This is a genomic window from Brevibacterium litoralis, from assembly GCF_040212315.1.
GTDB classification, from domain to species: domain Bacteria; phylum Actinomycetota; class Actinomycetes; order Actinomycetales; family Brevibacteriaceae; genus Brevibacterium; species Brevibacterium litoralis.
Genome location: NZ_JBDIUY010000043.1, coordinates 1 through 44,147 on the forward strand (window position 1 = coordinate 1; position 44,147 = coordinate 44,147).

Annotated in this window: 37 protein-coding genes and 2 tRNA genes; 18 read left to right on the plus strand and 21 right to left on the minus strand. The window is 71.8% G+C overall.

Going from position 1 to position 44,147, the window contains the following annotated elements; translation table 11 throughout:
* The 3 genes from AAD496_RS14125 to AAD496_RS14135 form a co-directional block, all read right to left on the minus strand.
* Positions 1 to 1,078, minus strand: a 1,078-nt coding sequence (locus AAD496_RS14125) for an Mrp/NBP35 family ATP-binding protein (RefSeq protein ID WP_349829489.1), incomplete at its 3' end; no start/stop codon positions are given.
* A gap of 88 nt (positions 1,079 to 1,166) precedes the next feature.
* Positions 1,167 to 1,829 (minus strand): DUF1003 domain-containing protein, encoded by a 663-nt coding sequence (locus tag AAD496_RS14130; protein ID WP_349829490.1) that lies wholly within the window; start codon positions 1,827 to 1,829, stop codon positions 1,167 to 1,169.
* The gene (locus AAD496_RS14135) at positions 1,819 to 3,108 is read right to left on the minus strand and encodes a magnesium transporter MgtE N-terminal domain-containing protein (protein ID WP_349829491.1); all 1,290 of its coding nucleotides are present in this window, start codon (positions 3,106 to 3,108) and stop codon (positions 1,819 to 1,821) included. The genes AAD496_RS14130 and AAD496_RS14135 overlap by 11 nt, the downstream gene beginning before the upstream one ends.
* A 67-nt stretch (positions 3,109 to 3,175) precedes the next feature.
* On the opposite strand from AAD496_RS14135, the gene AAD496_RS14140 reads away from it, so the two are divergent.
* Complete coding sequence (locus tag AAD496_RS14140) at positions 3,176 to 3,640, plus strand: YflT domain-containing protein (RefSeq protein ID WP_349829493.1); 465 nt, start codon at positions 3,176 to 3,178, stop codon at positions 3,638 to 3,640.
* 46 nt (positions 3,641 to 3,686) lie between these two features.
* On the opposite strand, the gene AAD496_RS14145 is transcribed toward AAD496_RS14140, so the two are convergent.
* Both AAD496_RS14145 and AAD496_RS14150 read right to left on the minus strand, forming a co-directional pair.
* Positions 3,687 to 4,853 carry a P1 family peptidase gene (locus tag AAD496_RS14145; protein WP_349829494.1) on the minus strand — a complete coding sequence of 389 codons (1,167 nt, stop codon included), beginning with the start codon at positions 4,851 to 4,853 and terminating at the stop codon, positions 3,687 to 3,689.
* 53 nt (positions 4,854 to 4,906) lie between these two features.
* On the minus strand, positions 4,907 to 6,442 hold the full coding sequence (locus AAD496_RS14150; protein WP_349829495.1) for an aminopeptidase P family protein: 1,536 nt from the start codon (positions 6,440 to 6,442) through the stop codon (positions 4,907 to 4,909).
* 43 nt (positions 6,443 to 6,485) lie between these two features.
* Here AAD496_RS14150 and AAD496_RS14155 point away from each other — a divergent pair, with 43 nt between their 5' ends.
* Positions 6,486 to 7,331 (plus strand): PHP domain-containing protein, encoded by an 846-nt coding sequence (locus AAD496_RS14155; protein WP_349829497.1) that lies wholly within the window; start codon positions 6,486 to 6,488, stop codon positions 7,329 to 7,331.
* Positions 7,332 to 7,533: 202 nt separating this feature from the next.
* Here AAD496_RS14155 and AAD496_RS14160 read toward each other — a convergent pair whose 3' ends face one another.
* Positions 7,534 to 9,066 (minus strand): DEAD/DEAH box helicase, encoded by a 1,533-nt coding sequence (locus AAD496_RS14160; RefSeq protein WP_349829498.1) that lies wholly within the window; start codon positions 9,064 to 9,066, stop codon positions 7,534 to 7,536.
* Positions 9,067 to 9,179: 113 nt separating this feature from the next.
* On the opposite strand from AAD496_RS14160, the gene AAD496_RS14165 reads away from it, so the two are divergent.
* Positions 9,180 to 9,797, plus strand: a complete 618-nt coding sequence (locus tag AAD496_RS14165) for a ferritin-like fold-containing protein (protein ID WP_349829499.1) — start codon at positions 9,180 to 9,182, stop codon at positions 9,795 to 9,797.
* Positions 9,798 to 9,913: 116 nt separating this feature from the next.
* Here the strand turns inward: AAD496_RS14165 and AAD496_RS14170 are convergent, their stop codons facing one another.
* On the minus strand, positions 9,914 to 10,138 hold the full coding sequence (locus tag AAD496_RS14170; RefSeq protein ID WP_349829500.1) for a DUF3107 domain-containing protein: 225 nt from the start codon (positions 10,136 to 10,138) through the stop codon (positions 9,914 to 9,916).
* A gap of 71 nt (positions 10,139 to 10,209) precedes the next feature.
* Positions 10,210 to 10,914, minus strand: coding sequence for a TetR/AcrR family transcriptional regulator (locus AAD496_RS14175; protein WP_349829501.1), 705 nt, complete (start codon positions 10,912 to 10,914; stop codon positions 10,210 to 10,212).
* Between the two features lie 297 nt (positions 10,915 to 11,211).
* On the opposite strand from AAD496_RS14175, the gene AAD496_RS14180 reads away from it, so the two are divergent.
* Complete coding sequence (locus AAD496_RS14180; RefSeq protein ID WP_349829502.1) at positions 11,212 to 14,679, plus strand: PD-(D/E)XK nuclease family protein; 3,468 nt, start codon at positions 11,212 to 11,214, stop codon at positions 14,677 to 14,679.
* Positions 14,676 to 18,221 carry an ATP-dependent helicase gene (locus AAD496_RS14185; protein ID WP_349829503.1) on the plus strand — a complete coding sequence of 1,182 codons (3,546 nt, stop codon included), beginning with the start codon at positions 14,676 to 14,678 and terminating at the stop codon, positions 18,219 to 18,221. The genes AAD496_RS14180 and AAD496_RS14185 overlap by 4 nt, the downstream gene beginning before the upstream one ends.
* A gap of 60 nt (positions 18,222 to 18,281) precedes the next feature.
* Here the strand turns inward: AAD496_RS14185 and AAD496_RS14190 are convergent, their stop codons facing one another.
* Positions 18,282 to 19,445, minus strand: a complete 1,164-nt coding sequence (locus AAD496_RS14190; protein ID WP_349829504.1) for a protein kinase family protein — start codon at positions 19,443 to 19,445, stop codon at positions 18,282 to 18,284.
* A gap of 118 nt (positions 19,446 to 19,563) precedes the next feature.
* Here AAD496_RS14190 and nudC point away from each other — a divergent pair, with 118 nt between their 5' ends.
* Together nudC and AAD496_RS14200 are read left to right on the plus strand one after the other, a co-directional pair.
* On the plus strand, positions 19,564 to 20,577 hold the full coding sequence (gene nudC / locus AAD496_RS14195; protein ID WP_349829506.1) for an NAD(+) diphosphatase: 1,014 nt from the start codon (positions 19,564 to 19,566) through the stop codon (positions 20,575 to 20,577).
* Positions 20,574 to 22,769: an ATP-dependent DNA helicase UvrD2 gene (locus AAD496_RS14200; protein ID WP_349829507.1), complete on the plus strand. Its 2,196-nt coding sequence runs from the start codon at positions 20,574 to 20,576 to the stop codon at positions 22,767 to 22,769. The genes nudC and AAD496_RS14200 overlap by 4 nt, the downstream gene beginning before the upstream one ends.
* 100 nt (positions 22,770 to 22,869) lie before the next feature.
* On the opposite strand, the gene AAD496_RS14205 is transcribed toward AAD496_RS14200, so the two are convergent.
* Complete coding sequence (locus AAD496_RS14205; protein ID WP_349829508.1) at positions 22,870 to 23,781, minus strand: hypothetical protein; 912 nt, start codon at positions 23,779 to 23,781, stop codon at positions 22,870 to 22,872.
* A gap of 517 nt (positions 23,782 to 24,298) precedes the next feature.
* Between AAD496_RS14205 and AAD496_RS14210 the strand changes: the two genes are divergently transcribed.
* On the plus strand, positions 24,299 to 24,835 hold the full coding sequence (locus AAD496_RS14210) for a M48 metallopeptidase family protein (RefSeq protein WP_349829509.1): 537 nt from the start codon (positions 24,299 to 24,301) through the stop codon (positions 24,833 to 24,835).
* Between the two features lie 50 nt (positions 24,836 to 24,885).
* Here AAD496_RS14210 and AAD496_RS14215 read toward each other — a convergent pair whose 3' ends face one another.
* Positions 24,886 to 25,389 carry an NUDIX domain-containing protein gene (locus AAD496_RS14215; RefSeq protein WP_349829510.1) on the minus strand — a complete coding sequence of 168 codons (504 nt, stop codon included), beginning with the start codon at positions 25,387 to 25,389 and terminating at the stop codon, positions 24,886 to 24,888.
* A complete protein-coding gene (locus AAD496_RS14220; RefSeq protein ID WP_349829511.1) occupies positions 25,382 to 26,815 on the minus strand; it encodes a zinc-dependent metalloprotease in 1,434 nt (477 codons plus the stop codon). The genes AAD496_RS14215 and AAD496_RS14220 overlap by 8 nt, the downstream gene beginning before the upstream one ends.
* Before the next feature lie 195 nt (positions 26,816 to 27,010).
* Between AAD496_RS14220 and AAD496_RS14225 the strand changes: the two genes are divergently transcribed.
* The 8 genes from AAD496_RS14225 (at position 27,011) to AAD496_RS14260 (ending at position 36,319) form a co-directional block, all read left to right on the plus strand.
* The gene (locus AAD496_RS14225; protein ID WP_349829512.1) at positions 27,011 to 28,108 is read left to right on the plus strand and encodes a YlbL family protein; all 1,098 of its coding nucleotides are present in this window, start codon (positions 27,011 to 27,013) and stop codon (positions 28,106 to 28,108) included.
* 33 nt (positions 28,109 to 28,141) lie between these two features.
* On the plus strand, positions 28,142 to 31,180 hold the full coding sequence (locus AAD496_RS14230; RefSeq protein WP_349829513.1) for a UPF0182 family membrane protein: 3,039 nt from the start codon (positions 28,142 to 28,144) through the stop codon (positions 31,178 to 31,180).
* A 121-nt stretch (positions 31,181 to 31,301) separates the two neighbouring features.
* Positions 31,302 to 31,378: transfer RNA gene (locus AAD496_RS14235), tRNA-Met, on the plus strand.
* A 235-nt stretch (positions 31,379 to 31,613) separates the two neighbouring features.
* On the plus strand, positions 31,614 to 32,165 hold the full coding sequence (locus AAD496_RS14240; RefSeq protein WP_349829514.1) for a YceI family protein: 552 nt from the start codon (positions 31,614 to 31,616) through the stop codon (positions 32,163 to 32,165).
* Positions 32,166 to 32,347: 182 nt separating this feature from the next.
* Positions 32,348 to 33,217 (plus strand): tryptophan 2,3-dioxygenase, encoded by an 870-nt coding sequence (locus AAD496_RS14245; RefSeq protein WP_349829516.1) that lies wholly within the window; start codon positions 32,348 to 32,350, stop codon positions 33,215 to 33,217.
* On the plus strand, positions 33,214 to 34,233 hold the full coding sequence (locus AAD496_RS14250) for a hypothetical protein (protein ID WP_349829517.1): 1,020 nt from the start codon (positions 33,214 to 33,216) through the stop codon (positions 34,231 to 34,233). The genes AAD496_RS14245 and AAD496_RS14250 overlap by 4 nt, the downstream gene beginning before the upstream one ends.
* Entirely contained in the window at positions 34,230 to 35,456 is a 1,227-nt protein-coding gene (locus AAD496_RS14255; protein WP_349829518.1) for a kynureninase, read from the plus strand. Before AAD496_RS14250 ends, AAD496_RS14255 begins: the two co-directional genes overlap by 4 nt.
* Positions 35,453 to 36,319, plus strand: coding sequence for a PaaX family transcriptional regulator (locus AAD496_RS14260; protein WP_349829520.1), 867 nt, complete (start codon positions 35,453 to 35,455; stop codon positions 36,317 to 36,319). Before AAD496_RS14255 ends, AAD496_RS14260 begins: the two co-directional genes overlap by 4 nt.
* 70 nt (positions 36,320 to 36,389) lie before the next feature.
* Here AAD496_RS14260 and AAD496_RS14265 read toward each other — a convergent pair.
* The 6 genes from AAD496_RS14265 to AAD496_RS14290 form a co-directional block, all read right to left on the minus strand.
* Positions 36,390 to 36,466, minus strand: a tRNA-Met gene (locus tag AAD496_RS14265).
* Between the two features lie 125 nt (positions 36,467 to 36,591).
* Complete coding sequence (locus AAD496_RS14270) at positions 36,592 to 37,857, minus strand: aminotransferase class I/II-fold pyridoxal phosphate-dependent enzyme (RefSeq protein WP_349829522.1); 1,266 nt, start codon at positions 37,855 to 37,857, stop codon at positions 36,592 to 36,594.
* Entirely contained in the window at positions 37,854 to 38,669 is an 816-nt protein-coding gene (gene hisN, locus AAD496_RS14275; RefSeq protein ID WP_349829523.1) for a histidinol-phosphatase, read from the minus strand. Before hisN ends, AAD496_RS14270 begins: the two co-directional genes overlap by 4 nt.
* Before the next feature lie 109 nt (positions 38,670 to 38,778).
* Positions 38,779 to 39,828, minus strand: a complete 1,050-nt coding sequence (rsgA, locus tag AAD496_RS14280) for a ribosome small subunit-dependent GTPase A (protein WP_349829524.1) — start codon at positions 39,826 to 39,828, stop codon at positions 38,779 to 38,781.
* On the minus strand, positions 39,825 to 41,201 hold the full coding sequence (aroA, locus tag AAD496_RS14285) for a 3-phosphoshikimate 1-carboxyvinyltransferase (protein ID WP_349829525.1): 1,377 nt from the start codon (positions 41,199 to 41,201) through the stop codon (positions 39,825 to 39,827). The genes rsgA and aroA overlap by 4 nt, the downstream gene beginning before the upstream one ends.
* 2 nt (positions 41,202 to 41,203) lie before the next feature.
* Entirely contained in the window at positions 41,204 to 41,713 is a 510-nt protein-coding gene (locus AAD496_RS14290; RefSeq protein ID WP_349829526.1) for a DoxX family protein, read from the minus strand.
* Positions 41,714 to 41,928: 215 nt separating this feature from the next.
* Between AAD496_RS14290 and AAD496_RS14295 the strand changes: the two genes are divergently transcribed.
* Positions 41,929 to 42,612 carry a sigma-70 family RNA polymerase sigma factor gene (locus tag AAD496_RS14295; protein ID WP_349829527.1) on the plus strand — a complete coding sequence of 228 codons (684 nt, stop codon included), beginning with the start codon at positions 41,929 to 41,931 and terminating at the stop codon, positions 42,610 to 42,612.
* 20 nt (positions 42,613 to 42,632) lie between these two features.
* Positions 42,633 to 42,914, plus strand: a complete 282-nt coding sequence (locus AAD496_RS14300; RefSeq protein WP_349829528.1) for a zf-HC2 domain-containing protein — start codon at positions 42,633 to 42,635, stop codon at positions 42,912 to 42,914.
* 71 nt (positions 42,915 to 42,985) lie between these two features.
* Here AAD496_RS14300 and AAD496_RS14900 read toward each other — a convergent pair whose 3' ends face one another.
* The 3 genes from AAD496_RS14900 to AAD496_RS14310 form a co-directional block, all read right to left on the minus strand.
* The gene (locus AAD496_RS14900; protein WP_433913775.1) at positions 42,986 to 43,063 is read right to left on the minus strand and encodes a 50S ribosomal protein bL37; all 78 of its coding nucleotides are present in this window, start codon (positions 43,061 to 43,063) and stop codon (positions 42,986 to 42,988) included.
* 186 nt (positions 43,064 to 43,249) lie between these two features.
* The gene (locus AAD496_RS14305; RefSeq protein ID WP_349829529.1) at positions 43,250 to 43,858 is read right to left on the minus strand and encodes a GDSL-type esterase/lipase family protein; all 609 of its coding nucleotides are present in this window, start codon (positions 43,856 to 43,858) and stop codon (positions 43,250 to 43,252) included.
* On the minus strand, positions 43,855 to 44,147 hold a 293-nt coding region (locus AAD496_RS14310), incomplete at its 5' end, for a hypothetical protein (protein WP_349829530.1). The genes AAD496_RS14310 and AAD496_RS14305, both read right to left, overlap by 4 nt.

Below are 44,147 nucleotides of genomic sequence, written 5' to 3' on the forward strand. Positions count from 1 at the left end.
GGCCGAGGTCGCGGGCGACCGTGGCCATGGCCTTCGAGGCCGGCGAGTCCGGGTTGGCGAGCACGGCGGGGGTGCCGGAGTCGCCGCCGGTGCGGACCTCGGGGTCGAGGGGGACCGAACCGAACAACGGCACCTTGGTACCGAGCGTGCGCTCGAGGTTGGCGGAGACCTTCGCGCCGCCGCCGGTCCCGAACACGTCCATGCGGGTGCCGTCCGGCAGTTCCAGCCACGACATGTTCTCGACGACGCCGGCCACCCGCTGACGGGTCTGCACGGCGATCGCACCGGCCCGCTCGGCGACCTGGGCGGCGGCCTGCTGCGGGGTCGTGACGACGACCAGCTCGGAGGTGGGCAGCAACTGGGCGACGGAGATCGCGATGTCGCCGGTGCCGGGCGGCAGGTCGAGCAGGAGGACGTCGAGGTCGCCCCAGAAGACGTCGGTGAGGAACTGCTGGAGTGCCCGGTGGAGCATGGGTCCACGCCACACGACCGGCTGGTTGGCCGGCACGAACATGCCGATGCTCATGACCTTCACGTCGTGGGCGACCTGCGGGATGATCATGTCGTCCACGCGGGTCGGGTTGCCGGTCACCCCGAGCATGCCGGGGATCGAGAAGCCGTAGATGTCGGCGTCGATGACACCGACCCGCAGACCTTCCTGGGCCATGGCGACGGCCATGTTCGCGGTGACGGAGGACTTGCCCACGCCGCCCTTGCCGGAGGCGATCGCGTAGATGCGGGTGAGGGAGCCCGGCTGGTTGAAGGGGATCTCCCGGGAGGAGCCGGCGCCCTGGAGCTTCTCACGCATGGCCTGGCGCTGCTCGGGCGTCATGGTGCCGAGCTTCACGGTCACCCCGGTGACACCCTCGACCGACTCGACGGCCTTCGTGGTGTCGGTCGTGATGGTGTCCTTGAGCGGGCAGCCTGCGACCGTGAGGAGGACGGTGACCGTGACGTGACCGGACGCGCCCACCTCGATGGAGTCGACCATGTCGAGCTCGACGATGCTCCGTTTGATCTCCGGGTCCATGACGCCTTCCAGCGCCTGGTGGATCTTCTCCTCGGTGGGCAGTGTCATCGGATCGTCCTCGTCCTCTCCGTCGGGTCTGCACCCCGGCGGGCGGATCGGCGTCGAAGCGCTCGGTCGCACTCTCCGCGAAGGGGAGTCAGGACCGGTCCGGGGTATCCGTCCCATTGTCGTCGATCGACCCCGCGGAACCCAATCCGGAGTCCGGTGCCGCACCCGGTCCTGATTCAGGTCCCGATCCGGAGGCCCCGCCCTCCCAGGTCTCGCGAAGACGGCGGAGTTCCTCGGCCTCGCGGGCCTCCCGGGCCTCCTGCTCGGCCCGGTCCTTCTCCCGCTGCTCCTCCATCTCCTCGAACAGATCGCGCAGTTCCGAGCGGATGAAGTCACGCGTCGCGATGTCGCGCATGGCGATGCGCAGGCTCGCGACCTCCCGGGTGAGGTATTCGGTGTCGGCGAGGTTGCGCTCGGCCCGCTTGCGGTCGGTCTCGAACTCGACCCGGTCGCGGTCGGCGCTGCGGTTCTCGGCCAACAGCAGCAGGGGCGCGGCGTAGGAGGCCTGGAGGGACAGGATGAGCGTGAGCAGTGTGAAGTTCAGGGCCTTGGGGTCGAACTGTGCGGCCTCCGGGGCCAGGGAGTTCCACGCCAACCACACGCCACAGAAGATCGTCATCCCGACCAGGAACCCGGGAGTACCCATGAACCGGGCGAATGCCTCCGCCCCGGCTCCGAACGCCTCGGGGGAGAACAGGCGGATCTTGCGGCGGTGGGCCGCCCGGGGGGTGTCGAGCTCGTCAGCGGCCACGGGGCACCTCCGTCCGGATGTCGTCCTCGCCCAGACGCCAGTCGTCGGGCAGCAGTTCGTCGAGCACGTCGTCGACGGTGACGACACCGACCAGGTGGTCGTTCTCGTCGGTGACCGGCACCGACACGAGGTTGTAGGCGGCCAGCAGCTTCGTCACCTCGCTCACCGGGGCGGTCGGCGGGAGCGCCTCGACCTCGTCGTCGAGGATCGCCCCGACGGCCTCCGCGGGCGGTTCGCGCAGCAGCGCCTGGATGTGGACGAGCCCCAGGTACTTGCCCGTCGGGGGTTCGAGCGGCTGGCGGCAGACGAACACCGCGGCGGCGAGCGCCGGGGCGAGCTCCTGGCGCCGGACGTGGGCGAGCGCCTCGGCGACGGTCGTCTCGGGGGAGAGGATCACCGGTTCGGTCGTCATGAGACCACCGGCGGTGTCGTCCTCGTAGGACAGGAGGGTGCGGACGTCCTTCGCCTCGTCCGGCTCCATGGCCGCGAGCAGGCGTTCGGCCTCCTCGTCGCTGAGGTCGCCGAGGAGGTCGGCGGCGTCGTCGGGTTCCATCGCCTCGATGACGTCTGCGGCGCGCTCGGTGTCGAGCGCGCCGACGATCTCGATCGAGGTGGTCTCCGGCAGCTCCTGGAGGACGTCCGCCAGACGTTCGGTGTCGAGTTCGCGGGCGACCTCGAACCGGCGCTTGGCCGGCAGGTCGCGCAGGGCGTCGGCGAGGTCGGCGGCCTTCGTGTCCTGGTAGGCCGCGATGAGCTGGGTGGCCTCCTGGTGGTCGCTGCCGGTCGTCGGGTGGTCGACCTCGGACCATTCGACCTGGAGCGTCTCGCCACGCCGGCGGAAAGGGTCGAGCGCGTGCTTGCGGGCGGCGGGCCGACGCACGTAGAGGCGCACGACCTCCCACTCCTTGTTCCGCTGCGGTTCGATCGCCACGTCCTCGATGCGCACCTGCGCACCCTCGCCGCGCAGCACGATCTCCTGTCCGAGCATCTGCCCGAGCACGAGGGTCTCCGTCGAGCGCTGTTCGAACCGCCGCATGTTCACCAGACCGGTCGTGATGACGGCCCCGGCGTCGATGCTCATCACGCGTGTCATCGGCACGAACACGCGCCGCCTGCCGGGCACCTCGACGACGAGTCCGACAACCTTGGGCTGCCTGCGCATGGTGGCCCGGTACACGACGACGGCGTCGCGCACCTTGCCCACCTGGTCACCCAGGGGGTCGAAGACGGCGACTCCGGCCAGTCGGGCCACGAACACGCGATCGGAAGTACCTGCCACGGCCCACACCCTAGTACGGGGGGCCGCGCAGGTGACGGACCCGCGGCCCGCACGCGATACTTGGGTCATGGTCGCCAAGCCCCTCACCCAGCTGCCCCACGGCGAGATCCTCGCCTCCTACCCCGACCACGAGGCGGCCAAGGACGCCGTGCGGCACCTCTCCCGGGCCGGGTTCCCCGTGACGGAACTGTCGATCGTCGGGTCGAACGTCTACCTCGTCGAAGCGGTCGCCGGCGCCCGGTCCTGGGGCGCGGCCGCCTGGCGCGGCGCGGTGAGCGGGGCATGGATCGGCATGCTTCTGGGACTCGGGTACGCGCTCTTCGGCGGACAGGAACAGCTGCTCACCGCCACCCTCGCGCCGACCGTCCTCGTCTGCGTCGGCGTGGGTGTCCTCGCGAGCCTGGGCGTCAAGGCGCTCGGTCGGCGCCAGGGCTCGGTCGTCACCGTCCCGAACATCCTCGCCGGGTCCTACGAGATCGTGTGCCCTCCGCACCGCGTCGCCGAGGCGCGGCAGGCGCTGGCCAGGATGTGACGCGTGGGCAGGTCGTGTTGAGCGGGCCGCCTGTGCCGCGGTCGGCTCAGGGGAGAGCCGCCCAGGCGGCGGCGGCCTCGGGCGCGAGTTCACCGAGTGCCGGCGGAGCCCCCGGCACTCCGGACGGCGTCGCGGAGAACACCGCGTCGACCATCGCGGCCGTGAGCACGTCCGCCGCGGCGATGTTGAGCCCCACGAGGACCTCGGGTAGGTCGCCCGGGGCGATCGGTGACGCCTGCGTCGACAGGGCGAAGACCGTGTCCCCGTCGTAGAGCGTGTGCGAGGGATGGACGGCCCGCGCGAGCCCCGCATGGGCACTCGCCGCCAACCGCTGCGTCTGTGCCGAGTCGAGTGCCGCGTCCGTCACGAGACACGCGATCGTCGTGTTCCGCGCACCGTCGGCCCCCGCTCCCGAGGCGCCCTGGTCTTCTCTCCGGGCCGTTTCCTCGGCGGCCCGGTCGAGTTCCTCCCACCGGCCGGAGATCCCGGGCGCGTCACCAGGGGCGTATCCGTACTGTGCGAGGACGGTCCCGGCGTGGAACCGACCGGTCGGGTCGAGCAGGGACCCCATGGCGTTGACCGCGACGACCGCGGCGACGGTGTGGCCGGTCGGCGTCGTGAGGGCGGCTTGGCCCAGCCCGCCGCGGGTGAGCCCGCGACCGGTCCACGCCCCGGTCCCGGCACCGAGCGAGCCCCGCAGCCCGGACGCGTGCCCGAGAGCATGTCCGGACACGTTCCCGGGAGCGGGGGAGGGCGCCTCGGCGGCGGCGCGATAGGCGGCCAGCCCGTGCGCGGCGAGCGGGGGAGCGAAGGGGGCGGTGCCCCGCCCGAGGTCGAAGAGCGCGGCGGCCGGGACGATCGGGACGGTGACCCCGGCGGCACCCGCCGCGCCCGGGGCCGGGAACCCGCGGCCGTCGGCCATGAGCCCCTCCATGACCCCGTGGGTGGTGACGAGGCCGTGCGCGCTGCCGCCGGTGAGGACGATCGCGTCGGCGCCGTAGGGGTGCGTGCCGGGTTCGATCACGCCGGTCTCGTGACCGGCCGGGCCGCCGCCGCGCACGTCGACGGCGGCCATGGTCCCGGGTGGTGGGACGATGACGGTGACCCCCGTGAGCGCCCCGTCGGTGTCCCGCGTGTGGTGGCCGAGACGGACCCCGGGCACCTCGGTGACGCCGGCACCGCGGCGCAGTGTTCCCAGCGGCAGATGGGGCACGGGGTCCTCCTCGGTTCTCGACCCGGTTCTCGACCGGACTCGCGGCAGGTGTCTCAGCGGGTGCCCTGCACCCAGGCCTCGACCTCGTCGGCGGTGCGGGGGAAGCCCGCGGAGATGTTCTCGACGCCCTCGGCGGTCACGAGGACGTCGTCCTCGATGCGCACGCCGATACCGCGGTACTCCTCGGGCAGGAGGAGGTCCTCCTCCTTGAAGTACAGACCCGGCTCGATGGTGAAGACCATGCCCGGTTCGACCTTCGCCCCGAGGTACATCTCGGCGCGGGCCTGGGCGCAGTCGTGGACGTCGAGGCCCAGGTGGTGGCTGGTGCCGTGGACCATCCACCGACGGTGCTGCTGGCCGGAGGGGGCGAGCGCCTCCTCGGCGGTCACCGGCAGCAGACCCCACTCCTCGAGGCGACGGGCGATGACCTCCATGGCCGCGTCGTGGATCTCGCCGAACTCGACGTCGCGGTGGACGTGCTCGGCGGCGCGGGCGAAGGCGGCGTCGGAGGCCTCGAGGACGGCCTCGTAGATCTTCCGCTGGACGGGGGTGAAGGTGCCGGTCACCGGGAGGGTCCGGGTGATGTCGGCGGTGTAGAGGGAGTCCGTCTCCGCACCGGCGTCGACGAGGACGAGGTCACCCTCGGCGACGACGCCGTCGTTCTTGATCCAGTGGAGCGTGCAGGCGTGGTTGCCCGACGCCGCGATCGTGTCGTAGCCCAGGCCGTAGCCCTCGGTCCGGGCGATCCGCTCGAAGGAGGTCTCCAGCACGCGCTCGCCGCGCCGGTGTCCGACGGCCGCGGGGAGGGCACGCACGACCTCGTCGAAGCCGGACCGGGTGATGGACACGGCCTCGCGCATGCGCTCGATCTCGTAGTCGTCCTTGACGAGGCGGAGCTCGGACAGGAACTGGGCCATCTCGTCGTCGCCGCTGCGGGAGATCTCCAGGTCGGCGGCGACCTGCTCGCGGGCGAGGTCGACCTGTGCCTCCAGGGAGGAGTCGACCCCGCGGACGATCCGCACCGAGGTGCTGCCCAGATCCTTCGTCACGGCCTCGGCGGCGACGGCGATGTTGTCCGTCGGCACACCGATGAGCGTCGCCATGGTCTCCAGCTCGGCGCGGGGACCGACCCAGTACTCACCGTAGGTGGCGTCGGAGAAGAACTCCTCGGTGTCGGCTCCGGCGCGGGGACGGAAGTAGAAGGTCTCCTCGTGGCCCTCGCCGTCCTCCTTCGGCTCCAGGACGAGCACGGAGTCCGGCTCCTGGTCCTGGTCGAGGCCGGTGAGGTGGACGAAGGCGGAATGCGCGCGGAACCGGTAGTCGGTGTCGTTCGACCGCTGCTTGAAGTTGCCGGCGGGGATCACCAGACGCTCACCGGGGAACTGCGCGGACAGTGCGGCGCGGCGGGCCGGGGTCCACGCGGCGGACTCCAACGGGGCGACGTCGGTCTGCGGGCGGTGGTCCCACCCGGAGGCCACGAACTCGCGGAAGGCCTTGGACTGCGGGCGGCGGGAACGGTTGTTGACCCGGTTCCCCAGGTCCTGGTCGGTGGACTGCGCGGTGGACTGTGCGTCGGTGGATTCCGTCATGCCTCCAGCTTAGGGGCCGGAGGGGTGCGGCTAGGATCAGGGCATGGTCATCGACATCCACACGCACTCGCGGTTCTCCGACGGCACGCAGTCCCCTGCGGAACTCGTCGCCGAGGCGGCCGAGGGCGGTGTCGACGTGATCGGACTCACCGACCACGACACGACCGCCGGCTGGTCCGAGGCCGCCGAGGCGGCCGCCGCCCACGGGATCGGCCTACTGCGGGGGATGGAGATCTCCTGCCGGTACGAGGGGATCAGCGTCCATCTCCTGTCCTACCTGCACGATCCGGGAGCGGACCAGGAACTCATGCAGGCCGTCACGGGCTCGCGCGTGTCCCGCGAGACCCGCGCCCGGACCATCGTCGAACGCCTGGCCGCGGACTTCCCGCTCACCTACGACGACGTGCTCGCCCAGGCCGGGCCCGACTCGACGATCGGCCGCCCGCACATCGCCGACGCCCTCGTCGCCGCCGGGCTCGCCCCGGACCGCTCGGCCGCCTTCGAGGGCATCCTCAGCAGCCGCGGCAAGTACTACGTGCCCACCCCGGTGATCTCGGCACTCGACGCGATCCGGATGGTCCACGCCGCCGGGGGAGTGGCGGTGTTCGCCCACCCGCGCGCCTCGGCCCGCGGCCGGGTCGTCCCGGACACCGGCATGCGCGCGATGATCGAGGCCGGGCTCGACGGCCTGGAGATCGACCACCGCGATAACCCGCCGGCCGACCGGGAGGACCTGCGTGCGCTCGCCGCCGCCCACGACCTCCTCGTCACCGGCTCCAGCGACTACCACGGCACGGGGAAGCCGAACCGGCTCGGCGAGCACCACACCGCCCCGGAGATGCTCGAACGCATCGCCGCACGGGCCACCGGCGTCGAGTACCTGCACTGACCACGCCTCCGAGCCGTCAGTGGATGACATGGACGAGGGCCCCTGCACTCCGGTGAGTGCAGGGGCCCTCGTCGTCACGAGCCGTGCTGACGGATCTCACTGAGGTCCGGCAGTGCGGTCAGGGCAAGGCCGAGGAGCGAAGACGTACGTGGGTTTGGTACTTCGAGCGACGAGAACGCAGCCCTGGCCGTGCTGACGGGCCTCAGTCCGTGGCGGGGACTTCCTCGTGGCCGCCCTGCTCGGAGCGGGCGACCCCGCCGGAGGGCTTGCCGCCGCGGGTGCGGCGGCGCCGGCGCGGCTTGCGGGGGCCGGAGTCCTTCTCGGCGTCCTTCGCGTCGCGGCCGCGGCCGGAACCGGAGGGCGCCTCGGACGCGGGACGACGACGGTCACGGCCACCGGAACGGGAGCCGGAACGCCGTCCCCGGCCCTCCTCGGCGTCCTCGCCCGCGGTGGGCTTGCGCCGCTTGAGGCGGCCCTTCGTGCCCTCCGGGATGTGGAGTTCCGCGTAGAGGTGCTTCGAGGTCGAGTAGGTCTCCTCCGGTTCGGGCTTGCCGAGGTCGAGGGCCTTGTCGATGAGGCGCCACTTGGGGATGTCGTCCCAGTCGACGAGGGTGACGGCCACACCCGTCTTGCCGGCACGGCCGGTGCGGCCGATCCGGTGGATGTAGGTCTTCTCGTCGTCCGGGCACTGGTAGTTGAAGACGTGGGTCACGTCGTCGATGTCGATGCCACGCGCGGCGACGTCGGTGGCGACGATGATGTCGACCTTGCCCTCGCGGAACTGGGTCAGCGCGCGCTCGCGGGCCTGCTGGTTGAGGTCACCGTGGAGCGGGCGGGCGTTGAAGCCGCGGTCGGCGAGCTCCTCGGCCAGGCGGTCGGCGGTGCGCTTGGTCCGGGCGAAGACGATCGTCTTGCCCCGGCCCTCGGCCTGGAGGGCGCGGGCCACGAGCTCGGACTTGTCCATCGAGTGGGCGCGGTAGACGAACTGCTCGACGTTGCGGGCGGTCGTCGACTCGTCGTCGGGGTCCTGGGCCCGGATGTGGGTGGGCTTCGACATGTACCGGCGGGCCATCGTGATGACGGCACCGGGCATGGTCGCCGAGAACAGCATCGTCTGGCGGGCCAGGGGGAGTGCGGCGATGATCCGCTCGACGTCCGGCAGGAAGCCGAGGTCGAGCATCTCGTCGGCCTCGTCGAGGACGGCGGTGCGCACGGCGTTGAGCTTGAGGATCCGGCGCCCGTAGAGGTCGAGCAGGCGGCCGGGGGTACCGACGACGACGTCCGCACCGGCCTTGAGCGCCTCGATCTGGGGCTCGAACTCCTTGCCGCCGTAGATCGTCACGATCGAGAGGTCACGCTCGGTCGAGGCGGTGACGAGGTCCTGGGCCACCTGCTTGGCGAGCTCGCGGGTGGGGACCACGACCAGGCCCTGCGGTGCACGGCCGGTGGCCTCACCCGTGAAGCCGGGCTCCCCGGGGGCGGTGGCACGCTGGAGGAGCGGGATACCGAAGCCCAGGGTCTTGCCGGTACCGGTCTTCGCCTGGCCGATGATGTCGGCGCCGGTGAGGGCGACCGGGAGGGTGAGCGCCTGGATGGGGAAGGGGTGCTCGATGCCCTTCTTCGCGAGTGCCGCGACGATGGGGCCGGACACGCCGAAGTCGGCGAAGGTGTCCTGTGCCAGGTCCTCGACCGTGACGTCGGGGTCGACGGTCCGGCTGGTGACGGTGTCTGTCATGTGTGTACTTCTTCTCCTCACGGTGCTCCCGTCGGAGGAGCACGCACGGTGCGGGCGGCGGTAGTCTGGAGCACATGTGTGCCGACCAGTCCCCGACCTCGCCGGACCCAGTCATGACGGATCCGATCACCCAGGTGACGACCCTGGCCCTGGTGGCCTTCGGTGAACTCACCGCGTTCGAACAGTCCGCCGAGGACGCCCGCAGCGCGGCCTCCGTCGAGGACGAGGTGGGTCTGGCCCTCGTGGCCGGACACTGCCTCGATCACTTCCGGGCGATCTCTGCCCGGGTGGAGGAGCTGGGCGGGGACGTCGTCGAGGGGATGCGGGACGCGGCACGGGCCTTCTCCGTGTTCCACGAGCGCACCCGACCGGGGGACTGGTACGAGAGCCTCATGAAGGGCTATGTGCTCGACGGAATCATGAAGGACTTCAGTCGGGCGGCCCTCGAGGACCTCGATCCCACGAGTGTTCGGGTCGTCTCTGCTGCCCTCGATGATACACGTCGGGCCGATCACCTCCGGGACCGCCTGGCCCGGTCTCTCGCCGATGATCCGGCACTGGCCGCGCGGCTGGCCCTGTGGGGCAGGCGCCTCGTCGCCGAGGCGATGACCCGCGGCCGTGTCCTCCTCGTCCAGCTCCTGGGCGTACCGGAGGACCGGGTCGTGTCGATCACCCAGTCGTGCATGACGGCCCACTCGAAGCGGATGAGCGGGCTCGGCCTCGTGGCCTGAGCCGCGACGGCCGGACGCCGCAGGCCCGGTCCCACCTCGTGGTGGGACCGGGCCTGCGGCGTCTCCGGCGGTGTCGGACCCTGCGGTGGGGTGCCGGAGTCCGGGCGGCGTCCGATTCAGACGAGACCGAAGCCGACGGGACGGTGGTTCTCGGTGCCGGTCTCGACGTAGGCGAGCGCGGAGGCGGGGACCATGACCTGGCGGCCCTTGTCGTCGGTGAAGGAGAGGACGGAGCCCTTCTCGATCGCCTCGTCCACCTGCGTGGCCACCTCGGCGGCCGTGCTCTCGACCTCGATGGTGAGTTCGCGGGGCGCCTGGCGTACACCGATCTTGATTTCCATGTCTGTCCTCTTCACGTCGTGGTTCGTCGGTCGGCGGTCGGGGACCCGAGGGGTGTCCCGACCTGACGGCATCACTCTACGGCGGATGACGGCGACTCGGACACCTCGGCGAGTTCCGCGGCCTCGGTGGTGTGGTCCGCGTCGTGGGGTGCCGGTCCCGGGGGAGTGTCGTGGAGTGCACTCACCCCGTTCCACATGAGGGACGTGACGAGGGCGATGTGGTCGGGGCACAGGTCCTCGGGGTGTTCGTGGACGTAGAGAGCGGCGTTGTCCGCGGCGCCGGCGACCGCGGCCGCGGCGACGAGGGCCGAGCCACTGGCCAGTCCCGTGCGTTCGGTGAGGCCCCGCGCGAGTCGGTGGACGAACAGGTCGCGGGTGCGGTGCACACGCTCACGGACGTCCTCGTCGTAGTTGTCGCGGAAGTGCAGGGTGAGGTACGTGGCGGGTTCGCTCACCACGAACTCCATGAGGGCGGCGACCGTCCGTTCGGTGCGGGCGCGGGCGTCGTCGACCGCGAGCGCGGGTTCGAGCACGGCGTCGAGGCGGCAGGCGGCATGGTCGATGACGGCCGTGTACAACTCCTTCTTCGACGAGAAGTGCTGGTAGAGCACCGGCTTCGAGCACCGCGCACCGTCCGCGACGTCCTCCATGGACGCGAGATGGTAGCCCTTGTCCGCGAACACGGCGGTGGCGACCTCGATGAGCTGCTCCCGGCGCTGTGCCCGGGGCATCCGGCGAGGCATCCGCGGGATCCGGAAGGTATGGGTGCGTGACATGGCGGTCAAGCTATCAATGGGCAACGACACCGTCGCGGCGTGTCGTGTGCCAGATCTGCACGTCAGGTCACGGAACGGTCTCGATCACATTGCGGAGAGCAGGCGGACTTGTCACTTCCTCTCGGAAACCTGTGGGTTCCGCCCATGTGACCAGGGAGGACGAGATGTGGTGCGGCAGCACGTGCATGTGACGAAATGTCACCGGTATCGTGCCCGATTCGTGAACCGCGTCACAGGGGAGGGAGGCGCACGGTGCACCCGGGAAGTGTGTCCGAGCCGTCTGCTTGGATGAGGGGCATGGACGATCTGCAGCCCGTGAGCCCGGCCGACCCCGCCTTCCCCGCTGCCCTCGCCTCGCACCTGCTCGACCACGGACCGGTGACGGTCGTCGGCGGCCCGGGGACGGGGAAGACCCGTCTGCTCGGGGCCGTCCACCCCCTCGTCGAGTCGCGCCTCGGGTCCGATCACGTGCTCGTGCTGGCCCCGCATCGGGACCACGCGGACGTCCTGCGTGATTCCCTCACCGGCCCCGCCGGACCGTCCGGTGCGGACGGTACCCCCGCCGGGCGCGTCCGGTCGTCGAGTCCGGCCCGTAGCCTCCATTCCTACGCCTTCGGGATCGTCTCCGCGGTCAACGCCGCGCACACCGGTGAGACCGGTCGGTTCGTCTCCGGGGCGGACCAGGACGCCCTGCTCGCCGAACTCCTCGACGGCTATGAGCACCACGCGGCGGAACGGGGCCTCACGGTGCCCACCTGGTCGGGACGTCTCACCCCCGAGGTCCGGGGCACGCGGGAGTTCCGGACCCAGTTGCGCGACGTCCTCGACCGACTCGTCGAGCGGGACGTCGACCCGGCCACCGTCGCCGGGCTGGCCCGTGACCACGGACGCGCCGAGTGGCGGGTGGCCGCGGAGGTCCTCCAGGACTACCAGGACCTCCTGGCCGTCCCGGGCTTCGGGGGGATCGACACCGCGGGCGTGCTCGCGGAGGCCGCCGCCCGGGTCCGGGAGGAGGGGGAGACCCACGGCACCCGGGCCGGTGACCGCTGGAGCTTCGCGGCGGCCCACGTCCCCACCCATCTGTTCGTCGACGCCGCCCAGGACTTCCCGGACGCGGCGCTCCCACTCGTGCGGGCCCTCGTCGGACTCGGCACGACGCTCGCGGTGTTCGGGTCGCCGGACACCGTGACCCAGGGGTTCCGGGGTGCCGGGGGCGCGCTTCTCGACGCGGCGTGGTCGGCGGACGCGTCCCTCGTCCCGCCGGGCCGGACCGCGCGGATCGAGGTGCTCGACGGGCACGCACCGACCGCGCGGGTGTGCGGTGCCGGTGCCCGGGTCGTCCACGACTTCGCACGCCGGACCTCGCGGGTCAAGTGGCGGGCACACATCCCGCCGGAGCACGGCGGACCCGGGCTAGACGAGCACCTCGCGGTGTTCGAGGACGGCGGGGAAGCACCGGAGCAGGCGGACACCGCCGTCGAATGCCTGGCCTTCGACTCGCCGGCCGAGCGTTCCCGGCACATCGCCCGTCGTCTGCGGTACTGGCACCACGACCTCGGCCTCGACTGGGCGGACTGTGCGGTCATCACCCGTTCGACGGGGACCGCGAACGGACTGCGCCAGGAACTCGACGCCCTCGGGGTGCCCGTGGCCGCCACGGACCTGCCCCTGGCCGAGGACCCGGCCACCCTCCCCCTTCTGCGACTCCTGGCACTCGCGCCCCCGGGCAGCCCGGAGGAGACAGGTGTCGCGGAGGAGTCCGCACCGGACGTCGACCCGGAACGGACGGGGCTCGTCCTCGACCTCCTCGGCGGCGTCTACGTCGGGCTCGACTCCCTGGCGCTCGCCGCGCTCGACCGGACGGTGCGCGGCCTGTTCGTCCGGGAGGGTCTCGCCGCGCCGGTGGGTGGCAGGGGTGCCCTGTTCGCGGCGGCCCTCGACCGGGTGGACCCGACCCGTCTGCCCGCCGGTCTGCGGGTGGTGGCCCGTCTGCTCGAGCGGGCCGCCACGGTCCGGCTCGACGACCCGCACACCGCCCTGTGGCGACTGTGGGAGGCCACCGGGGTCGCGGACGAATGGGAGGAACAGGGCCTGGCGGACCCGCGGGCCGCGGCGAACGACCGCCTCGACGCGGTGGTCCGGCTGTTCGGTCTCGCCGAGAAGTTCGCGGCCCGCGACACCCACCGCGCCCACTCCTTCGCCCGGCTCGTGCTCGACCAGGAGTTCGCTCAGGACTCCCTGGCCCGGACCGCCGACCGTGACCTCGTCGTCGTCGACTCGCCGGCCGCGCTCGCCCACCGGGAGTTCCGGCGGGTCGTCGTCGCCGATGTCGACGAGGGGCACTGGCCCGACCCCCGCGTCCGCGGCACGATCTTCGGCCTCGACGACCTCGTCGAGGTCCTCGACGGGCGGGAACCCTCGGTCGGTGACCCCCGGGTCCTGCGTCGGCGCCGGCGGGCGGTCGTCGAGGACGAGGCGATGGTCTTCCACACCGCCCTCACCCGGGCCCGGGAGAGAGTGGTCGTCACGGCCCTCGACGACGCGGAGAACTCCCCGAGCGTCTTCTTCCACACGGTCCGCGAGGCCGCGGCCCGGTTCCGGGCCGACCCCGGGGAGACGATCCCCGACCACCACGAGCGGGTGATCGGCGGTCCCCGGTTCCCGCTGTCACTGCGGGAGATCGCCGGTCGTGCCCGGGCGGAGTTCTCCCCGGTGCCCGGTGCCGGCCCCGCGGACGGGCATCCGGACCCCGAGACCGCTGGGTCCGACAACGCTGGGTCCGACACCACTGAGTCGGACACCGCTGGGTCCACGGGCCCGGGGCCGGTCGTCGAGGCCTGGGCCGATCTGCTGCTCGCCCTGCGCGCCGCCGGTGTCCCCGAGGCCGACCCGGCCACCTGGACCGGCTGGTGGGCTGTCTCCGACACCGGTCCGCTCTACGCCGCCGACGAGACGGTGCCGGTGCGGCCCTCGGCCGTGGAGACCTTCACGGACTGCGGACTGCGCTGGTTCCTCACCACCCACGGAGGGCAGTCGACCTCCTCCCGGGCCCAGGACCTGGGCAACCTCGTCCACGCGGTCGCCGAGCACCATCCGGAGGGTGGGCTCGAGGCGATGCGCACCGAATTCGAGACAGGCTTCGCGGAGATCTCCTTCGCCTCGGACTGGGAACGCGACAGGGAACACGCGGAGGGTCTGCGGATGATCGAACGCCTCGACGCCTATCTCGCGGACCGGCGGGCGGCGGGCGCCCGGTTCGTCGCCGCCGAGGCCGCCGTCGACGCCACCGAACCGGACCCCGGGCGCGGCGGACCGTGGAACGTGTACGGCCGCATGGACCGTCTGGAAGTCGTCACGGTCCGTGACCCGAAAACGGGTGAGGAGACCGAGCGACTGCGGGTCGTCGACTACAAGACGGGCAAGAACGTGCCGCCGGTCGCCGAGGTCGCCGAGAACCCGCAGCTGGGCACCTACCAGGTCGCGCTGGGCATGACCGGGGCGGTCCTCGCCGACGGGGACCAGGTGGCCGCGACGGACCCCGGCGGGGGCGAACTCGTGTACCTGCGGAAGGGCTCACTCCGCGAGCAACCGGGGCTCCGGGAGTCGGCGGACCCGGACTGGGCGCTCGACCTCGTGACCGAGACGGCCCGCGGCATGCGACGCTCCGTCTTCACCGCCACCCCCTCGCCGGAGGTGTGCCGCACCTGCCCCGTGCGGTCCTCGTGCCCGGCGATCATGACGACGAACGAGGAGGACGCGGAATGACCACCCGCCGCCCGGTGCGGTTCTCCGCCCACGAACTCGCCCAGATGCTCGACCTGTTCCCGCCGACGGAGGAACAGGCCCGGATCATCGAGTCCGATCTCGAACCCCTCGTCGTCATCGCCGGAGCGGGGTCCGGCAAGACGACGGTGCTCGCCCAGCGGGTCGTGTGGCTCGTGGCCAACGGCTGGGTGCCGGCCGACCGGATCCTCGGTCTCACCTTCACCCGGAAGGCCGTCGGCGAGCTCGCCGACCGCATCCGGCGGCTGCTCGCGCGGTTCCGCTCGGTCCGCCCCGACGTCGCACAGGCGCTCGCCCTCCACTGGGCCGAGGAGGAACTGCGGCGTGACGCCGAGGATCCGGCCCCGGGTGCGGGATCGGGCGACACCCCGGGAGGACCCTCCGCGGCGACCGCGCTCACCGGCCTCGACGTCCCGACGGTGTCGACCTACAACTCCTATGCGGCCTCGCTCGTCCGTGACCACGGCATGGCCGTCGGGGTCGAACCCGACGCCCGGGTCCTCGACGCGGCGATCGCCCGGGAGCTGGCCGGGACCGTCGTCGACGCGGCCGCACCCCACGAGGTCCCCACCGAGGGCGCCCGGACCACCTTCGTCGACGACGTGCTCGCCCTCGCCGGGCAGGTGAATGAACATCTCACCGATCCGCAGGCGGTCGTCGACCACGTCGATGCGAGCCTCGACGCCCTCCTGCGGGGGGACATGTACTCCTCGTATCTCGCAGCGATCGGGAAGAAGCGGAATCCGTCGAAGGCGGAGTACCCCGGCGACACGTGGAAGGAGGTGCGGGCGGCGGCACTCGCCCGGGCGGAGGAACTCGCCGCCGCCGCGGGACTCGGGGTGAGTGGCCTGCGGGCGACGGATCCCGCGTCCCGTGAGGCCCTGCTCGATCACCTGCTGAAGCACCTGCCCCCCACGAAATGGAAACAGGTGAGGCAGGTGTTCGGACAGCTGCGCCGCAAGCGGCGGATCGCCGTCCTCGCCGACCGTTACCTCGCCGCCAAACGGGAGGCCGGAGCCCTGGAGTTCTCGGACCAGGTCGCCTACGCCGTCGCCGCCCTGCGTGCCGACCCACAGGCCCGGGTGGCCGAACGGTCCCGTTGGGACGTCGTGCTCCTCGACGAGTACCAGGACACCTCGTCCTCCCAGACGGTGTTGCTGGCCGACCTGTTCGGCGGGATGCCGGTGATGGCCGTGGGCGACCCCCGCCAGGCGATCTACGCCTGGCGGGGCGCCAGTGCCGACAACATCGAGAGCTTTCCCCAGGCCTTCCGACGCAGCGACGGGGAGGTGGCCGGCAGGGCCGGACTGCGCACCAGTTGGCGCAACGACGAGGACATCCTGAAGGCGGCGAACAGCGTGTCCGCCGGTCTGCCGGGGGAGGACCCGGCCGACGCCCTCGTCCTCCGTCCCGGGGGTGGGCCGGGCACCGTCGTGTTCCGTCCGACGCCGGGTGAGTCGGACCCCGGGTACGGGTCCGACCAGTACGCCGACCTCGTGTCCTGGCTGCAGGAGGCCCGCGGGGCCGGGGCCCGGTCCTTCGCCGTGTTGAGCAGACGACGCGCGGCCTTCGGCACTCTCGCGGCGGCGGTGCGGGCCGGTGGGTTCGAGGTCGCGGTCGTCGGCGCCTCGGGAGCGCTCGACGACCCCTATGTCGCCGACGTCCACGCGGCCCTGCACGTCGTGGCCGACCCCGGCGCCGGTGACCACCTCATGCGCCTGCTCAGCGGGCGGGCCGTCCGGCTCGGCGCGGCCGACCTGCGCCGTCTGAACACCTTCACCCGTCTGCGCGCCGCCCGGGTCGACACCCCGGACGCCGCGGACCGTCCCGGCACCGTCGAGGCGATCGACGCCCTCACCGGCGCGCGGAACGCCCGGGCGGGGGACGGGGAGGACACCGCCGGAGTCGAGGCCGACCGCCGGCGGGCCGGTCTGACGGAGGAGGTGACGGGCCGCCTCGTGCGGCTGGGACTCGCCCTGCGCCGCCTGCGCACCGGGATCACCACGGTGCCGCGTCTGGTGCGGGACGTCCTGCGGGAACTCGACGTCGACGCCGAGGTGGGCGCGCTCACCGGGATCGAACTCACCGTCCACCGCCGGGCCGTGGACGACTTCCTGTCCCTCGTGAACGCCCATGTCGCCGCCCACCCGGAGACGGACCTGCGCGGGTTCCTCGACTGGCTGGCGGTCATGGAGGCCGAGGACGCGCTCAAGCGTCCGGAGCAGGAGGCCCCCGAGGGCGTCGTCACCCTCATGACGGTCCACGCCTCGAAGGGTCTGGAGTTCGACGCCGTGGCGCTGCCGGACATGACCCGCGGGGACTTCCCGACCGGGAACCGCGAGATCCGCGGATGGTTGCCGGGCGGGTCCCTGCCCTCGGCCCTGCGCGGGGACCGCCGCACATTGCCACGCCTCGACCTCACCCGGGAACGACTGACCGCGGGCTCCGACCTGGACGACCTGCTGGCGGCCCGGAGGGAGGAGTTCGACACGGCCCACCTCATGAGCGAACGCCGCCTCATGTACGTCGCGATGACCCGGGCCCGGTCGTTCCTGTGGCTCGGGGCCTCGACGTGGTCGGGGCGGAAGTCGGCGAACGAGGTCTCGGAGTTCTGGACCGAGGCGGCGGCCGCACTCGGCCGCAGAGAGGTGGGCCTCCCGGAGGTGGAGGACCCCCGGGCCGCGGAGGAGCCCACCGGTGTCGACTGGCCGGTGCCCCAGGACCCCGACCTGCAGGCGGCGCGGGCCCGGCGCCTGGACGTGCTCGCGGCCCGGAGCGACCGGCGGGTGACCCTGGAGTCCCTCGCCCGGGACTCCCGGGTGCCGGCCGTCCAGGTCTCCGCGCAGCGGGCCCTCGACCACCTCGAGGAGATCCGTGCGGCCCGGGCCCGGGCACTCGCGTGGCCGGACCGGGTGTCGACCACCGGACTCGTCGACCTGCATCGCGACCCCCGTGCCTTCGCCCGGTCCCGGCGGCGTCCCATGCCGGCGGGTCCCACCCCGGCGGCGGCACTGGGCACCGAGTTCCACGCCTGGATCGAGAACCGGTACGGGCAGTCGACCCTCGGCGACCCCGATCTGTGGGCCGGGGTCGACGGGGCGGGAGCGACCGGGCGACTGCCGGAGGAGATGCGGGAACGTCTGGCGACGCTGCAGGAGAGGTTCCTCGCCTCCCGGTGGGCCGACCGGACTCCGATGGCGGTCGAACGCTCCTTCGAACTCGTACTCACCCGTCCCGGGGGCCGTACCCTCCACGTGCCCGGGAAGATCGACGCGGTGTTCGCCACCGAGGACGGTCTGGAGGTCGTCGACTGGAAGTCGGGCCGGAAGCCCTCGGACGCGGACCTGGCGGACATGACGGTGCAGCTCTCCGTCTACGCGCTCGCGCTGCGGGGCATGCCGGAGTTCGCCGGGGCCGGCGACATCACCGGTGTGTTCTGCTTCTTCGGGTCCGACGAGGAGGTGCGTGTCGAACAGCTCCACGACGAGGCCGGACTCGTCGCCGCCCTCACGGCCGCGGACTGATTCCCTTCCTGTGGACCGGGTCACCCGCCCGGGGGTCGGGTCACCGGCGCGCGGGCGGGGTCACCGGTCGGCGTCACGACGGGTGGGGGCCTCGGGGTCGGTCCCGTCGGACCCGAGTTCCACGGCCGCCGCCGGGCGGAATCCGGCGCGATCGGCGTCGATCGGATCACCCGGGGAGTCCCGGTGGCCGGGGGAGTCCTTCCGGTCGACAGGGTGCGCCCCGTCGGGCGTGCCCTCCATCTCCGGGGTGTCCTCCTTCTCCGGCGAGTGCTCCTCGTCCGGCGAATACTCCGTGTCCTGCGAGTACAGGGCGGCGAGGTCGCGGAGCATGGCGAGCGCCTCGGCGCGTTCCGGGTCGGTGCCGGACTCCGAGACCGTGAGGAACCAGTCGAGGACGGCGAACTCCGCGAGGAAGTCGACGCGGTCGCGCAGCGCCACGTCGGGGTTCGAGCGCGCCTGCGTGTAGGCGGTGAAGAAGTCCTCGAAGAGGTCGGGGCCGAGGACGTCACCGACCGCGGCGAGGTCGAGGGCGGGGTCCCCGACCCGGAGACGGTCGGCCTCGTCGAGAGCGGTGAGACGGTCGTCGGAGACCCACAGCGCCTCCAGGGAGAGCGAACCGTGGACGGGACCGGCGAGGAAGTGCCAGTGTCCGGCGGTCTCCAGGACGTGTTCCCACCGGTCGAGCAGGACGGCGGGTACCTCGCCGGTGACAGCGGCGCGGTCGAGTTCGGCCAGCAGGAAGTCCCGGACCTCCCGGGCGTCGCGCACCACGAGGCCGGCATCGGCCACGGGACCGGGGTCGGCCTCGTGGAGGGCCGCGAGGAAGGACGCCAGATCCGCGACGAGGGCGGGGGAGTCGAGGAAGTCCCGAGTCGAGGCCGGCCGGCCGGGCAGGGGTTCCCGGACCTGGAGGAACGCGTCGTCGTCGAGCGGCCGTTCCGTGACGGTCCGGCAGAAGGCCACCGCGGTGTCCGGGAGCACCATGCGCAGGACGGCCCCGGCATGTCCCCGGGCCCGGGCCGTGACGGCGGGCGCCCCGGTGGTGATCGAGGCGACGAGGTCACGGGACCCGTCCGAGAGGAGGACGGCGGTACCGGGCAGCCCGGGCAACACCGTCCAGGTGCGCGGTTCGAAGTCCTCGGTGTGTGCGGCCGCCCGGGCGACCACGTCGAGGGCCTTCTGCGTGTCCGTCCTCACGGTCCGATCTGCTCCTGCGGCGTCCATGTACCCGAATCTAGCCGCTGTGGCCCGCCACGGGTGGGAACGGCATCCCGGACGGACCCGATCGGTGGGTCGACAGGGGCCGATTCCGGTGTCCGTCGTGGCGGCTACTGTGGAACACATGGAACCCATGGCCCCGCTCCCACCCGCCAGCCTGGCCCGCAGCGCGGTCCACCGGAACCACCGTGACCGGGGGACCGACGGCACGCTGGCCGACGTCCTGGCCCGGCGCACCACCCGGGTCGTCCTCGCCCACCGGGGCACCGTGCTCACCGCACGGGGGCACCTCGTCCGCTTCACCGTCGACGACCTCGACGGTCTCGATCTCCTGCCGGAGGACCCCGCGACGGGGCCGACCCGGGTGTACCTGGGGCGGGCCGAGGACGGGACGGACTACGTGGGTCTCGACCTCGACGACGCCGCCCGGTCACGGGTGGACACCCGGTTGGCCGGGGACCTCGACACCGATGCGGAACCCCAGCTCGACGACCCGGCCACCGGCGTGGACGTCGCGGTGCCCGCGTGGATCCACCTCCGGGACGTCGGCCTCGCCTTCGACGACCTCGACGTCGGCCTCGCCTGCGAGATCGTGGCCCTGGGCAACTGGCACCGGGCGCACACCCGGTCACCCCGCAACGGCGCCCCGACGGTGCCGGCGGCCGGCGGGTGGGTGCGGACCGACCCGGAGACCGGCAGCGAACACTTCCCGCGGACGGACCCCGCCGTCATCATGGCCGTCGTCCACACCGACGCGGAGGGCACCGAGCGGATCCTGTTGGGCAACAATGCCCTGTGGCCCGACGACCGGTACTCCCTGCTCGCCGGATTCGTCGAACCCGGGGAGACCCTGGAACGCGCCGTGATCCGGGAGGTCCACGAGGAGACCGGGGTACTGGCGACCGACCCGCGGTACCTGGGTTCCCAACCCTGGCCGTTCCCGTGCTCGCTCATGCTCGGGTTCGTGGCCCGCACCGCGGACATGACGACGGACCCGGACCTGGAGGAGATCTCACACGTCCGTTGGTTCACCCGGGAGGAATTGCGCGCCGAGCAGGAAGCCCGCACCGTGTGGACCCCCGGGACGGTGTCGATCGCCGGTCAGATCCTCCATGCCTGGCTGGACGGGGAGGCATGAACCGACCGGCGGACGCCCGGGCCCGGGCGCTGCTCGACGCACTCGATCCGGAACAACGAGAGGTGGCCGAGGGCCTGAACGGCCCGATGGTCGTCCTCGCCGGGGCCGGGACCGGCAAGACCCGGGCGATGACCCACCGGATCGCCTACGGGGTCGCGACCGGGGCCTTCGGCACGCACGACGTCCTGGCACTCACCTTCACCGCGAAGGCCGCCGGGGAGATGCGGGCCCGCCTGCGGGACCTCGGCGTGCCCGGGGTTCAGGCCCGGACCTTCCACTCCGCCGCCCTGCGCCAGCTGCGGTACTTCTGGCCGGCGGTGGCCGACGGTCCCTTCCCCGAACTCGTCACCCACAAGGCCGGACTCGTCGCCCGGGCGATGACCGAGTGCGGGTACGAGGCCGAACGCGAGGTCGTGCGGGACACCGCCGCGGAGATCGAGCACGCGGCGGTCTCCCTCATCGGCACCGAGGGGTACGCGGAACGTGCGGGTGACCGGCCCCTGCCCGAGGGGATCGACGCGGCCGGCATGGAACGGATCATGCGGTCCTACGCGGAGATCAAGACCCTACGGCGGCTGCTCGACTTCGAGGACGTCCTCGCGGTGCTCTCCGGGGTGCTCGCCACCCGGCCGGACATCGCCGCGAAGGTCCACGACCAGTACCGGCACTTCGTCGTCGACGAGTTCCAGGACGTCTCGCCCCTCCAGTACGACCTGCTCACCCGCTGGCTCGGCGACCGGGACACCATCTGTGTCGTCGGTGATCCGGCGCAGACCATCTACGGGTTCGCCGGTGCGACGGACTCCTTCCTGCGCACCCTCCGGCACCGGTTCGAGGGCGCCCGGACGGTGTCGCTCGTGCGCAACTACCGGTCGACCACCGAGGTCGTCGAGGCGGCGAACAACGTGCTCGCCCACACCGGACCCGAGCCGCTGGTACTGCGGTCGACCGGACGCACCGGCCCGGCCCCGGAGTACACCGAGTACCCCGACGACGCCGCCGAGGCCGCGGGGGTCGCCGCCCGGATCGCCGCGGACGTCGCCGCCGGCCGCCGTCCCGCCGACGTGGCCGTCCTGTTCCGGACGAACGGGCAGAGCCGTGCGCTCGAGGAGGCGCTCGCCACCCGGGGCATCAGCTACGTGCTGCGCGGGGGAGAACGGTTCTTCGCCCGCCGGGAGGTCAAGGAGGCCGTCGCCCTCCTGCGGGCCCAGGCGAACCGGCGGGAACCCGGCGACCTCGGGGAGGTCGTCGGGGACGTGTTGTCCGGGATCGGGTGGCAGCCGGAGGCCCCGGCCGGCACCGGCGCGGTGCGCGAGCGGTGGGAGTCGCTCAACGCTCTCGTCGACCTCGCCGCGGACATGCAGGACGGTGAGGAGCTGCCGGTCCCGCTCACCCGGTTCGTCGAGGAGCTCGCCGACCGGGCCGAACACCAGTTCGCCCCGCAGGTCAACGGTGTCACGCTCGCCTCGGTCCACGCGGCCAAGGGTCTCGAATGGGAGGACGTCCACCTCGTCGGGCTCACCGAGGGACTGCTGCCGATCGGCTACGCGAAGACCCCGGCCGCCGTCGCGGAGGAGCGACGCCTGTTCTACGTCGCCCTCACCCGCGCGCGCACGACGCTCACCCTCAACTGGTCCCAGGCCCGGCAGGGCGGGCGCGGGAGCAGGCGGACACCCTCGCGGTTCCTCGCCGAGGTCCGCGGCCGGGCCCGCCCCGCCGCCCGTGGCCCGGTGGGGTCCGCCGGCCGTTCGGCCACCTCGGGCCTGCCCGACGGGCCGTCCGGCAACACCCGGGCCTCCCGGCACGCGGCACCCACGGGTTCCCCGGGAACGGTCGAGGAGACGCGCCCGCACGACCGGGCCCGGAAACCGCGGACCGTCCACCGGTGCCGACAGTGCGGCGCGGTGCTCGTGTCCGGTGTCGAGATCGCACTGGGGCGGTGTGCGGCCTGCCCGGCGGACATCGATCGGGACCTCCACACCCGGCTCCTGCGGTGGCGCAAAGAGGTGGCGGCGGCCCATGCGTCCCCGGCCTTCATCGTGCTCACGAACGCCACCCTCGAGGCGATCGCGGAACTGCGCCCCACCGAGCCGTCCGCACTCGCCCGGGTCCCCGGGATCGGCGGACACAAACTGGAACTCTACGGACGGCAGATCCTCGACCTGGTGAATGCCCCACCGACCGATTCCTGAGGGCGGAGACGGGTGCGCCACCAAGGCCGAGGAGCGAAGGAGTACGTGGGGTTGGTACTTCGAGCTTACGAGTTCGCCGGTGGCGCCGGAGTCTCCGCCCTCAGGCGGACAGATCGGTGCGGTCGTCGATGTGGGTCATGGGCAGGCGGCAGTCGCAGGAGGGGTGGAAGGCCGCGACGAGCTCGGTGACGGCTCCGTGGGGGAGGGCGACCTCGAGGTCGGTGGGCACCTCACGGGGGTGGACGACGTGGGAGCGGACCGCCTCGGCGGCGTGACCGAGGGCCAGGTGGGCGAGCACCGGATCGGTGCGGCCGGCAGCGGGTTGTTCCCGCCACACACTGCGCCAGGCGACCATCCAGTCGGGGTCCTCCGTACCACGGTGGTGGAACGCACACCGGGTGCAGGGCGTGCGGGCCGGGACGACGACGTGGGAGATCTCCGCGCGGGACTGCCCGACGACGACGTGCAGGTGCTCCCGGCCCGCCTCGGCGAGGAATCCGGCGGCCACGGCGTCGGCGGCCCACACCGCGGTGAGGACGACGAGGACGCCGGGGTCGTCGGGGACGTCCTCCACCCGGTCGACGACCCGGGTGACCAGGCCGGCCGCGGTGAGGAGGACGGCGAGGTCGTCGCGGAAGGGCCCGGTGACGTACACGGTGCGGGCGGCCAGGCGGGCGGACACCCGTGCCGGCGAGGTGTGTGCCCGGGCGGCCCAGGCGTCCGTGTGTGCGGTCGGGAGCGGGTCCGGGCGGGTCGCCTCCTCGGTGTCGAGCGGGACGAGCGCGCCGGCCTCGTCGAGGATGGCGAGCAGGGAGGCGGCACGGGAGGCGTCGACGCCCAGCTTCTCGGCGCGGTCGAAGAAGTCCTCGACCTCGATTCCCATCCGGACGAGGGAGACGAGTTCGGTGTCGGCGGGGGCGAGCCCGTCGATGAGCGCGGGATCGTCGATCCCCAGCTGCAGGCACCGGGCCGAGCGCCACACGACGGGGACCGATCGGTACAACTGATACATGGACCCTCCCGCTCGTCCCTGGACCGGACCGGCGTGTCCCGGCCCGTGGGTCCGCTCCGGACCCGCGTGGTGACCGCGAGCCTAGTCGGGGTCCGGTCCGGGTGGAAGGGTCTCTTCGTGCCTGTGGAAAACCCCGCCGGGTAGCACCCGTGGCGGGACCGGGACACGGGCGGGGCGTCGCGAGAGCGGCCGGGGGACGACGTGGTCCTCCGGCGTCCTCACGACGCCCCGTCCGTGCTTCGGTCCCCAGCCGCGCTCGGGTCCCACGGACCTTCCCCGTGCTCGTGGACCCGGGTTTTCCGGGGACTCGACGAGCCAAGCTATGCGGCCCTCGCGAAGGACGTCAAGGACGACCGGTGCGTCAGGGGATCTTGATCTGTGGGCAACCTGTGGACCGGAGGTCACAGCCTGTGGGCAACCGGTTCGGTCCTGTGGACCGGGCGGGGGACGACACGCCGAACGAGTACGATCGTGCGGGCCCCACGCGGGGGACGTTCGACACGAGGAGGAACACGCGGTGCAGGCACAGGACGTCGTGGCCGCCGTCGAGGACGGCACGATCCGACTCAAGCGGTCCGCCCGGCGGCGGAAGACGATCTCCGTGGCCCTGGAGGGTGACACCTTCGTGTTGTCCGTCCCGGCGTCCTACGACCTCGTGAAGGAGGCGGATTCCGTGGCCCGCCTCATCACCCGGATGGAGGACCGTGCCCGGAGCGCCCGGCGCGGTGACGCGGACCTGGAGGCCCTCGCGGCGGCACTCGACGCCGCGTACTTCGACGATGGGATCCGCCCGGCGAGCGTGCGGTGGGTGACGAACCAGAACACCCGGTGGGGGTCGACGACGACCTCGGCCCGGACCATCCGGATCTCCCACCGGCTGCGGCACGTGCCCGAATGGGTGCTCTCCGCGGTCCTCGTACACGAACTCGCGCACCTGCGCGTCGCCGACCACGGTCCGCGGTTCCGGGCGCTCACCGCCCGCTACCCGCACACCGCGCGGGCCGACGACTTCCTCGCGGGCTTCGCGGCCGGGGAGGCCTACGCCCACCGCTGAGCGGGTACCCGCGACGTACGCCGTCGAGGCGCCCGCAGCGGGAGCGCCGCTCAGTCGGGTCCCGCGGGGAGGTCGGGTCCGGTGGGGAGACCGAGTCCGGCGAGGAGACGGGGGATCCGCTCCTGCAGGTCGGGCATGACGTCGGCCGGGAGGTCGTGGCCCGGGAACCACGCGAGGTCACGGGACTCGCCGGCGGCGGGCGCCTCGGCGGCGGGCGAGGCACTCGGGTGCACGAACACGTAGAGGTGGTCCCGGTGGGTGCCGCAGGCACCGAAACCCGGCAGGTCCGTGATCTCGACGGGACCCCGGAGTGCCCCGGCGGGTGCGGCGATCCCGGCCTCCTCGCGCAGCTCGCGCGCGGCGGCCGCCCGATGGTCCGCGTCGGTGGGGTCAGGGTGCCCGCCGAACTGGCCCCAGGTCCCGGCCCGGCGGTGCCGGTGGAGGAACACGCGGGTACCGGTGGCGTCGACGACGAGGACGCTCACCGTGTCGTGGTCGGGGCCGATCGAGCGATGACGGAGAACGGTGTGCCCGGGCCCGGTGGGCTCAGGCATCCCGTGCGGGGCCGGAGCCGCCCTCGTCGGGGTCCTCTCCGTCCGTGGTACCCGTGCCGTCCGTGGGTCCCTCGTCGGTGCCCCCGGTCTCCTCGGCCAGCAGCTTGGCGAGCGCCTCGTCGATCGAGGAGTCGGTCGACCAGTCCTGCTTCCGCCTCTCGGTGTACCCCAGCGGGTCGTCGAGGTCCTGCACGGTCGGCAGGAGGTCGGGATGGGTGAACACGGCGTCCCGGGCCTCGGCACCCTCGGAGCGCTGGAGGAAGGTGAAGAGGGCGGCGGCGTCACGCAGACGGACCGGCGCCAGATTCATCCCGAGGAGACCCGCGAAGGTGCGGTCGGCCTCGGACTCGGTGACGGCACGGGTGCGCAGGGCCTCCCGGATCTCCTCCCGGTGGGTGAGGTTCCCGCAGGCCTCGTGGGCGACGACGTCGGCCCACCCGGCGACGACGGAAAGCACCGTGACGAGTGACTGCTCGGCCTGTTCCTGGGCCTCGGTCGGCTGCGGGGTGAACAGGCCGTCACGGATGTCCTCGGAGAGCTTCTCCATGTTCGAGGGGTCCATGTTCGCCGTGAGGTCCTGGATCCGTGACATGTCGATCTCGATGCCTGCGGCGTACTTGGCCAGGGCCGTCGTCACGTGTCCGGCCAGCCACGGGGCGCGGGCGTAGAGCCACAGGAGGGCGAGCTCCCGGACGGCGACGTAGATGCGCAGTTCGGAGGCGTCGACGCCCATCTCCGCGGCCGCCCCGGTGATGTTCGCCTCGAGGATCGCCGGGGTGCGCTCCAGGAGGGGCAGGCCGGTGTCCGTGCCGCTGAGCACCGAGCCGGAGAGCGCGCCGAGGGCCTCGCCCAACTGCATCCCGAACATGGAGTCGCCCATCGCGGAGATCATCTGTCCGGCGCCCGCGAGCATGGGCTTCAGTTCCTCGGGGGCCTGTTCCTGCAGGTTGTCGGTCATCGCCGTCGACATGTTCGACTTCACCGGCTCGACGAGCTTCTTCCAGCCGGGCAGCGACCGCTCGACCCAGTCCCGGCGGGTGAGCGCCACCGGCTCGGAGCCCACGGGGCTGAGATCCGTGACGTTCCCGAGCCACAGCTCCGCGATCCGGAACGCGTCGTGGGTGGCACGGGTGGTCTCGTCACCGACCGCGGGGTCGGGGGTCGGGATGGTCCGGCCGGCCGACTGCTGGGCGGTCCGGTCGAGCCCACCGCCGGACATCATGCCCTGCAGTTGGGACATGATCCCGCCGAGCATCGAGGGGTCGAAGGGCAGCCCCTGGGGACCCTGGCCCCGGTCGCCCTGTGCCCCGTTCGGGCCACCGGCACCGAAGGCACCACCGAACTGAGCGTTCGGACCGAAGAACATGCCGAAGATGTCCCCGAACGGGTCGTTGCCCTCGGGTTCCTTGTCGTTCCTGTCGGTCATGGTGCTACCTCCCGGTGTGGACGTCACCCGCCGGACACCGACGTGTCCGCAGGCGGGTGTGTGCGTGGATGTTCAGGGTAACGACCCGACCCGTGAGAATCGTCCGGAAGCCGCCCCGGACCCCCGGTGTTCGCAGGAGGCGAAAGCCCCCCGGTCCGGTAGACTGCCCACTCGGTGGAAACGAAAGGACTCACTGTGGGCAGCACCCCTGGACGCGGACGCCGGACGACCCCGGTCGCCGGGACTCTCGCCGGTCTCGCCACCTACGGACTCGTCGTGCTGGCGCTCGTGACCCCGGTGCCCTACATGGTGCAGATGCCGGGGCCCGTGGTGAACACCATCCCGGCCGGGGACAACGTCGTCGAGGTGTCCGGGACGGAGTCCTTCGCCGCCTCCGGTCAGCTCGACCTCCTCACCGTCTCTGTCGCCGGGGGACCGGGCCGTGACCTGCGGGCCGACCAGATCATCGGGTCGGTGATCGACCCGACCGACACCGTCGTGCCGGAGGAGGCGTTCTACCCGCTCGACACCACCCGGGAACAGGTGACCGCGACGAACGAGGCGCAGATGGCCTCCTCGCAGGACCTCGCGGTGGCGGCCGCGCTCGGCGAGTTGGGGATAGACCATCCGCTCTCCGTCACCGTGCAACACATCGAGTCCGACTCCCCGGCCGCGGGCGTCCTCGAGGTCGGGGACCGACTGCTCACCGTCGACGGGACCGATCTCACCGCCGGCGACGACGGGGCCCGCCTCGTCGCCTCCACGGTCGCGGAGTCCGCCGGTGCCCCGGTGGAACTGGGCATCGAGCGTCGGGGGAGTGAGCAGACCGTCGAGGTCGTCCCGGAGGCCTCGGCCGACGGGCATCGGATCGGCATCGTCATGGACGTCGGCTACGACTTCCCCTTCGAGGTCCGGTTCGACGTGGCCGACGAGATCGGTGGCCCCTCGGCCGGGACGATCTTCGCCCTCGCGCTCATCGACGCGCTCACCGAGGGTGACCTGACCGGCGGGGTCCCGATCGCCGGGACCGGGTCGATCGACGCCGCCGGCACGGTGTCCCCGATCGGTGGCGCCCGGCAGAAGGTCGTCGCGGCCGCGACGACCACCGAGGACCGGGCGGCCGCCGAGCACTTCCTGTCCCCGACGGACAACTGCGCGGAGGTCGTCGACGCGGCCGCCGCCTTCCCTGATCTCACCGTCGTCCGCGTCGACGACCTCCCCGGGGCACGTGTTGCCGTGGAGTCGATCGCCACGGGGGAGACGGACGCGTTGCCGGCCTGTGGCGACGCCTGACCAGACCGCGTACGTGAGTCGAAAGGACCTTGCGTGACATTCACCTCCTCCCCACCGTCGGCCTCCGGGCCCCGGAAGTCGGGACGTCCCTCCCCGTTGTTGCTCACGATCGTGAGCGTGGTCATCCTGCTCGGGCTGTTCGTCGTGTTCGCACAGATCTACACGGACGTCATGTGGTTCCGTCATCTCGACGTGCTCGCGGTCTTCACGACCGAGTGGCTGACCCGGGGCGTCCTGTTCCTCGTCGGTCTCGTCCTCATGGCGCTGCCGGTCTGGTTCTGCCTGTGGTGGGCCCACCGCGCCCGTCCGGTCTACGCCCCGACGACCGCTCGGCAGGAGAACCTCGACCGGTACCGGGAGGCCTTCGAGCCCCTGCGCCGGGTGCTCACCCTCGCGATCCCCGCGGTCGTCGGTCTGCTCGGCGCGGTCGCCTTCTCGGCGGGGTGGCAGGACGCCCTGCTCATGCTCAACGCCAGTGAGTTCGGCCGGACCGACCCACAGTTCGGTCTCGACATCGGGTTCTACGTCTTCACCCTGCCGATGCTCCAGGGCGCGGGTGCCTACCTCGGTATGGTCGCCCTTCTCACCTTCCTCGCCTCGCTCGTCGCGCACTACCTCTACGGCGGTATCCGTCCCGGCGAGCACAAGGGCATCGAGTTCACCCGGGCGGCCCAGGTGCAGCTGGCGATCACGGCCGCGGTGCTCGTGCTCGTGCAGGCCGGGCGGATCTTCCTCGCCCGGTTCGGCGCGCTCACCGACTCCACCGGGATCGTCACGGGTGTCACCTACACCGGTGACAAGGTGACCCAGCCGGCGCTGCTCATCATCGCCGTCGCGGCCGTCGTCGTCGCCGGCATCGTCGCCGCCAACGCCTTCGCCCGCACCTGGAAGCTGTCGATCATCTCGGTCGTCATGCTCGCCGTGCTCGGCGCGATCTCGGTCATCGGTATGCCGATGGTCGTCCAGCAGTTCCAGGTCCAGCCATCCGAGCAGAGCCTCGAGGCGGACTACATCCAGCGCAACATCGAGGCGACGAAGGACGCCTACGGGATCGACGAGGTCGAGACCATCAGCTACAGCCCGGAGACCCAGGGGCAGACCGGGGCCCTGCGGGAGGACGCGGAGACCGCCGCGTCCATCCGTCTGCTCGACCCCAACCTCGTGTCCGACACCTTCCGTCAGCTGCAGCAGCAGCGTGCCTTCTACTCCTTCCCGGAGCAGTTGGACGTCGACCGCTACGAGATCGACGGCGAGATCCAGGACACCGTCATCGCCCTGCGCGAGCTGAACCCCGCCTCGCAGGCCGATGCCTCCTGGGTCAACCAGGCGACGGTCTACACGCACGGGTTCGGCGTCGTCGCCGCCTACGGCAACCGCCAGGGCGAGGACGGCCAGCCGGACTTCCTCGAGGAGAACATCCCGCCGAACGGCGAGCTCACGGGTCTCGACGAGAACGGTTACGAGCCGCGCATCTACTTCGGTGAGAACTCGCCGCGGTACTCGATCGTCGGTGCTCCCGAGGGCACGGCCCCGCGCGAGATCGACTACCCGGCCGACGGTGCGGACGGCACCGGTCAGGTGCTCACCACCTACACCGGAGACGGCGGACCGGGCGTCGGTTCGTACTTCCATCGCCTCCTCTACACCCTGAAGTTCCAGGACGAGCAGATCCTCCTGTCCGACGCCGTCAACGAGGAGTCCCAGATCCTCTACGAGCGGCACCCGCGGGAACGCATCGAGAAGGTCGCCCCCTTCCTCGAGGTCGACGGTGACCCGTACCCAGCCGTCATCGACGGACGGATCCAGTGGATCGTCGACGCCTACACGACCTCGGCGGAGTACCCGTACTCGACCCCGAGCGTGCTCCAGGACGCGACGACCGACTCGAACACGGAGACCACCGGTGCCGTGCAGGCACTGCCGCCGGAGGAGGTCAACTACATTCGCAACTCGGTGAAGGTGACCGTCGACGCCTTCGACGGGTCCGTGGAGCTCTACGCCTGGGACGAGGAGGACCCGATCCTGCAGACCTGGCAGAAGGTCTTCCCCGATCTCTTCACCCCGGTCGACGAGATGAGCGCGGATCTCATGAGCCACGTGCGGTACCCGGAGGATCTCTTCAAGGTGCAGCGCGAGCTCCTCACCCGCTACCACGTCGACGACGCCAACGGGTTCTACACCGGCCAGGACTTCTGGACGAACCCCTCGGATCCGACGATCTCGGGGGAGCAGACCTTCCCGCAGCCGCCCTACTACCTGACGCTACGGATGCCCGGTCAGGAGCAGTCGGCCTTCTCGCTGACCTCCTCGTTCATCCCGCGTCCCACGAGCGGGCAGACCCGCAACAACCTCACCGGGTTCGTCGCGGCGAATGCGGACGCGGGCAGCGAGGCCGGCACGATCGACGAGGACTACGGCACCATCCGTCTGCTCCAGTTGCCGCGCAACACGACCTTCCCGGGTCCCGGCCAGGCGCAGAACAACTTCAACACCGAGCCGGAGATCCAGCAGAGCCTCAACCTGCTGCGGCAGGGCGAGTCCGAGGTGGAGAACGGCAACCTCCTCACCCTGCCGGTCGCCGGGGGTCTGCTCTACGTGCAGCCGGTCTACGTCCGGTCCGCCGGCGAGACCTCCTACCCGGTGCTCCAGCGGGTGCTCGTGGCCTTCGGTGAGCAGATCGGGTTCGCCCCGACGCTCGACGAGGCGCTCGACCAGGTCTTCGGCGGTGACTCCGGTGTGAGTGCCGGTGACGCCGATTCCGTCGGTCAGGTCGACGAGGAAGGCGCGACGGGCAGCACCGAGGTCGGCTCCGGCGAGGGCACGGAGGAGGGCTCCACCGACACCGGTTCCACGGACACCGGGTCGACCGGTGGCTCGGGTGACCCGCTGCGGGACGCCCAGCAGGCCATGGAGGACTCCCAGGAGGCCCTGGAGGAGGGTGACTGGGCGGCCTACGGCGAGGCCCAGGAGCGCCTGCAGACGGCCATCGAGGAGGCCCTCGCGGAGGAGGGCGTCACGACGGCGCCCACGCAGCCCGCCGAGGACACCGCGACCGAGGCGCCCGAGGAGTGACCGTGCCGTCGACCTGATGGTGGTGTGAGCGACACGCGGCTCACCTGCGAGGACGTGGGGCAGATCACCTATCGTTGATTTGGTGTTCACCTCCCGGACCCCGTAGAGTTGTCTCTGTCGCCGCGGGGTGGAGCAGTTCGGTAGCTCGCCGGGCTCATAACCCGGAGGTCGGAGGTTCAAATCCTCCCCCCGCCACCATGGTCCGCGCAGGACACGAGAAGGCCCCCACACGAGAGTGTGGGGGCCTTCTCGTATTCACCTGCGATCCGTTGACCTCGGCACGGATTGTGAGAACCATGTGAGTGGTGGATCACGCTTGCGTCTTAGTTCAATATTCAACTACAGTCATCCATGTAGTTAAAAACTGAATCACTTCGGGCGGTGGCACCACCGCTGTCGCCCGACATCCGTACCCACATCTGAGGAGATCACCATGACCGCACTCTTCGCAGGCCTCACCTCCGGCACCTGGAACCTCGACGCCCTCCACTCCGAGTTCGGCTTCGTCGCCCGTCACGCCGGCGTCTCGAAGGTCAAGGGCAAGTTCGAGGACATCGCCGGTGTCCTCACCGTCGGTGAGGACCTGGAGTCCACCACCGTGTCCGCGAAGGCGCAGGCGACGTCCATCACGACCGGCAACGAGCAGCGCGACGGCCACCTGCAGTCCGACGACTTCTTCCTCGCCTCGGAGCACCCGGAGGTCACCTTCGAGTCGGCTGCCTTCGAGAACATCGACGGCGAGGAGTTCGACCTGCGCGGCACCCTCACCATGCGCGGTGTCTCCAAGGAGGTCGTGTTCTCCGGTGAGTTCAACGGTGTGGCCAACGGCCCCGACGGCAACCCGATGGCCGGCTTCTCCTTCCAGGCCACCGTCAACCGCAAGGACTTCGGCATGAAGTTCGACGTCGCGCTCGGCGGCGGCGAGCTCCTGGTCTCCGACAAGATCAAGCTCGTCATCGAGGTCGAGGTCCTCAAGGAGGTCTGAGTCCTCTCCTCTTCCGTGCGTGGGCGGCGAGCTCGGCTCCCGTGAATAGACCCGGTCCCGTGAGGCGCGCTTCTCACGGGACCGGGTCGATTCATACCGGGCGGCGAGTCCCGTGGTTCCTGCCTCGGCAGAGGAGTTTCACAGTGGTGACGAGCGTCAGAGAAGTGATATTCTCCTGCACTGTGACCGATGACACGAACACGACGGGCAACCTGCGGCCGGTCGAACAGGAGGTCGTCACCGACTTCTCCGACCGGATGAGCTACGGCGGCTACCTCGATCTCGATCGACTCCTCGGGGCGCAGCGCCCGGTGAGCGATCCGGCCCACCACGACGAGATGCTGTTCATCATCCAGCACCAGACGACCGAACTGTGGCTCAAGCTCGTGCTCCACGAGCTGGCCGATGCCCGCGGACTGCTGGCCGGGGACGATCTCCGCGCCGCACTCAAGCGTCTGGCCCGCATCAAGCATGTCCAGGACGTCATGACCCGGCAGTGGTCCGTGCTCGCCACGCTCACCCCGACGGAATACGCCCAATTCCGTGGTGCGCTGGGGAACTCCTCGGGCTTCCAGTCGGTGCAGTACCGGGCCGTCGAGTTCGCGCTGGGGAACAAGAACGCGGACATGCTCCGGGTGTTCGCCGACGATCCGGCGGCCCAGGGTCTCCTGCGCGCGGAACTGGAGCGCCCGACGCTCTACGACGAGTTCCTCCGGCTGGTGGCCCGCCGGGGCCTGCCGGTCCCCGGGGAGATCCTCGACCGCGACGTCACCACGCCCTACCGGGCGCACGACGGATTGGTCCCCGTGTTCCGGGAGATCTACGAGGACACCGGGAATCACTGGGACCTCTACGAGGCCTGCGAGGAACTGGTCGACATCGAGGACTCCTTCCAGTTCTGGCGGTTCCGTCATCTCCGGACGGTGACCCGGACCATTGGCATGAAGACCGGCACCGGCGGATCGAGCGGAGCGGGCTTCCTGCGCCGGGCGCTCGACCTCACCTTCTTCCCCGAGCTGTACGCGGTCCGGACCGAGATCGGTGCCCCGTGATCGCCCGCGTGACCCTCCTGGAGCCCGACGGGACCTGCCGGGAGGGAACGGCCACGGCGCTCGGGGACGGGCGCCTCGTGCTCGGCCCGGAGGCCGACACGGCCGTCCCACGTCTGCCGGGACTCGTGGCGCGCGGACTCACCGACCACCACGTCCACCTCCACCTGCTCGACGCCGAGGCGCTCCGTGCCGGTGCACTGCTGCGCGGGGGACTGAGGCGGGTCGTCGACCTCGGCGGGGATCCCGCGACGCTGACGGATCTCCGGGTGCCGGGCGCTCTGCCGGGGACCACCGTGCTCCATTCCGGTGCCTTCCTCACCGCACCCGGCGGATATCCCGTCGATCGCGACTGGGCCCCGGCGGCCACCTACCGCGAACTCACGGGACCCGAGGAGGCGGCACCGGTCGTCGCGGAGATGGCGGCGGCGGGCGCCTCGGCGGTGAAGATCGCGGCGAACGCGGCGGCCGGTCCGCTCCTCGGGGACGACACCCACCGGGCGGTGGTCGCCGCGGCCCGGACGCGGGGTCTTCCCGTGGTCGTCCACGCCGAGGGTCCCGGGGTCGTCTCGCACGTCGCCCGACTGGGCGTGGATCGGTTCGCCCACACACCACACTCCGAAGTGCTCCCCGCGGATCTGGTGGAGTACCTGGCCGGTTCGACGACCTGGATCTCGACCCTCGACATCCACGGCTGGGGCGACCCGACGACCGAGCACGGGATCGCGGTGGAGAACCTCCGGCGGTTCCACACCGCGGGCGGGATCGTGCGGTACGGGACCGACCTGGGCAACGGACCCCTGCCGCTCGGCCTCGACACCCGCGAGATCGAGGGTCTCCACGCCGCGGGTCTCGACGCGGCCGCGGTGTTCGCCGCGCTCAGCCCCGCCCCGTTCACCGAGGACGACCCGCCGGGGACACCCGCCGTGTGGTTGCCCCGGGCATCCCCGACACATGCCGACGTCACGGGGGCCGAGCGCCTCACCGCGGCGATCCTCGAAGGAGAGACACACCGATGACGACAGATGCCGACCTGCTCGCCCGCGCCCGGGCCCTGGATTCCGGGGACCCCCTGGCCCCGTACCGGGACCGGTTCGCGCCGGCCCCCGGTGTGGAGGCCTATCTCGACGGGAACTCCCTCGGCAGGCCCCTGCGCCGGACGTCCGAGGACCTCGACCGTCTCGTCTCCGGGGCGTGGGGGACCGGACTCATCCGGTCGTGGGACGCCGGATGGATGGATCTGCCCCTGACCCTCGGTGACCGGATCGGGCGGGTGTGCCTGGGTGCCGCAACCGGGCAGACGGTCGTGGCCGACTCGACGACGGTGCTCCTGTACAAACTCGTGCGCGCGGCCGTCGCGGCGCGTCCCGACCGCACCGAGATCGTCATCGAGACCGCGAACTTCCCGACCGATCGGTTCGTCGTCGAGGGGATCGCCGCGGAGACGGGGAGGACGGTCCGGTGGCTCGAGGCCGATCCCGTCCACGGGGTGGGCGTCGACGACCTCGCCGGAGTCGTCACCGAGGACACCGCCCTCGTGGTGCTCGGCCACGTCGACTACCGGTCGGCGGCCGTGGCGGACATGGCCGCACTCACGGCGGCCGTCCACGCACAGGGTGCACTGGTCCTCTGGGACCTCTGCCACTCCGTCGGGGTGGTGTCGCTCGACCTCGACGCCTGCGGGGTCGACCTTGCAGTCGGGTGCACGTACAAGTACCTGAACGGTGGCCCCGGGGCCCCGGCCTTCGCCTATGTCGCAGCGGTGCACCAGGGGCGGCTGCGGCAGCCCGTCCAGGGATGGATGGGCGCCCGCGACGTCTTCGGTATGCGCGAGACCTACGAACCCGCCGAGGACCTCCGCCAGTTCATCAGTGGCACCCCGCCGGTTCTCGCGATGACACCCATGGCCGGCATGCTCGACCTGCTCGAGGACGCGGGGATGCCGGTGGTCCAGGAGAAGGCCCGGAGTCTCACGGATCTCGTCGTCGAGGTGTTCGACGCCCGCATGGCGCCTGTCGGTGCCCGGCTGGCGAGTCCGCGCGAGGCCGCGCGGCGGGGTGGGCACGTCACCGTCGTCCATCCGGGCGCGCGGGCGGCAGTGTCCCGGCTGTGGGAGGCCGGGGTGGTCCCGGACTTCCGGTCGCCGGACGGCATCCGGCTCGGACTGTCGCCCCTGAGCACCTCCCACGTGGAGGCGGTCGAGGGCGCCCTTGCCGTCGCCCGGGAGCTTGCCGCGGGATGAGTACCGTCCCGGACGACGTCGAGGCCCGGCCCGGGAGCGCGGTGTCCCTGCTGCGCACCCTCGTCGGCCTGTACCTGCGTGACCTCGGAGGGTGGATCGCCACCGACGACCTCGTGGATCTCATGGCCGTGGTGGGTGTCGAGGCGCCGCGGACCCGGACGGCGCTCCACCGCGTCCGTCGGCGGGGACTGCTCGTGGCCCGGACCCGGGACCGTCCGGGTTCCGTGCTCGCGCCGGAGGCGGAGGAGATGCTCGTCCGCGGTGACCGCAGGATCTTCGCCGACCGTCGGATGACCGACGGCGACCCGTGGTGTCTCGTCTCCTTCTCGCTCCCGGAGGACAGCCGGGACGTCCGCCACCGGATCCGACGACGTCTGCAGTGGATCGGGTGCGGAACGGTGTCGGCGGGTCTGTGGATCGCCCCGGGGCACCTGATCGACGAGGTGGACCAGGTGTTCGGGGACCTCGGGGTCCGGGACGCTGCGACGCTGTTCCTCACCGACACGCCCCGGGTGGCCGGTGACCTGGCCGGTGCCGTCGCCGACTGGTGGGACCTCGAGGCGCTTCGGGCTGAACACACGGCATTCCTCCAGGCAGTGTCCGAGGGAGGAGTCGTGTCCGAGGGGGAAGCCGTGTCCGATGGGACGGACGCGGGACGCACACTCTCGGGTCCGGACGCCTTCGGTGCCTACGTCCGTCTCGTCGACACCTGGCGGGTGATCCCCTATGTCGATCCCGGTCTGCCCCCGGGTGTCCTCCCGGCGGACTGGCCCGGGTCGCGGAGCATCGAGCTGTTCCACGAGCTGCGTGCCGGGCTCATGGGTCCCGCCCGCGCACACGTGTGCGAGGTCACGGGGAGCTGAGCGGGAAGGTGAATGCGAGGAAGGCCCCCACACTCTCGTGTAGGGGCCTTCTCGTGTCCTGCGCGGACCCTGGTGGCGGGGGGAGGATTTGAACCTCCGACCTCCGGGTTATGAGCCCGGCGAGCTACCGAACTGCTCCACCCCGCGGCGACTCGTAGAACACTACACACCCCGGGAAAGACCGTGCAAAACGAGTGCCGTGGGTCACTCCGGACCGGTGACGGATGCAGGGCGGCGCACGACCGCCACACCGCTCACGACCGCCGCACCACTCACAACCGCAGCCCGCTGCGCAGGTCCTCCGCGAGACCACGGATCCGTTCGGCTGCGAGATCGACGTCCGCGGGTCCCTTGCAGAAGGAGTAGCGGATCGTGCGGTCGAAGTACGCGGCCGTCTCGGACCCCGGCCGACACAGTCCCGCGACGGGAATCCCGGTGAACCCGTACTCGCGGGTGAGCCTCTCGTTGAGCGTGAAGGCGCGCGCGTCGGTGAGAGCGGCGAAGTCGACGAGCGTGAAGTAACCGGCCGCGGGCGCGTGGACCTCGACCCCGGGGAGGTCGCGCAGTGCGGCGAGCAGGACGTCCCGGCGTGCGGCCAGTGAGTCCCGGTTCTCCCAGCCGAAGGCGTCGTGCTCGGTGAGTGCGCGGGCGACGGCCGGTTGGAACGGTCCCGAGGCGGTGAAGGTGAGGAACTGCTTGACCGCCTGGATCGCCTCGCGGACCTCCGGCTCGGCCACCAGCCACCCGACCTTCCAACCGGTCGCGTTGAAGGTCTTGCCCGCCGAGGACACCGAGACGATCCGGGCCGGGTCGTCGACGAGGGTGGCGACCGGACGGTGCCGGACGTCGTCGAAGGTGAGGTACTCGTACACCTCGTCCGTGACCAGCCAGGCGTCGGCGGAGACGACGGCGGCGTGGATCCGCAGCAGGGTCTCCGGGGAGAACACGGTGCCCGTCGGGTTGTGCGGGGAGTTCACGACGACGAGGTCGATCCCGGCGGCCACGTGGGCGTCGAAGACCTCCCAGTCCGGCGTGAACCCCGTGCCGTCGTCCGCCGGCTGCAGGGGCACCGTGACGACGTCGGCACCGGCGGCCGCGGTGGCGGCCGGGTACCCGTCGTAGAAGGGTTCGAACAACAGCACGGTGCCGCCGGGCGGGACGAGGGCGAGGACGGCCGCGGTGAGCGCCTCGGTCGCGCCGACCGTCACGAGGACGTGGTCCCGGGTCACGTGCTGGCCGTGGACCCGCCCGCGCTGCTCGACGACGGCGTCGAGGAGGACCGGGTGACCCTGTCCCGGAGCGTACTGGTTGAAGCCCTGGGCCATCGCCTCGGTGACGGCGGACACGAGGAATTCCGGGGTGTCGGTCCCGGGCGCCCCCTGCCCGAGGTTCAGCGCCCCGTGGTCGGCGGCGAGTTTCGTCATCTGACCGAAGATCGTCTCGCCGACGGAACCGTCGGCCCGCACGAGGCCGGCGGCCGCCGCCATGCGGTGCCAGCGGTCGGCGCGGAGGACGTCGGGGTGGGAGGGTGTGGTCATCGCAGGAACTCCGATGCGGATTCGTGGAGCAGGCCGTTCGAGGCCAGGGCGTTCGGTCCGAAGGGGCCGGGTGCGCCGGCCAAGGAGGTGAAGGTGCCACCGGCCTCCGTGACGACGGGGACGAGGGCCGCCATGTCGTAGAGCTCCAGTTCGGGCTCCGCGGCCAGGTCGACCGCCCCCTCCGCGACGAGCATGTACGACCAGAAGTCGCCGTACCCGCGGGTGCGCCAGACGGCGTCCGTGAGTGCCAGGAAGCCCTCGCGGATCCCCAGGTCGGCCCAGCCGGACAGGGAGGCGAAGGAGAGGGAGGCGTCCGCCAGGTCGGACACCCCGCTCACCGCCAGCCGCCGAGGTGCCCTGCCCTCCTCGACACCCCAGGCCCCCTCACCGGCCGCCGCGTACCACCGCCGGCCGAGGGCCGGGGCGGAGACGACGCCGAGCAGGGGTGTCGTGTCCTCGTAGAGGGCGATGAGCGTCGCGTACACGGGCACCCCGCGCACGAAGTTCTTGGTCCCGTCGATCGGGTCGACGATCCAGCGACGGCCGGTCCCGTCGCCGGTCTCGCCGAACTCCTCTCCGAGTACCCCGTCGGTCGGACGGGTATCGGCGAGGACCTCACGGATCATCGCCTCGACACCGCGGTCGGCATCGGTCACCGGTGTGAGGTCGGGTTTCGCGTCGACGGTGAAGTCCTGAGCGCGGAAGGCCGGGAGCGTGAGGGCATCGGCCCGGTCGGCCAGGTCCAGGGCCAGTGCGAGATCGGAGTCGTGTGCGAGATCGGAATCGGGGGAGGGGGAGGACGGATCGGTCATGTCCCGCAGCCTAGTGCGCCGGTGCCGGTGCCCGGCCCCCGGATGTCATCTCGTGGACGCCGGTGGGCACCGGGCGGGTGGTGGGATGCCGGGGTGGGCACCGGGCGGGTCAGGCCGCGGGATCCCGGTCGGCGAGGTTGTCGAGGAGACGGCGCAGCGAGGCCAGGCGTGCGGCCCCGGCCTCCCCGGCCTGCCCGGTGGCCACCCAGGAGTCGAGCGTGCAGCCGGGGGAGTCCGTCCGGTGGGTGCAGCCCTTGGGGCAGTCGGCGGTCGCGGGTACGAGGTCCGCGAAGGCCGCGACGACGTTCTCCACGTCGACGTGGGCGAGGCCGAAGCTGCGGACCCCGGGCGTGTCGACGATCCACCCGCCGGTCGGCAGGGGCAGACACGCCGCGGAGCTCGAGGTGTGCCGTCCGTGGCCGGTCACGTCGTTGACCGCGCCGGTGGCCCTCTGTGCCTGGGGGACGAGCGCATTCATGAGGGTGGACTTGCCGACCCCGGAGTGTCCGAGGAGGACACTGAGGTGCCCGGTGAGGACCTCCCGCAGCCGGTCGACCCGGGGGACACCGGCGGGGTCGAACCCACAGGGGACGATCTCGACGTCGACGGAACCGAAACGGTCGTACACCTCGTCGACGGGGGCGAGGTCGAGTTTCGTCACGGCGAGGACGGGCCGGATCCCGGCGTCGAAGGCGGCGGTGAGGGCCCGGTCGATGAGACCCCAGGACGGGTCCGGTTCCGCGGTGGCGGTGACGACGACGAGTTGGTCCGCGTTCGCGACGATGACGCGTTCCGTCGCGTCGGTGTCGTCGGCACTGCGGCGCAGGACGGTGTCCCGCTCGACGATGTCGACGAGGCGGGCGAGCGTGCCCTCCTTCCCCGAGGTGTCGCCGACGACGCGGACGCGGTCACCGGGGACGACGGGCGTGCGGCGCAACCACTTGGCCCGCACACACGTGACGACCGGCAGGGAGCCCGCGGAGACGTCGGCGAGCTCGGTGCTCATGACGACGCGGTACCGCCCGCGGTCGACGGAGACGACCATGCCCTCCTCGGCGTCGGCGTGGGCCGGCCGGTTCTTGGTCCGGGGTCGGGTGCCCGACTTGTGGGCCCGGGGTCGGTAGTCCTCCTCGGTGAAGTGGCGGTAACGGCCGCTCACCGTGCCCCGCCCCCACGCAGGTCCTCGCCCCCGGTGTCCTGGGCGACCATGTCCTCCCAGAGGTCGAGGAACTGGGGCAGGGTCTTGGCGACGGTGCCCGGGTCGTCGAGGACGATCCCGTCGACGGCGAGTCCGAGCACGGCCCCGGCCATCACCATGCGGTGGTCCTTGTAGGTCCGCCAGCGGTGTCCGTGCTGCGCGGGGGAGTGGATCACGAGGTGGTCGTCACCGGCCTCCACCTCGGCGCCGGCCCCGGTGAGTTCGGCCCGCAGGGCCTCCAGGCGGTCGGTCTCGTGCCCCCGCAGGTGGCCGATCCCGCGGAGCTTCGAGGTCCCGCGGGCGCAGGCGGCCACGGCGGCGACGACGGGGGTGAGCTCACCGACCGCACCGAGGTCGAGGTCGACGGCCACGAGGACGTCGGGTCCGGTGACCGTGAGACCCCGGCCGTCGAGTTCCCAGCTGCCGCCGAAGGCCTGGGCGATGTCCCGGAAGGCGTCGCCGGCCTGTGTGGTGTGCACCGGCCAGTCGGGCACGTGCACCGTGCCCCCGGTGACGAGGGCGGCGGCCAGGAAGGTCGCGGCGTTGGACAGATCGGGCTCGACGACGACGTCGAGGCCACGGGGCCGTCCGGGCTCGACGACCCAGTGGTGCGGTTCCGGCTCCTCGACGAGCACGCCGGCGTCGGCGAGCACCTCGAGCGTCATGTCGATGTGCGGGCGGGAGGGCAGCAGGGCCCCCGTGTGCCGTAGGTCGAGTCCGAGGTCGAAGGCACACCCGGCTAGCAGCAGACCGGAGACGAACTGGGACGAGGCCGAGGCGTCGATGTCCAGGTGCCCGCCGCGCACGCCGGCCCGCGCGTCGAGGTCGAAGGGGAGGGTGTCGGGTTCCCCCGCAGTGGCGTCCTGGTCCCCGGTCACCGTCACGTGCAGGGACCGCAGGGCCCCGAGGACGGTGTCCATGGGACGGACACGCGCCTCGGGATCGCCGTCGAACCGCACCCGGCTCCCGAGTCCCGCGGCCAGCGGTGGGACGAAGCGCATGACGGTCCCGGCGAGACCGCAGTCGACGGTGGGGACCGTTCCGTCCGCCGCCGTGGCGCCCGCCGGGACCGGAGACACGACGAGGTGCTGCTGGTCGGAGTCGTCGACCGCGGCACCCAGGGACCGCAGTGCGCCGATCATGAGGCGGGTGTCCCGTGAATCGAGCGGATGGCGGATGACGGAGTCGTCGTCGGCCAGTGCCGCGAGGACGAGGAACCGGTTGGTCAGCGACTTCGAACCGGGCACCCGGACGCTCGCCCGCACGGGGCCTGAGCGACGGGGTGCGGTCCAGGAGTCGGGCACGGGGCGAGCGGGTGCGGGGTGTGCGGGCATGCTCAGGAGGCGAGGTCCTCGAGGGACTTGGTCGTCGACTCCAGGGCTCCGATGGCGGCGTTCTCCAGGCGGCCCAGGCCGTCGACGGCACGGCCCTTGGCCGAGGCCAGGCGCCAGGCGAGGTCGGGACGACCGGCCGTGTCGGCGGTGGCGAGCAGTGCGCCGCCGAGCATCGAGGTCTTGGCGATGATACCGGGTCCCGCGTCGGTGCGGTCCGGGGAGACCTGTTCGGCCACGGCGTCGAGGACGTAGGTGCCGACGAGCACGCCGGCGGAGAATCGGGGGAACTTCCCGACGGCAAGCAGCGCACCCGCGGCGACCTGTGCGACACCCGTGGCACGCGCGACGAGGGTCGCGTCGACGGGCAGGTCGACCTTCTTCTTCACGAGGTCGAGGGCGGGCTGGAGCGCGGAGGCGGTGGCCTGCGGGCGGCGCACACGGGCGATCCCGTTGCCGATGTACGCGGAGGCGAGCATGGGGCGGGCGAGCAGGCGGACCGGGTTGAACGGCACGGTGTTTCCCTTTCGACGGGTGATGACGGGTTGCGCACCCGCCAGCATAGCCGCAAGGCAGGGTGGGGTGCCGGGGTGCGGGCGGTGTGAGGGATCGGTGGGGTGCCGGGGTGCGGGCGGTGTGAGGCACAGCGGGAATACCGGAGGTGAACCGGGCGTTGCCCGCAGGTATGAGGACCTGGCGGGCGGCGGGCGGCGGCGTAGAATCGCCACCGATGGACACGACTGATGACACCGGGGTGCGCGAGGCGCTCCCGGGACCTGTGGACCGGACCGGCCTCGACCCGGCGGAGGAGACGCCGGCCGAGAGGACGGCGCGGTTCGAGGCGGACGCCCTGGAATACGTCAACCAGCTGTACGCGGCTGCCCTGCGGATGACCCGGAACCCGGCCGATGCGGAGGATCTCGTCCAGGAGGCCTACGCCAAGGCCTTCGGGGCCTTCCACCAGTTCACGCCCGGCACGAACCTCAAGGCCTGGCTGTACCGGATCCTCACGAACACCTTCATCAACACCTACCGTAAGAAGCAGCGGCAGCCCCTGGAGTCGAGCGACGAGGACATCGAGGACTGGCAGATCGCCCGCGCCGCCGGACACACCTCCTCCGAGGGACGCTCCGCCGAGCTCGAGGCGCTCGACCACCTGCCGGACTCCGATGTCACCGAGGCGCTCGGTCGCCTGGCGGAGGACTTCCGGATGGTCGTCTACTACGCCGACGTCGAGGGCCTGCCGTACAAGGAGATCGCACGGATCATGGACACCCCGATCGGTACCGTGATGTCGCGGCTGCACCGCGGACGTCGCCAGTTGCGCGACATGCTCAAGGACTACGCCGCCGAACGCGGGCTCTACGCCGCCGAGGACACGGACGGGCGCGAGGAGAAGGGGGACCGGCGGTGACGGACCGACCGGATCAGGGAATGACGCCCACGGGTGACGAGGAGACCGTCGTGGTCCGCGAGAGCCTGCGGCGGATCCAGTACTACGTCGACGGTGAGCTGCCGCCGGACCTCACCGGCGTCGCGGAGGAGCACTTCACCTCCTGCGCCGAGTGCGAGGAGGAGGTGCGGATCACGACGACAGTGAAGGAACTGGTCCGCCGTTCCTGCCCCGAGCCCGACGAGGTGGCCCCGAGCGACCTGCGGGACAAAGTCGTCGCCCGCCTGCAGCAGGTGACGGTGGTGCGCCGCCCGCGGGGGTGAGCGCGACACGAGAAGGGCCCTGCGGAGGAGATCCTCCGCAGGGCCCTTCTCGTATATGTCAGGGGGTCCGCTCAGGCGTTGGGACGCTTGCCGTGGTTGGCCCCACCGCGCTTGCGGTCCTTCTTCTTGCGTGCACGCTTGCTGCTCATCGCTGCTCCTCCTTCGTTCGGGACTCCCGCATACGGGACCTGCCGATTCTTCCACAGGTGGTCCCACGCGGCAAAAACGCGCTCAGGCCTCCCGATGCCTGAGACGGGTGCGCCACCAAGGCGGAGGAGCGAAGGAGGACGTGGGGTTGGTACTTCGAGCGACGACAACGCAGGTGGCGCCCCGTGTCAGGCCTCGGGGTCTGTTATGCCGAGCCAGTCGAACCAGCCCCGGTGGAGGACCAACCAGGCGAGGAGCCCGTAGCCCTCCTGGCCCGGCAGGCCGGTGCCGGAGCGGGTGATCTCCGCGCGCCACACCTCGTGCTCGTGGAGCGGGGTGAAGGTGTCGACGTAGGTGATGCCGCGGCGCAGGGCGACGTCGGCGAAACTCGCGGAGAGATCGGCGACCCGGGAGTCGAGCGCGGCGTCCCCGGTCGGCGGGGGACCGACGACGAAGGTCTTGACCTCCGCCGAGAGCGCCGCGTCGAGGACGTTCGCCAGGTTGAGGCGGGACCGGGCGGTCGACAGGCCCGACTCGGTGTCCGCGATACCCGGGGCGAGGACGAGGTGGTCCTCCGTGTCCGGCCCGAAGCGCAGGGACGCCTCGGGCATGCACCGGGCCCCGAGACCCGCGGAGTCCTCGCCGGGCACACCGAGAGGGTAGAACCGGGCGGCCGGGAGGGCCGGGAGGGTGCGCAGTGCCACGCGACCCACCCAGCCCAGACCACGGGCGTCCCCGTGGCCGGCGACGTGTGCGCCACCGACCACGGCGATCGCGGGGACCCGGTCGTGGCTCACCGGGCGAGGACCTTCTCGACGAGAGCGGCCTGCTCGGCGTCGTGGACCTTCTTGAGGCCGGTGGCCGGGGCGGCGGCCGCCGGGCGGGAGGCGACCGTGAGTTCCCGGTCGCCGAGGAGACCGGTGAGGTTGAGCGCCATGAACGGCCAGGCACCCTGGTTCTCCGGCTCCTCCTGGGCCCACACGAAGCGGGCCGAGTCCGGGTAGGTCGAGAGCACCCGGGCGATCGCGGCCTCGTCGAGCGGGTAGAGCTGCTCGACGCGGACGAGGGCGGTGTGGGTGTCGCCGG

Bases quoted from the DNA above. Each gene is read 5' to 3' on its own strand.
- AAD496_RS14185 (WP_349829503.1), top strand. From the start codon at position 14,676: ATGACCACCCGCCGCCCGGTGCGGTTCTCCGCCCACGAACTCGCCCAG.
- AAD496_RS14260 (WP_349829520.1), top strand. From the start codon at position 35,453: ATGAGTACCGTCCCGGACGACGTCGAGGCCCGGCCCGGGAGCGCGGTG.
- AAD496_RS14180 (WP_349829502.1), top strand. From the start codon at position 11,212: ATGGACGATCTGCAGCCCGTGAGCCCGGCCGACCCCGCCTTCCCCGCT.
- AAD496_RS14140 (WP_349829493.1), top strand. From the start codon at position 3,176: ATGGTCGCCAAGCCCCTCACCCAGCTGCCCCACGGCGAGATCCTCGCC.
- AAD496_RS14175 (WP_349829501.1), bottom strand. From the start codon at position 10,914: ATGTCACGCACCCATACCTTCCGGATCCCGCGGATGCCTCGCCGGATG.
- AAD496_RS14255 (WP_349829518.1), top strand. From the start codon at position 34,230: ATGACGACAGATGCCGACCTGCTCGCCCGCGCCCGGGCCCTGGATTCC.
- AAD496_RS14270 (WP_349829522.1), bottom strand. From the start codon at position 37,857: ATGACCACACCCTCCCACCCCGACGTCCTCCGCGCCGACCGCTGGCAC.
- AAD496_RS14160 (WP_349829498.1), bottom strand. From the start codon at position 9,066: ATGACAGACACCGTCACCAGCCGGACCGTCGACCCCGACGTCACGGTC.
- AAD496_RS14165 (WP_349829499.1), top strand. From the start codon at position 9,180: ATGACGGATCCGATCACCCAGGTGACGACCCTGGCCCTGGTGGCCTTC.
- AAD496_RS14215 (WP_349829510.1), bottom strand. From the start codon at position 25,389: ATGCCTGAGCCCACCGGGCCCGGGCACACCGTTCTCCGTCATCGCTCG.
- nudC (WP_349829506.1), top strand. From the start codon at position 19,564: ATGGAACCCATGGCCCCGCTCCCACCCGCCAGCCTGGCCCGCAGCGCG.
- AAD496_RS14300 (WP_349829528.1), top strand. From the start codon at position 42,633: ATGACGCCCACGGGTGACGAGGAGACCGTCGTGGTCCGCGAGAGCCTG.
- AAD496_RS14150 (WP_349829495.1), bottom strand. From the start codon at position 6,442: ATGACGGAATCCACCGACGCACAGTCCACCGCGCAGTCCACCGACCAG.
- AAD496_RS14295 (WP_349829527.1), top strand. From the start codon at position 41,929: ATGGACACGACTGATGACACCGGGGTGCGCGAGGCGCTCCCGGGACCT.
- AAD496_RS14205 (WP_349829508.1), bottom strand. From the start codon at position 23,781: ATGTATCAGTTGTACCGATCGGTCCCCGTCGTGTGGCGCTCGGCCCGG.
- aroA (WP_349829525.1), bottom strand. From the start codon at position 41,201: ATGCCCGCACACCCCGCACCCGCTCGCCCCGTGCCCGACTCCTGGACC.
- AAD496_RS14240 (WP_349829514.1), top strand. From the start codon at position 31,614: ATGACCGCACTCTTCGCAGGCCTCACCTCCGGCACCTGGAACCTCGAC.
- AAD496_RS14900 (WP_433913775.1), bottom strand. From the start codon at position 43,063: ATGAGCAGCAAGCGTGCACGCAAGAAGAAGGACCGCAAGCGCGGTGGG.
- AAD496_RS14155 (WP_349829497.1), top strand. From the start codon at position 6,486: ATGGTCATCGACATCCACACGCACTCGCGGTTCTCCGACGGCACGCAG.
- AAD496_RS14200 (WP_349829507.1), top strand. From the start codon at position 20,574: ATGAACCGACCGGCGGACGCCCGGGCCCGGGCGCTGCTCGACGCACTC.
- AAD496_RS14170 (WP_349829500.1), bottom strand. From the start codon at position 10,138: ATGGAAATCAAGATCGGTGTACGCCAGGCGCCCCGCGAACTCACCATC.
- AAD496_RS14190 (WP_349829504.1), bottom strand. From the start codon at position 19,445: ATGGACGCCGCAGGAGCAGATCGGACCGTGAGGACGGACACGCAGAAG.
- AAD496_RS14220 (WP_349829511.1), bottom strand. From the start codon at position 26,815: ATGACCGACAGGAACGACAAGGAACCCGAGGGCAACGACCCGTTCGGG.
- hisN (WP_349829523.1), bottom strand. From the start codon at position 38,669: ATGACCGATCCGTCCTCCCCCTCCCCCGATTCCGATCTCGCACACGAC.